The following is a 47,485-nucleotide window of genomic DNA, read 5'->3' as shown; positions in this document are numbered from 1 at the left end:
GGCCGTCAGGCCAGCGTTGTTGGAGGTCGAGTTGTTGGGCTCGGATCGCGTCGGCGCCGGCGGGGCTGAGCGGGATCAGAGCGCGCATCTGGGGCAGGATGGCGCCCGCGCGCGGGGTGCGTTGGGCCGGCTCGAACATCGCGATGAGGGCCGCGTCGTCCTTCTGAACGAGGCTGACATAGGCCGCTTTGGCGATGGTCTCGGCCTCCGCATCGATCTTCAGGCCGTTGCAGGCGGTCAGAGCCAGAAGGGCGGCGATGGCGAGAAAGCCGACCGTGGCGCGGCGTGACGTGGCGATCATCGGGTCCCCCAACCTGAAGATGCAGGTTGCAGGCTGGACGTGCGGCTGTCTACCCCCGCGGCGCGGGGGCGCGTCGCCCGCCGCGGGTCACTCCACGGGCTCCAGGTCTTTGTGCGGAGTTACGGTGCCACTGTATGAAATAGGCAGCTCATATACCGTCGCCGACCAGCAGCCTTCGGATCACGCTAACGCGCCGTCCTACCCCTCCTCGAACTCCACGCACAGCGGCACATGATCGCTGATCTTGGCCGCCACCCAGTCTGGGTGTGAGCCGAGGGTGACCGAGTGGAACGCGGGCGGCCAGGGCCCGCGAGGCGAAGACATAGTCGATGTGGTAGGGGCTTTGGGACGACCAGCGGTGAAAATGGGTCGCCTGGCTCTCCGCGCCGTGGGCCTCGCCGTGATGTTCGTGCCAGACGCTCCTCAGGCCCAGGGCCTCGAACCGCTCCAGCACGTGGGCGAAGCGGCGCGATGGCGAGCGGCCCGGGTCCCACCGGACGTTCTGGTTGAAGTCGCCGGCGCAGAGGCTGTCACCCTCCGCCAGGAAGTCGCCCAGTTGCGTCAGGGCGCGGACCGTGGGGGCGACGTAGTCCTTGGCCGGCAGGGTCCAGACGCCCAGCACCCGCAGGGTCTGGTTCTGGCGGACGGCAGTGACCGGCAGGAACCAGCGCTCCTCGCAGGACGGGGCGGGGGTCAGGCCCCAGCCGTCGAAGCCCAGGACGGCGAGACCCTTGCCGCCTTGCGGATCGCCGGTCCAGACCGCCGAGACACCTTGCGGCAAGGCATGCAGGTCGGCCTCGCCCACCTCGGAGACCACCGCGATGTCGGGGGCCAGCCCCATCAGGCCCGAAAGCTTGCGATCCAGCCGGTCGTGACAGTTCCAGGCCACCACCCGCATCAGCCAGCATCTCCCCTTTGGTCGGCGATCACCCTACCGGCAATCGCTGCGCCTGGGGAAACGACGGCGCAGCCCGCTCACCGGTGCCTCAGCGGTATCGTTCGTGTGGTTCGTGTGGTTCGTGTGGTTCGTGTGGTTCGTGGACAATCTGATCGGCAGCGCCGCGCCACCGCCGCAAGACTTGGAACCACGAACCTCACGAACCACAAGAACGGGGCTCACCTCCGGGTCCGGGATGAATCTGGGCCCCGGCCTACGCCGGGGTGAGCGGTGTTTGGGAGGGTCTGGGGCCGGCCTCCGAATCCGCTAGGGTGGCGCACCTCCCACGAGCCGGAAGTCGCCCCATGAACTCGCCCACCCCCTCCCTCAACGAAACCCTCGGCCAGCAGCGCGTGGTGTCGAACGCCGACGGCCGCGCGGTGATCGAGTATCTGGCCGGGGCGCATATGTGCCACTCGGGCGGGGTGGTGCAGGGCGGCTTTATCAGCGGCTGGATCGACGCAGCCATGGCGCACGCGGCGATGAGCGCGGCCGGGGGCGAGGTGACGCCCATGTCCCTGGAGCTGAAGGTCAGCTTCTTCGCGCCCGCGCGGCCCGGCCTGGTGATCGCCGAGGGTTGGGTGGAGCGGCAGGGGCGCTCGGTCTGTTTCCTGGAGGGGCGGCTGACGGACGCGGCCGGCGCCGTGCTGGCCAAGGCCTCCTCCACCGTGCGGCTGATGGATCGCGCGCGGGTCGAGGGGGCGGCGCGGGCGGCGACGCGCTGAGCCCGACCTGCTAAGCTTCGCCTTTGGGTCGTAGGGGGCGTGAATGCACGGACTATGGATAGCTCTGGCCCTGGTGGCCACGCCCGCGATGGCCCAGGCGCCCGATGCGGCGTTGGCGCGCGCCGAACAGATGGGCCGGCTGATTTACGACCACGATCAGGCGGCCTGGCACGCCACCGATGAGATGCGCCGTCAGGTGGCCAGCTCGCCCGCGTCCGGCGGCTGGGTGGTCGAGCCCCGTGACGGGCTGTTGCGGGTCATCTTCTATGACGACACCAGCGGCGCGGCGCGGGCGTTCTTCTGGGCCGACATGCGGGGCAAGGCGGTCGTCGCCAGCCACCGGGTGACCCCCGAGGAGGACGCCCGCCTCACGCCCCGTCAAACCCGCCTGGTGCAGGCCGGCGCGGCCGCCAGGGCGGAGCGCAAGACGCCGTGCACGGACGCGCCCTTCAACACCGTGATCGTCCCGCCGGAGAACGACGCGGGGCCCGTGACGGTCTATCAGCTGACCCCAATGACGAGTTCGGGTGTCTATCCGCTGGGCGGGCACTACCGGGTCGATGTGGGCGCCGACGGCCGGATCACCGGGGGTCGGGATTTCACCAAGGCCTGTTTCAACCTGAACATGGCGGGGGCGCCGCCGGGGGGCATCCCCGGCGTCACCCACCTGATGGACCCCAGACCGACGGAGATCCACGTCTTCCTGTCGCTCTGGATGGGCAGGCCGCTCTACGTGATGACGGGAGAGGACTCGGTCTGGATCGTGGACCAGGGGCGGATCGGGCGGGGCAAGTAGGGGCCGTGCGGCTGATGGATCGGGCACGGGTCGAGGGGGCGGCGCGGGCGGCGGTGACCACGCCTCCCGGTTACGGTGACAGTGCACTCAATGCCTAACGCGCTGGAGGTTAAATGCACTGTCACCGTATTGCCACCGGGTCGAGGGGGCGGCGCGGGCGGCGACCACCTCGCCTTCCACCTGACCGTCATCCTCGGGACAAGGGCCAGGATGACCGTCATTATGGGGTCATGCGCCGGACACTCGCCCTCATCTCAGCCCTGACCCTGGCCGCAGCCGCCCGGGCCGCCGAGCCCGAGGATGACGCCCTGGTCTGTGCGCCGACGCTGGCGGAGACCGCCGCGGCGATCCGGGCCGTGCCGGGGCTGGCCCTGTCGCCCACCGAGGAGGGCCGGGACTTCACCTCGTTCCGGCACGATCCGACGGGGACGCTCTACACCTTCACCCTGCCCGGCGCGCCGGGGCATCCGGCGGTGTTGAAGCGCAAGATGGTCCCGATCGAGAATGGGGCGGCGCTGTTGCTGTCGGCCTGCGGCTATGGCGACGACCAGGCCGGCTTCGAGGCGCTGAAGCGGGGGTTCGGGGCGCGGGACTGAGGTCGGGCGTCGGCACAAGCCCGACGATGACGGTTGAACGGCGGGGCGCCTCGGCGGGAATCCACACCTTGGGATGGAACCTTGGGCGCCGTTACGCAATCAGGCTTCATCCGGGAAATTTTTGGAGAGCCAACATGCGTAACATCCTTATTGCCGCCACCGCCGCCTGCGCCGCCCTCAGCCTCGCCGCCTGCGAAAGCAAGACCGACAAGGTCGCCGAAAAGCAGGCCGACGCCCTGGAAGCCCAGGCGGCCGCCACGCCGAATGAAGCCGAGGAGAACGCCCTGAACGCCAAGGCCGACGCCATCGAGCAGCAGGCGGGCAACGCCGACGGCGGCGCGACGACCGCCAACACCCCCGACACCTCGCTGTCGAAGTAATCGATCCCGCTTCGGCCAGCTGGCCGACGACGGACAGGGCCGCCGCTTCCGGACGCTACCGGAGGCGGCGGCCTTTTCGTTGGGCGCTGTCGGCCCCGGCGGCGGGGCGCCTTGCGTCCCGGCTCAGTCCACCGGCTCCAGCTCCTTCGGCGCGGTGACGCGGCGGGTCCTGGTCTGGGCCTTGGGTTTGGGCAGCAGGCGGAAGCGGGTCTGGCACCAGGCGAAATCGACGCCGATGTCCAGCAGGGCGTCGGCGCGTCCGCAGGGGCAGGCGAAGTCCATGACGCCGAAGACGCGGTAGCTCTCACCCGCCACCAGGGGCACTGGCCGGCCCGTGCCGTGGTTGGGGGCGACATTGACGCATATCACCAGATCGCCGGGACCGACCGCGTCGCTCATGGCTTCATCCTCCGTGCTTGCGGGAAAGATGAGGCTGCGGCCCGCGCGGGGCAAGGCCCTGTCGGCCGTGGGGTTGACATTTGTTCTTGTTTTGTTCGACAATCAGCCACGCCCGTGGCAGGATCGAGCGGTGTCGAGGTTCGATGAGAATTGGGGGCCGACAAACCCGTGGCGGCATCCGCGGGACCGCATCGTGCCGGACTTCGACCATACCGGCGGGTGGAAGCCCTCGGCCTACCGGGCGGCCATCGGGCGGGTGATCTGCGCGCGGGTGGAGGTGGGCGAGACCATCACCTCCATCGTCGCCGATCCGGAGATGCCGTCTCGCGCGACGCTGTATCAGTGGCTGAAGGTGCACGAGGACTTCGCCGCCGAGTATGGCGAGGTGCGCCGGGTGTTGGCGGAAAACAGCCTGTGGTCGCGCGACCACGTCGACGCCCAGCGGCGCGACTATGCGGTGCGGTTCGGCAAGGGTTTGCACAAGGGCGGGCAGAAGAGCCGCTACACGCTCTGCCGGGCCTGGGCCTTCTGCGAGGCGGTGGCCGACGGGATGACCCTGGCGCAGATGCGGGCGCATCCGCACCTGCCAACGCCGAAGATGGTTTATCGCTGGCTGCGGCAGCGGCCGGAGTTCCGGGCGATGTACGAACGCGCCCGCGTGCGGCAACGGATGAACCTGCAGCTGGATATCGACATGGTGGTGGACCGGGTGGAGCTGACCGGCCTGCGCGCCGCCAAGCGGGACGTGGCCTATCTGGAGGGCCGGATCGGGCGGCTGACACCGAAGAAGTACCGGACCAGGCTATAACAGGAGCGATGGGCGGGGGCGCGCGTTCCCCCCTCGCCTTGGCGATCCAGCCACGCCAGAATGGACCCATGCCTGATCGGACGATCAACATGCTGGGCGGGCTGTTCCGCACCCGCCTGCCCGCCCCGCCCGCCGGGGTGCGGGCCATGCTGCCGGGCTTCGAGGGCGTGCGGTTCAGCGTCGAGCAGGCCGAGGACAGCCTGAACGCGGCGGCCGTGCGGCTGTCGCTGCCGCGCTCGGCGGTGGCGCGCAAGGACTTCAACATCCTGGCCATCTCCGGCGGGGCGGCGGGCGGCGCGTTTGGGGCGGGCGTGCTGGTGGGGATGACCAAGGCCGGCAAGCGGCCCCACTTCGCCATCGTCACCGGGGTGAGCACCGGGGCGCTGATGGCCCCCTTCGCCTTCCTGGGGCCCGCCTGGGACGAGCGGCTGGCCGACGCCTATACCGGCGGCCACGCCAAGAACCTGCTGTCCATACGCCGGTTGGCGCCGGCCTTCGGGTCGGGGATTTTCCAGGCGGCGAACCTGGAGGAGCTGGTGGACTCCTTCATCGACGCCGCCGTGGTCGAGGCCGTGGCGGTGGAGCATGGCAAGGGCCGCCGCCTGCTGGTGGCCACCACCAACCTGGACAGCCAGCAGACCTGTATCTGGGACATGGGGGAGATCGCCGCCCGCGGCGGCGAGGCGGCGCTGGTGCTGTTCCGCGACATCCTGGTGGCCTCGGCCAGCCTGCCTGGCCTGTTCCCGCCCCGCAGCTTCCCCTGCGAGGCCGATGGCGTGTCCTATGAGGAGATGCACGTGGACGGCGGGGTCTCGGCGCCCCTGTTCATCATGCCCGAGGCCATGCTGCGCTGGAAACAGCTGGGGCGGCTGTTGAAGGGCGGCCGCATCTATGTGGTGGTCAACACCGTGCTGGAGCAGGCGCCGCAGACCACCAGCCCGAACCTGGCCGCGATCCTGGTGCGCAGCTTCGACACCATGCTGCGGTTTTCGTACCGTAACGCGCTCTCCAACGCGGCGACCTTCTGCGCCGGGATGGGCCTGCCGCTGTCCTTCACCTCGATCCCGGACGCGGCGGAGAACGGCAACATGCTGTCCTTCGACACCGCCAACATGAAGCGCATCTTCGACGAGGGCGTCGCCCAGGCGCAGGGATCGAACCTGTGGATCACCCCGGTGGCCGAGCCCCCGACCCTCGGCCAGCTCATCGAGAGCATGACCCGGCCGAGGACCTAGCGGCCCAGCAGCCGCGCCAGCCAGCCGGGTTTCGGCGGCGGATCGGGCTCGCCGAGACGACGCAGCCGGGTGAATTCGATCTCGCCCCAATCGGCGTTGTCCTTGTCCGGATGCCAGCCGCACAGCGCCTCCGCCAGGTCCTTGGGCAAATCGAAGACCATGTCGACATCAGCCTCGTCGCCCCCCTCCTCCGCCTGGACCGCGCGGGCCTCGGCCAAGATGGCGGCCAGCTGCGGCGGCGGGTCGCCCTCGATGTTGAGGTCTGAGAGGCCCCGCTCCGGATTGTGGTCGATGGCCCACGTGCAGACGCCGTCCTTCCAGCCGCTGGCGCCGCTGAACATCACCGTCTCGCTGCAATAGGCGCTGATCAGCCGCGCGCCCTGGGACAGGGTCGCGAGCTCGGCGGCCTTGAAGTCATCGATCTCGCCGCGCGCCAGCAGCACCCAGCCGCTGGGCAGTTCGGCGCAGGTCTGGGCGCGGCGCTGGTAAAACTCGGCGGGCTCGCCGCTATCCTCCAGGCCCAGCCGCGCCAGCACCTCGTCCTTGGCGAGCCCCGACACGGCGACCCACGACAATGTCAGACCCATCCGCCTGCTCCCCCTCAAGTGGAGCTTGCAGATTAATGTTCCGTCTTCGTTCTCGTCAAGCCGACTTGAACCGCGCCACCCACGCGGCGAAGGCCACCAGGTAGCTGGCCAGATACTTGCCCGTGGTCTCGTCGGTGAGGTTTCCCTCGGCGTCGAACTTCTCGTGGGCGCGGAACACCAGCAGTTCGGGCTGGGGCATGGCGTAGGAGTTGGTGAACTCGAAGGCCTGGCGCAGCTGGCTCTGGCCGCGGGCCGAGCCGGTCATGCCGGGGCTGGCGCCGATGATCCCCACCGGCTTGGCGTCCAGGGCCGCGCCGCGCGGCGGGCGCGAGGCCCAGTCCAGGGCGTTCTTCATCACCGCCGGGACGCCGTGATTGTACTCCGGCGTCACGAACAGCACCGCGTCGGCGGCGCGGATCGCGGCCTTCAGCGCCGCCACGCCCTCGGGATCGCCGGCGGCCTCGACGTCGCCGTTGTAGAGCGGCACCGGCAGCAGATCGAAGGCCGCGATGGTCATGCCGTCGGGCGCGGAAGCTTGCGCGGCGCGCAGCAGGGCGCGGTTGTAGGAGGCCTGGCGCAGGCTGCCGGCCAGGCCCAGCACGCGAAGGTCGGTCATGATCGTGGGGGCTCCTGGCGGAACGAGGGCGGGGGTGAAGGGTTTTGGTGTCTAGTTCAACACATAAAGGACCACCCCATGAATGTCAGTGAAGCCATGACCGCCCAGGTCGCGACCGCCGGTCCGACCGACAGCGTCCAGAAGGTGGCAGGCATCATGCTCAACATCGAGACCGGCGCCGTGCCGATCGTCGAGGGCGACAAGGTGGTGGGCCTGGTCACCGACCGCGACATCATCCTGCAGGTGGTGGCCAAGGGCGGCCCGCTGACCACGCCGGCCAACGACGTGATGAGCGGCGACGTGCAGACCTGCCGCGAAGGCGACAACCTGGCCGACGCCGCCGCCCAGATGGCCCATCACCAGATCCGCCGCCTGGTGGTGGTCAATGACGCCGGCAAGCTGGTGGGCATCCTGAGCCTCGGCGACATCGCCACCGACTACGGCGCCAAGGTGGTGGGCAAGACGCTGGAAGAGATCTCGACCGACAACGACGCGTAGGCTCTTAGAACCCCTTCTCCCCTTGCGGGAGAAGGAGTTCTCTCTAGACCTTCGGCGGATAGGGGTGGAGCGTTCCATTGGGATCCTCCACCTCGCCGTCGTGGCCGAGATAGTCCGGCCCCACCGGCACCTTGCCGTGGCCGCCGGGGATATCCAGGACATAGGTCGGCTGGGCCAGGCCCGAGAGCCGGCCGCGCAACTCACGCATAACCGCCTGGCCTTCGGCCAGGGTCGTGCGCAGGTGGCTGGTGCCGCGCGCCAGGTCGCCGTGGTGCAGGTAGTAGGGCTTGATCCGGGTCTCCACCATCGCCCGCAACAGGGCCTCCAGCACCGCCGGGTCGTCATTGACGCCCTTCAGCAGCACCGTCTGGCCCACCATGGGGATGCCCGCATCGACGAACTTGGCGCAGGCGGCGCGGGCGGCCGGCGTGAGCTCCGACGGATGGTTGGCGTGCAGGGCGACATAGACCGCCTTGCCCGGGGCCTTCAGCGCGGAGACCAGGGCGTCGGTGACGGCGTCGGGGTCGACGGCCGGGACCCGGGTGTGGAGACGGATGACCTTCACGTGGTCGATGGCCGCCAGGCGTCCCATGATCGCAGCCAGGCGGCGCGGCGACAGCACCAGCGGGTCACCACCGGTGAGGATCACTTCCCAGATCTCCGGGCGCCCGGCGATGTAGGCGATGGCGGCGGTGAGCGCCTGGGCCGACAGGGCCGGAACCTCCGCGGTGGGCCCCACCATCTCGCGGCGGAAGCAGAACCGGCAATAGACCGCGCAGGTGTGGGTGACCTTCAGCAGCGCCCGGTCGGGGTAGCGGTGGACGACCCCTTCGGTCGGCATGTGGCTCAAGTCGCCCACCGGATCGGCGTCCTCGCCCGGCAGGACGGTAAGCTCGGCCAGGTCGGGCAGGAACTGGCGGGCGATCCCCGGCTCGTCCATCAGCTCGGACATGGCCGGCGTCACAGCCACGGCGTACTGCGCCGCCACCCGCTCCAGGGCGGGCAGTTGCTGAGCCTCGATGAGGCCCGCCTGCGCCAAGGCAGGAAGGGTGCGAAGGGTGCGGGTCACAGGCCGCCCCTATGACGCAAAGCGGCCCCTACGGCAATCTTGTCGCCCAGGCTTGAGCGTGGCACGTCTGGCGTATTCTTAAGCAGCCTCATTTTTCAAGAGACCTCCGATGCAGATCATCGACTTCGAATGCGACACCCCCACCAAGGAAGCCGTCGAGGACACCGTGCGGCTGATCAAGTCAGGGCGCGGCTTCGACAAGGAGGGCTACGCCCAGCAGATGGCGCCCGGCTGGGCCGCCCAGATCGGCATGTCGCTGGAGGAATTCAACGAGGCCAAGCAGACCATCGGCCTGACGGCGCTGGCCCTGAAGCTCTGCGAAGTCGACATGACCAAGGCCATGAGCCACGCGCAGGTCATCGCCATGCTGGACAACGCCGGGGTGGCCAAGGCCTGCATCGGCAACGCGGGCCGTAGAGCCAGCAATGAGGACGTCGCCGCCTTCGCCGCGGAATATCCCGACCGCCTGATCCCCTGGTTCCGCATCTGGGGCGACGAGGGCGAGGCCGGCGTGGCAGCCCTGGAGCGCGGGGTGCGCGAGCGCGGCGTGCGGGGCTTCGAGATCAGCTCCTACCGCGAGGAACGCTACATCAACGACCCCGCCTACCGGCCCTTCCTGGCCAAGTGCGTGGAGCTGAACATCCCGGTACGGATCACCGTGGGGGTCCACCTGCTGTCGGACCGCCCCTATGACTACGCCCACCCGAAATATATCGACGAACTGGCCATCGCCTTCCCGACCCTGCGCATCGTCTCGGGCCTGGGGGGCTATCCCTGGATCCCCGACATGGTGGCCATCGCGGGGCGGCATCAGAACGTCTATATCGACATCGCCTGCCGCCGGGTGAAGTACATGCTGTCGCCGGGCGCAGGCTATGAGAGCCTGATCTATTACGGAGCGCGGGGGCTCCAGGACAAGATCATCTTCGGCTCGGGCTGGGGCACCTCGATGGTCCCCCTGGCCCAGCTGGTGGAGGAGACGCAGGCCCTGCCGCTGAACGACAAGGTCCGCGCCAAGTGGATGGGCGGCAATGCGGCGGTGGCGTTGGGGTTGTAGGGGAACCTTCTAGCCATCATTGGCCCTCGGGATCGCCCGCCGCTCCAGCGCCTGTTCCTCCGCGTGCCGCTCGCCGTAGGTCTTGTCCTTCGGGGCGGTGGGCCAGCGGACCTCGCAGGACCAGTTGGAGGCGCCGCATTTGAGGCAGGGCTTGCTGATCTTGGTGAGCAGGTCGGTGTGGAGGGTGCTGGCGGTTCCGGTCTTGGCGACCACCAGCTGCTGGACGGCCTGACCCGGGGTGATCTGTTTCTCCCACTTGCAGCCGCCGCAGCGGAACAGGATGCGGACGTCGCGGTTGGTGGCGAGGACCGACAGGGGCAGGCCTGAGCCGTCGCGCTCATCGCGGAAGGTCATGCTGCAGCCACCGGGCATGTGGCAGAGCAGCAGCCGCTGGATCTCCCGCATCTGCACCGCGGCGTAGCCGCGCCGCAGCAGCAGTTCGAAGTCCAGGTAGTAGTTACGCCGACAGTCGCGGGTGTAGCAGGCGCCGCGCACGACCTGCTTGCGATTCAGGTAGCCCCAGAGCGTGGGGTCGGGGACCAGCTTGCCGTTGAAGACGCGCCAGCCCTTGGGCGGGGGAATGTAGTCGCTCATGGCCTGCTCCGATGTTGGAACAAACGCAGAACATGATCTTTCGGGCGACTCCCCTCTGGCTGTATTTCAGGGGGCGGCACAACCCGACCCGCTCATCCGGGCCTTCGCCGGGATGAGCGGGGTTTGGGGTGGCGGCGCTAAGCGCCCATGCGCCCGCGCTCGGCTCAGATATCCACCACGATCTTGCCGAAGTGGGTGTTCGACGCCTGGTGGCGGAAGGCGTCGGCGAGGTTTTCCAGGGGGAAGTGCTTGTCGAGGACGGGGCGGTAGCCGGCGACGTCGATGGCGCGGATCATGTCGAGCTGGTGGCGGCGGCTGCCGACGGTCAGGCCCTGGACCTTCAATTGCTTGCCCATGATGGCGACGGTGGGGACCGGGCCGGCGAGGCCCGCCAGGACGCCGATCAGGGCGATGTGGCCGCCGTTGCGGGTCGCGGTGATGGACTCCGGCAGGGTGCCCGAGCCGCCGATCTCCAGGATGTGGTCGACGCCGCGGCCGCCGGTGAGCTTGGCCGCCGCCGCGCCCCAGGCGGGCTCGGACTTGTAGTTGATCAGGTGGTCGGCCCCCAGCGCCTTGAGGCGCTCGAGCTTCTCGTCGGAGGAAGAGGTGGCGATGACGGTGCAGCCGAAGGCCTTGGCGATCTGCAGGCCATAGATGGAGACCCCGCCGGTGCCTTGAACCAGCACGGTCTCGCCGCCCTTCAAGGCCCCGTCGGCCACCAGGCCGCGCCAGGCGGTGACCCCGGCGCAGGTGATGGTGGCGGCCTCCGCCGCGCTCCAGCCCTTGGGCGCGTGGGTGAAGCTGGTGGCGGCGGTGGTGACCATCTCGCGGGCATAGCCGTCGGCGCCGTCGCCGGGCACGCCGGAGAAGCCGCCGTCGGGCGCGTCCACCCCGTCCAGCCAGGCGGGAAAGAAGGTGGAGACCACCAGGTCGCCGACCGCGAACTCACGCACCCCCTCGCCCACCGCCGTCACCTCGCCGGCGCCGTCGGACATGGGGATGCGGCCCTCCGGCGTCGGGATGGCGCCCAGCACCACCATGTAGTCGTGATAGTTCAGCGAACTGGCCCGCAGGCGGACGCTGATCTCACCGGGGCCGGGCGCTTTCGCCTCGGCGATATCGGCGTAGCGCAGGGTGTCGAGGCCGGTGGGGTGGACGGTCTGGATGGCCTTCATGGGTGTCGCCTCGTTTTGAATGTCGTTGACGGCAGTGAGGCGCGGCTCCCGTGGGGGAACGCAAGGGGGTGGGGGCGGTTGAATCAGGGCGCCATAGAGGGAGCCCGCCATGACGATTGAAACCGACCTGCTCGCGCTGGAGGACCAGTTCTGGACCGGAGGGCCGGAAGCCTACATCGCGCACGCCGATGCGAGCTGCCTGGTGGTGTTCGCCGGAATGGCCGCGGTGATGGACCGCGACGCCATCGCCAAGACCGCCGAGAAGGGCCGCTGGAAGGACGTGAGGCTGACGCCCACCGGCTTCCTGCAGCTGGCGCCGAGCGTGGCGGTGGTGGCCTATGACGCCGAGGCGACGCGCAAGGACGGGGCTGCGCACAAGGCCCGCGTCAGCAGCACCTATGTGAAGCGCGACGACGGCTGGAAGCTGGCCGCGCACCAGCAGACCGAGATCGCGGCGGAGGAAACTTAGAGTTCCTTCTCCCCTTGCGGGAGAAGGTGGCCGGTCGGAGACCGGTCGGATGAGGGGTCACGCTCCCCTCTCCGCTGATCCTGCAACGCCCTAGCCCGGGAGGCCTAGCGACCCCTCATCCGACCCTGCGTCGCAGGGCCACCTTCTCCCGCAAGGGGAGAAGGAATTCCATCAGGCGATCGGCAAATCGAACAGCAGTTGCCCCGCGAACCGGGCCGGGGGCGAGCCGAACGACAGGATGCCGTCGTGGTAGCGTTTCAGGGTGAAGGTCTTACCCCACTTGGCCTCCGCCTGCTTGCGCAGGGCCTTATGCTCTTCCCAGCCGACGAAATAGGTGGGGAGCTGGGCCTGGCTGAGCTGGGCGCGGACCCATTTGCCGGCGGCTTCGCGCTCCTGCTGGAAGGCCTGGACGGTCATCAGCTTCATGGCCTCGTCGCGGCTGATGTTGTCGACGTGGACGGCCTGGTCCAGCAGGGCGTTTGCGCAGACCCGCAGCTGGAGTTTGAGGTGGACCAGCAGGTAGAGGGGGTCGCTGTCGAGATAGCCCTCGTCGGCCATCACATCCTCGGCGTAGCAGGCCCAGCCCTCGACGAAGGGGCCTGAGGAGAGGACGGCGCGCAGCACCGAGGGGTAGGCGTTGGCGTGGGCCAGCTGCAGGTAGTGGCCAGGCATGGCCTCGTGAACCGTCACCTCCTGGATGCCCAGGCTGTTGTATTCGCGCAGGAAGCTGTCGGCCTGGGCGTCGGTCCAGTCGTCTGGGATGGGCGAGATCTTGTAGTAGGTCTGCTGGCCCTTATCGAGGGGACCGGGCGCGTCGCAATAGGCCACGGCGACGCCGCGCTGGAACTCGGGCACCAGGCCGATCTTCACCGGATCGCTGGGGACGGTGACGATGTTCCGCTCACGGACGAAGGCGGTGGCCTGGACCAGGCAAGCCTCGGCGGCCTCCACCAGTTTGTCGCGCGGCGGCTTCTTGGCATAGGCGTATTCCAGGGCCGCCTCGATGGCCGTCTGGCGCTGGGCATCGGTGGGATCGGCGGGCGTCGGCGGGGCGCCGGGCTTGCCGGCCAGGAACTTGGCCGAGATGGCGTACATCTCCGCCCGCAGCTGCGTCATCGAGGCCAGGGCCCGGGCCTTGATCTCGGCGCGGCTGAGCGGCGAGTTGAGCGCGAAGGCCAGCTTGACGTCATAGAGCTCGGCGCCGAGGCGGAACTCGCCCTTGGCGGTGGGAACCAGCACGGTCTCCAGCCAGGTCTGGTGCTGGTCGATGGCGGCCTTGCAGGTCCTGGCGGCGGCCTCCAGCCGGGCGCGGTCGGCGGCGGGCAGCTTGGCGCCGTCGGCGACGACGCCGTCCACCAGGGAGTGCAGGCCCTTGTTCTGGCCCACCACCGTGTCGGCGTGGATCTTCGGCACGCGGGCGGGGACCAGGTCGGCGCGGGCCTGGGCCAGCAGGGCCGGCAACTTCTCCATCCGCGCGGTGGCGCTGCGCAGGCGCACGTCGAGGGGCGCGAACTCCCGGGCCGTGAGGTTGTAGAGCGCGCCGCCGGCCACCGCGTTCCAGGTCAGCGGGTCCCAGGCCCAGGGCTGCAGGGTCTGGGTGGTGAAGAGGTCGCTGCGGACCTGGTTCTCCAGGATGGCGGCGTCCACCTGGTTGGCGCGGGAAAGCTCGGCGCGGGGGGTGGCTTTCAGCGCCGCCAGGGTTTCAGTCGCCAGCTTGACGACGGCGGCGCGGCCGGCCGGGCCCATGTCGTCGATCAGGTCGTCGAAGCGGTGGTCGCCGACCTGGGTGGCGCTGACCGGGGAGAGCCGCAGGGACGCATCCACCCAGCCCTTGGCCAGGGTCTCGAACCTGGCGTCGGCGGGGCTGGCGGCCTGGGCCAGGGCGCCGAAGGTGAAGGGGGCGGCCGCGGTCATGCCCAGCAGGGTGCGGCGGGAGAATTGGCTCATGGGACGCTTCCTGGGATTTATTACCTTGGATGTTACCAGTGTGACCGTGGGTGAGGAAACATCATCTCCCCTCTCCCACTTGTGGGAGGGGGTAGGGTGAGGGCCCTTTCTGACGTCTCGTTGTTGCTCCGAGCGCCGGAAGACCTCCGCTGCGCGGAGGCCCCCTCACCCTAACCTGTTCCCCAGGGGGAGAGGAGATAGCCCCCCTACCCCAGCAGCGCCTCGGCCTGGTCGAGGGCGCTGGTGAACTCGGCGATCAGGGCGCGGTAGGGGGCGGGGCTGGCCATGTCGAGGCCGGCGCGGGCCAGCATGCTTGTCGCATAATCAGATCCGCCGGACTTCAGCAGGGTCAGATAGCGGTCGCGGGCCTCGGCCTTTCCGGTGAGCACCTGCTGGCTGAAATAGACCGCCGCGGCGATCGAGGTGGCGTACTGGTAGACATAGAAGTCGCGGTAGAAGTGGGGGATGTAGGACCACTCCGCCGCATAGGCCGGATCGATGGCCACCTTGGGCCCGTGATAGCGTTTCAGCAGGTCGAGATAGACCTCCTTGAACCTGGCGCCCGAAAGCCCCTCTCCCTTCTCGGCCAGGTCGTGCACCGCCAGCTCGAACTCGGCGAACATGGTCTGGCGGAAGAAGGTGCCGCGGAAGTTCTCCAGCTGCTGGCCCAGGTAGAAAAGCTTCTCCTCCCGGGTCCTGGCGCCCTTCAGCATGTGGTTGACCAGCAGCTGCTCGTTGACGGTCGAGGCGATCTCGGCGGTGAAGGTGGGGTAGCTGTAGGTCTCCCAGGGCTGGGCGCCCTTGGCCAACACCGTGTGCATGGCGTGGCCCCATTCGTGGGCATAGGTGGTCAGGCCGTCATAGGCCTCCGACAGGTTCAAGAGCATATAGGGGTGAACGTCGTAGGCGGCCCCGTTCATGTAGGCGCCCGAGGCCTTGCCCTTGCGCGGCAGGGGATCCATCCATTTCTTCGCTGAGGCCTGAGCGAACTGGTCCCCGTAGTCCTTGCCCAGCGGCTTCAGCGCCTCCAGCGTCAGGCTGCGCATCTGGGCCAGGGTGAACTTGCGGTCCAGAGACACCAGCGGCGGATAGATGTCGTAATAGGCCATGTCGGGCAGCTTCAGCAGCCGGCGGCGGACCTCGAAATAGCGGTGCAGCTGGGGCAGGCCGGCATTGGTCTCGGCCACCAGGGTCCGGTAGACGGCCTGCGGAATGTTGGGGCCCGAGAGTGCGGCCTCCAGCGAGGAGCCGTACTTGCGGGCCTTGGCGGTGAACATGTCGCCCTTGATCTTCGAGGCCAGCGCCGCGCCCAGAGAGCCCTCGAACTTGCCGTAGCTGGGCCAGAAGGTGTCGAAGACCAGCTTGCGGTCGGCGCGGTTGGGGGCGTCGCGCACCAGGGTGTAGCCTTGGTCGTCGAGGGTGATCCTGCGGCCGTCCGACAGGGTGACCTCGGGGCGCGGGATGTCGGTATAGGCCAGCTGGTCGCGGACATCACTGGGGCCCGCCAGCGCCGCGCCGGCGCCGGCCAGGACCCCCTCGGACTCTTCGCTGAGCGTGTGGGGCGCCTGGCGCAGGGTGTCTTCCAGGGCGAAGCGGAACTTGGCCAGGGCGGGCTCAGCGGCCAGGAAGCCGTCGATCCTGGCCTTGCCCACGGTCAGAACCTCTGGGTTCATCCAGGCGACGGCGGTGTCGAAGTCGGTGGCCAGGTCGCTGAACTGTTGCTTGCGCTCCTGGTTGGCGGCGATGCGCAGGTCCTCGTCGGCCTTCAGGCTGGCATAGATGTAGACGCGGTAGAGGCGTTTGCGTTCGTTGGAGATGGTCTCCAGCGCGGTCTTCAGGGCGCCGGCGCTCTGGCCGAGCGTCCCCTTGAACTTGGAGAAGCCCGGGATGGCCTTGGCCACCGCGTCGCGGTCGGCGCGCCAGGCGGCGTCGCTGGGATAGAGGTCGGTCAGATCCCAGGCCGCCACGGCGGGGTCGGCGACCGCCTGGGCCAGGGCCGGATGGGCGGCGGCGATGGCGGCGAGCGCGGCGGTGGAGAGGATCAGGCCGCGGCGGGAGAGATCGGTCATGGGGCGTCCGTGCTGAGGCTGGGTTTGATCCGAGCTTAGCAGCCGCTGGAAGCAGGGGAATGGGGTGAAGCCCGCCATGTCGATGGCAGCGCCCGGAACCGCATCACCGCACGCATTCTTGACGGCGACGCAGTGCAGCTGGGAGGTTGACTGGACGTCCTGCCCGCCGACTGAGGAGCCCTCCATGATCCACGCGGCCTGCCATTGCGGTGCGGTGATCTTCGAGATCGATCAGGCGCCGACGATGGTCACCGACTGCACCTGCAGCCTCTGTCACAAGCTGGGGGTGCTGTGGGCCTATTATCAGCAGCCCCAGGTGCGGATGAGCGGGGAGACCGTGGCCTACATGCAGGGCGACAAGACACTCACCAGCCATCACTGCCCGACCTGCGGCTGCACCACCCACTGGAAAACGCTCAACCCGCAGTCCCAGCGCATGGCGGTGAACGCCCGGCTGATGTCCCCCGATCTGTTGGCGGGCATGACGGTGGAGAAGTTGGACGGGGCCCACGACTTCGAGACTCTGGGCCACTACATCTTTGGGACTTTGCCAACTGGCTAATTCATGGCAAGGCGTCGTCACAAGCTGTGCTGGAGGTTCCCATGCCGACCTACGCCTTCGTCACCCTCGACGTGTTCACCGACCGCCCGTTCGGCGGCAACCCGCTGGCGGTGTTCACCGACGCGCGCGGCATGACCGACGCCCAGATGCTGTCCCTGGCCGGTGAGATGAACCTGTCGGAGACCACCTTCATCCTGCCGCCCGCCGATCCGGCCCATACGGCGCGGGTGCGTATCTTCCACCGGACCGGGGAGATGCCCTTCGCCGGCCATCCCAGCATCGGCACCGGCTATGTGCTGGCCACCCTGGGCCATGAGGGCGCCCTGACCCTGGAGATGATCGCGGGCCTGGTGAAGGTGGACGTCGACCGCGACGCCGCAGGCGCGCCGACCGGGGCGGTGATCGCCGCGCCCCAGCCCCTGACGACGGGGGCGGAAATCCCCATCGAGGAGGTCGCCGCCTGCGCCGGGATCGGTCCGGGCGACCTGGTGACCGCCACCCACACGCCCATACTGGCCACGGTGGGTGTGCCCTTCATCCTCGCCGAGGTGACCGGAGAGTCGCTCTCCCGCGCCGAGCCCGACGTGGCGGCCTTCCGCAGGGCCGAGGGCGGGCGGCCGGACCTGGCGGGACGCTACTCCCTGCTGATCTATGCCCGCGACGGCCAGGACATCCGGGCCCGCATGTTCGCCCCCCTGGCCGGCACCTATGAGGACCCGGCCACCGGCAGCGCCAATGCGACCCTCGCGGCGCTGCTGGTCGCCCGGGCCGGGGTCGACCAGGCGGCCTTCACCATCAGCCAGGGGGTGGAGATGGGGCGGCCCAGTCTGCTGAAGGCGACCGCGCGACGGACTCCGGACGGGGTGCGGGCCACCGTGGGCGGCGGCTGCGCGCCGATGTTCAGGGGTGAGGTGACGCTGTAAGTCTGCCCCGCTTCGAACGGTCACGCTTGCGGCGCGGGGTGCGATACGCCAGATAGGCGACTGACTTGCAGGAGAGCGGCTCACGATGGCGCGGACACCCAACTACAGCTTCGAACGGATGGAACGCGATAAGGCCAAGGCCGCCAAGGACGCCCAGAAGGCTGCCGCCAAGGCCGAGAAGAAAGCCGCTGCAGCCGCCGAGAAGGCGCCGAAGGACTAGAGGCAGTCCCTATCCCGCCGCCGACCAGGCGATGGCGGCGGCCAGCGCGTAGCCCGCGAGTCCCATGAACAGGGCGGCGCGCCAGAAGAAGTCCTTATGCAGCCTTGGCATGCATCACACGGCCCAGCGCGTCGACGACCTGCTGTGGGTTGAAGGGCTTTGAGACGAATTCCGAACCGCAGACCCCCTCGGCGGCGTGGCGCCCCGACGCGGTCCCTGAGATGAACACCACCGGCAGGCCCGGATAGGATTTCCGCGCCCAGCGGGCGACCGCAAAGCCGTCGTCCCCAGGCCCCAGGTCGATATCGGTGACCAGGGCAGCCAGACTCTGATGGCGGTTTATGTGCTCGAAGGCCGCCGGGGCCGTGTAGGCCGGCAGAACACTGAAGCCCTCTTCGCGCAGAATTTCGCAGTTTTCAAAGCTGCAAATGAAGTTGTCATCCACAAATAGGATACGGCGGATTGCCATAGGCGTGAATCCTTATGAGATCACACAACCTGTGGACGATGATTTGTTTCCCTCGATTTCAGATATATTTGTCGGCTACCTGACATTTTCCAACACAATTGGAACTCAATTGCCTCAATTGATTAATAACAGATCTCTAATTTCTCAGGTGGGAATTCGAACCGGCAAATACTCATAGCCCTTCACGAAGTTTGAGGTCAGGCGGCGCGGTTCGCCCATCACCTCGATGACCGGGAAGCGCTTCATCATCTCCTCCCACACCACGCGCAGCTGCATCTCGGCCAGACGCTGGCCGACGCATCGATGGACGCCGAAGCCGAAGGCGACGTGCTGGCGGGGCCGCTCGCGGTCGATGATGAAGGCGTCGGGGTTCTCGATGGCCGAGGCGTCACGGTTGCCCGAGACGTACCACATGACCACCTTCTCCCCCTTCTTGATGGCCTTGCCGCCGATCTCCGCATCGGCCATCGCCGTACGGCGCATGTGGGCGACGGGGCTCTGATAACGGATGATCTCGGGGATCATACCGGCGATCAGGCCGGGGTCGGCGCGGAGCTTGGCGTACTGGTCGGGGTTCTCGTTCAGGGCCAGCAGGCCGCCGGTGATGGAGTGGCGGGTGGTGTCGCTGCCCGCGACGATCAGCAGAACCAGGTTGCCGACGAACTTGTAGGGGTCGCCGCCGCCGTTGGTGGCCGGGTCGTGGGCCAGCATGGAGATCAGGTCGTCGTTGCGCGGACTGGCGGCGCGCTCGGCGAAGATCCCCACCAGCCGGCCGAAGGTGGCCATCAGTTCGGCCTGACGGGCCGGCTCCCCGGCCGGCGAGCCGCCGCCGAGGATCGGAGCCGCCAGCAGCAGGTCCGAGGCCCTGGGCAGCAGGCGGCGCTCCTCGAAGGGAAAGTCCATCAGGGTGGCCAGCATCTGGGCGGTGAGCTCGACGGAGACGCGGTCGACGAAGTCGAAGGTCTCCCCGCGCGGCAGCTCATCAAGGATTGTGGCGGCGCGGCTGCGGATCAGCGGCTCCATGGCCGCCATGGCCCCGGAGGTGAACATCGGCGCCACCACCTTGCGCTGGGCCTCGTGGCGGGGACTGTCCTGGCTGATGAAGCTGGCGCCGGCGGCGGACTCATGGGAATCGCCGAGCGCGATGCCGCCGTTCTCAGACGAGGAGGAGAAGGTGTTGTGGTCGCCGTCGACGGCGACGATGTCGTCGAACCTGGTCACCGACCAGTAGGGGCCAAAGTCGCTGGCCTTGCAGTAGTGGACCGGGTCCTCGGCCCGCAGACGCTCGAACCAGGGCCAGTGGGTGTCGGTTCGGAACAGCTCCGGGTCGCCGACGTGGAAGTCTTCGAGCGGGGTCGAATAGGCCCGGTCGCGGGCCTCCGCTGCGATGCGTGCGCCGTCGGCCATCTCGGCCTCCCTGGTTCACGGTCTTGAGCTTGACCGTCGTCGCCGGGATCAGAGACCATCGCCGTCGCACTGTCCATCGCGAGAGAAATCCATGCCGGGCCGCGTCATCCTGCTGACCGGGCCTCCGGGCGCCGGCAAGACCACCGTCGCGCCCCTGCTCTGCGCCAGTGCGCCCGGGCCGCTGGCCGTGCACCTGGAGACCGACCATTTCTATCGGGTGATCCGCAAGGGGTGGCTGGCGCCCTGGACGCCAGAGTCGCACGGTCAGAACCAGGTGGTGGCCGCCGCCATGATGCGGACCGCCGTCACCTATGCGGCCGGGGGCTATGAGGTGGTGGCCGATGGGATCATCACCGACTGGGTCAAGCAGGTGTTCGTGGACGGCGCGCGCGACGCCGGCGTGAAGCTCGACTTCATCGTGCTGATCCCCGGCCAGGCGATCGCCGCCGAGCGGGCCAGGACGCGGACCGCCGATCCGATCGCCGACTACAGCCCCTATGGGGCGCTCTATGACCTGTTCGCCGCCGAGGACGCCGCCCATGCTGTGGACACCGGCGAGGTGGCGCCCAAGGCCCTGGCGGCGCGCCTGCGCGCGGGGATCGAGGCGGGGCGGTTCGGGCTAGGCTAGTGGGACTGACCAACCATCTGGATCTTTGAAAAGTCACCGGCCCGGGCGTCGGCCTCGCGGATCCAGTAGTAGAGCCGGCCGCCGTCGCCCCATCTGGTCTTCAGTTCGTCGTCGGTGTCCACCTGCAGCAGCAGCCGCCAGTCGGAATCGCGCGGCCGCAGGTCTGCGGGCTCGCGGCCTTCATGCGCCGCCAGCATCCGCTCGCACTCCAGTTCCATGTCCGAGCTCTGGATCGGCGAGGGATGACCGCCGACGCGATGTTCCGGGGTGGGCATGTGCGCGGTGGGGAAGGCCGACAGGCGCTCCAGGGCTTCACCTTCGATGTCGAGTTCCGAGAGATCCTCCACCAGCCATTCCAGATCGGGATAGGAGGTGGCCGGTGTCATGGCGACGCGGCGCTCCGGCAGCGGGAAGCCCTTGGGCAGGGCCGGGACCACGATGAGCGGCTGCGCGTCGTAGGGCGTCGCGACGTGGAGGGCCGCGCCCATCCAGGGCTCGGCGAAAAAGTAGAGCCGACCTTGGTCCGGTAGCCAATCGGAACCGCCCGCCGCTCGGACCTCAGCCAGGTCGAGCTGGGCGACGAAGCCCATCGATGTGGTCACATCGCGCTTTGGGTAGCGGTAGGTGACCGTCGACGTGGGCCAGGCCGCGCTGGCCTCCAGGTCCGGCGCGCCGCCGAGTTTGGAGAAGGCCGCCGCCTCCGCCGGTAGGAGCAGCAAGGTCGGGCGTGCAAGCGCCTTCAATTCACGACGGAGCGCTGTGGCGCTCGGACCTTTGCCGGAGGACTGGGCCGTCTTGCGCCGGCGGACTCCACCGCGCCCTTCTCGCCAGCCCTGAAACGCTGCGCCTGCCAACACCAGGACGATGAGGGCTGCGCACGCAACGCCGAATACGGTCATGGCCACCTCCTATGCATCTCGTCAGTTCACTCATTGTTCCGGTCAAGGTCAAGCCGCCGCACGTGGGGTCGGGTGCGGATTGCAGGAACATTCCCTCAGCTCCTGGGTTGATTCAGCACCCCTATCCCGAACCCAGGAGCCTCCCCATGAGCACCGACCTGACCAACCGCGCCGACGTCGAACGCCGGCTGTGGGATGAGATCGAAAAGCACAATACCGGCATGCTGGGGGTCACCGGCGTAGCGGCGCATCACACCCAGCCGATGACCGCCTTCGTCGAACGCAAGACCAACCAGATCTGGTTCTTCACCCGCACCGACACCGAGCTGGCCCGCGAGGTCAGCCAGGGTAAGAGCGCGATGTTCGTCCACCAGCAGAAGGACTTCCAGGCTTGCATCGGCGGCCAGTTGACCCTGCAGCGCGACACCGCCCGCATCGAGAAATACTGGAACGCCGTGGTGGCCGCCTGGTACCCGGCGGGCAAGGCAGACCCGCATCTGACCATGTTGTGCCTGGACTGCGACGACGCCCAGGTGTGGATCAGCCAGGGCGGCCCAGTGAAATTCGTCTGGGAGATCGCCAAGGCCAACGCCACCCACAAGTCCCCCGATGTCGGCGGCAGCGCGAGCCTGAATTTCCACTAGGTCCCACGGCCCCCACAACACCAGGCCCCGCCGTCCCGCACGGCGGGGCTTCCTATTTGCGATCCGAAGCCTGTGTTGTCCCCAAGTTGGGGGGCCGGAGGCAACAGCAAGGTCAGAGCAGCTGCATCGAAGCTTCTCAAACAACTTAAGAAACAGGCGATCATCGACCGACGCCATTTGTGCAAATATTTCATGTGATCACCGTCGTCTTCACTGGCGAACACCGATCCGATTTTACTGACTGCGTTTCAGATTTGTGTCGAGTTCTCGACAGTCTGCCTCGTGGAGCCTCGATAACTTGCAACCTTCGCTGTCCGGCGACGTTTCGATTCCCCATGCAAAGGCTTTTCCTTTCCTTGCAAAATCGCCTGCTTGCCGCCCTGCCGCCGGCCGACTACGGGCTTGTGGGTCCCTACCTGACCCATATCGACCTGGAGCGCGGGCGCTTGCTCTACGATCCGGGCGATCCCATCGACACGGTCTATTTCCCCCATGACGGGGTCATCTCTCTGATGACCCTGATGGAGAACGGCGGCGCCATAGAGAGCGCCACCATTGGTCCCGAGGGCGCACTGGGCCTGATGGCCGCGGTGTCGCCCCGGGCGTCGCTGTCGCGGGCCATTGTCCAGACCCCCTGCCGCGCGGCGCGCATCAGCGCGGTTCAGTTGCACGAGGCCTGGGAGAAGAGTCCGGCCATCCGGAAATTCATCGATCGCCACACCGAGGCCCTGTTCGGCCACGCGATCCAGTCGGTGGCCTGCAACGCCCTGCACTCGGTGGAGGCGCGGTTCTGTCGCTGGCTGCTGACCTGCCACGACCGTATCTCCACCAACACCGTGGCCCTGACCCAGGAATTCCTGGCCGACATGCTGGGCGTGCAGCGCACGACCGTGACCGCGGTGGCCAGGACCCTGCAGGAGCGCGGCTATATCCGATATCGTCGGGGGGTCGTGGACATCGTCGACCGCGCCGGTCTCGAGGCCATGACCTGCGAGTGCTACGGCGTCGTACGACGCACCTATGACCGCCTCCTGCCGGGCAGCTAGAGCGTGAAGACCAGCCGGGCGGTGCAGCTGGGCCGGGAGGTCAGGGTGAACTCGCCGCGCACCTGGGCGGCCAGGCTGCGGACAAACCACAGGCCGAACCGTTCGCGGGCACTTTCCGGATCAAAGCCCTGGCCGTCGTCCGCCACACTCAGAGCGTAGCGGCCATCGGCTTCCTGCGTCAGGCTGATCTCCACCATGCCAGGACGGTCATCGAGGTAGCCGTGGGCCAGCGCGTTGCCCACCAGCTCCTGGGCGACCAGGGCCAGGGTCGAGGCCGCGGTGTCTGGCGCGAAGACCGGGATGGCCGACAGTCGCACCTCAGCCTGCCGCGTGGCGTGGCGGCGGCGCCAGACGGGCGCCATCTCCGCGAGATAGGCCGTGAAATCGACGCCCTCGGGGGTGCGGTGTCGTTCCAGGGCGCCGAGGGAGCCGATGGCGTCGGCCATCCATAGCAGTTGCCGGCGGGCCTCGGCGTCGCCCGCCCGCTGACTACGCATGCGGCCAAGCGCCGACATCAGCTGGAAGGTGTTGGCCATCCGGTGCCGTATCTCGGAGGCGGCGCGCGCTTCGGTGGTGTCGTCGCTCATGCAGCCCGCGGCCCCACGCGGTTGAATATGACCACAAGTAAAACGCAGCAGCCGGACTCTGTCCGTCGCTCTGGCGACAGACTACTGAAGAATTCGGCCGCGACCCCACGAAATCAGCAACTTGCGACGAATCGTCAGCCCTCGGGACCTCACCGAGGGCGAGGAGATCACGCCCCGCCCCCGCGCTTGTGCTTCATATGGGCCCGGGCCGCCTTGTGGCGGCTGATCCAGACCTTGCGGACCTCCGCGCGGGCCAGGGGGTCATCCTTCAGGTCCAGGTGGGCGAGTTCCCTTTGCAGCTTGCCGAAGCTCTTCCAGCGCCTCGCGTCGAGGGTCCCGTCCTCCAGGGCGGCGCGGACCGCGCAGCCGGGCTCGGTGTGGTGGGCGCAGTCACCGAAGCGGCACTGGGCGGCCAGGGCCTCGATGTCGCCGAAGGCCGCCGCCACGCCGGCCTCATTGTCCCACAGACCCAGTTCGCGCATGCCGGGCGTGTCCAGCACCAGACCGCCGGACGGCAGCAGGATCAGCTCGCGGTGGGTGGTGGTGTGGCGGCCCCGCGCGCCCTCATCGATGATGGTCTGGGTGGCCATCAGGGCCTGACCGGCGAGCGCATTGACCAGGGTGGACTTGCCGACCCCCGAAGAGCCCAGCAGGACGGCGGTCTGGCCAGGGCCCAGCAGGGCCGCGAGCGCGTCGAGCCCCTCGCCCGTCACCGCCGAGACGGCGTGGACCGGGCAGCCGAAGGCGATGGACTCCACCTCCGCCACCAGGGCCTCGACGTCGTCGCAGGCGTCGGCCTTGGTGAGCACGACGACCGGCTGGGCGCCGCTCTCCCAGGCCACGGCGAGGTAGCGCTCCAATCGCCGCAGGCTGAGGTCGGCGTTGAGGGAGGCGGTCAGCAGGGCGACATCGACATTGGCCGCCACCGTCTGCGGCGCGATATTGGGGCCCGAGGCCTTGCGCACGAAGACGCTGGCGCGGGGCAGGACGGCGTGGATTGTGGCCGCGCCCTCGGCTGGGCGCGTGGCGCAGGCCACCCAGTCCCCGGCCACGGGATAGCCCCCCTCGAGCGCCTTATGGGCGAGCTTGCCCGAGAGCTCGGCGGAAAGATCGCCTTCGGGAGTGGCCAGGCGATAGAGACCGCGCTGCTGCACGGTGACCCGGCCGGGCGTGAGGCCACGGTCGGCATGGATTTGGAATTGGGTCTGGAGCTTCTCGCTCCAACCATAGGATTTCAGCAATGGGATGATCCGTCGATCGGAAGGGACGTCAGAGCGCCCGGCCGACAGAGAGATCTAAGGTATCAGGATACCCGGTCGGCGGCGCGGCGAAGAAGGGTCTGGATGAACACAGTCATGGGGAAACCCTCCTTTCGAGGCGTGCTGGCGACGGGGTGAGGCTAGGCGCGGAGGAAGTGGTGGTCAACGATCTTCTCCCCTGCCCCTTACGGGGCGAGGTCCCTAGAGCGGTAGGGCCGTGGTGAACTTGATCTGCTCCATGGCGAAGGACGAGGAGACGTCCCCAAGTTCGGCCGTGGCGATCAGGCGCTTGTAGAAGCGGTCATAGGCGCCGATGTCGGAGACCACGACCTTGAGCAGGTAATCGGTCTCGCCGCTCATCCGGTAGAACTCCACCACCTCGGGCAGGGCCGAGGCGCCCTTGGCGAAGGCGGCCAGCCAGGCCTCGTCGTGGCGGGCGGTGCGGATCGAGACGAAGACCACAAGGCCGAGATCCAGCTTGTCGCGGTCCAGCAGGGCGACGCGGCGCTCGATGACACCGTCGTCGGTGAGCCGCTTGACCCGCTTCCAGCAGGGGGTCTGTGACAGGCCGACGATCTCCGCCAGGTCGGCGATGGAGATGGTGGCGTCGGCCTGCAGTTCCCGCAGGATGCGGCGGTCGACGGGATCGAGAACATCGCTCATGCGAAACGCCGTATCTGGAGAATATTTTTCTATTCTAGGCATGGTGCACGGCGAAATCGACAATGATCCTCTCTGGAGCTCGATGCATCCTGTCTCTCAGCACCAGGGGCGGGCCATGATCGAGCGTTTCACCAGACATCCGCACCAGGTCGGCGAGACCTATGGCGAGCACATGGGGGCCGCGGCCGGTTTCGGCGCGACCCTGGTCGCGGCGGGCCTGGCCTGCGTGATCCACGCGATCTTCCCCTTCCTGTTCGAAAAGACCGCCAGCCACTGCGTCGCTCGCCTGCACGGCCACATGTCCCTGCGAGGGCGTTTGCCGCGCCATGACGAGACCGTGGTGCAGATCTAGGTTTTCCTTCTCCCCTTGCGGGAGAAGGATTTAGGCTAGCTGGGTTCGATCAGATCCCAACGGTTGCCGTAGAGGTCCTGGAAGACCACCACCGTGCCGTAGGGTTCGGTGCGCGGGGCCTCGAGGAAGGTGACGCCGGCGGCGGTCATGCGCGCGTGGTCGCGGGCGAAGTCGTCGGTGTGCAGGAAGCCCATGACCCGGCCGCCGGCCTGGTGGCCGACGCTGGCCACCTGGGCCGCGCCCGAGGCCTGGGCCAGCAGCAGACCCGCTCCGCCGGCCGACGGCGTCACCACCACCCAGCGCTTGCCGCCGCCCATGTCGGTGTCTTCGGTCAGGGTGAAGCCCAGGGCGTGGACGTAGAACTCCAAGGCGTCGTCATAGTCGGCGACGACGAGGGTGGTGAGGGCGATGCGCATGGCTTGGCCTTAGCCGACCCTGCGGCGCGCGTCAGCCGGTGAAGCGCCGCGACAGCAGGAAGCCGAAGCCCGAGATCACCTTGGCCACCAGGCGCCCGGCGGCGGCGGGATCATCGTCGCCCTGCATCAGCACCGCCGAGGCGATGCCGCGCCCCAGCGCCCAGATGGTGAGCGCCACCTCCTCCGCCCGCTCGGGCGGCACGCGTTCGTCGCCCTGGAACGAGGTCTGGAAGGTGGCGAAGGCCGCCCGCTCGGCGGCGCGCACGGCGTCGTTGGCGGCCAGGGCCTGCTCGGTCTGCATCAGGGCGTAGAGCTGCGGATTGCGCCGGATGAAGGTGAGGAAGGCCCGCGAGGCCGCATCGATGCGGTGCGTGAACTTCCCGCTGCCCATGGCCTGGTCGATGGCGCGCGCCAGCTCCTCCCAACCCTCGATGGCGAGCGCGGCCAGCAGGGCGTTCTTGTCAGCGAAGTGGTGGTAGAGGGTGGCCACCGCATTGCCCACCCGGGCGGCGATGGCCCGCAGGTGCAGACCCTCGGCGCCGCTCTCCTCCAGCAGAGCGCGGGCCGCGTCCAGGGCGCGGCGGCGCAGCGTCCCGGGACCGGCGTTCAGCTTCAACTCGTCACTCACGGCGTCCTCCCGCCGTCAGAATGACCTAGAGCCGGGACGGAAGCACGACCTTCATGTCCTCGTAGCCCTTCACGAAGATCGAGAAGGACCGCTTGGGCTCCTCCAGCAGCTGGATGTCGGGGAAGCGCTTCATGATCTCCTCCCAGATGATGGTCAGCTGCAGCTCGGCCAGGCGGTTGCCCACGCAGCGGTGGATGCCGAAGCCGAAGGACATGTGCTGGCGCGGCCGCTCCCGGTCGATGATGTAGCTGTCGGGATTGGCGATCACGCTCTCGTCGCGGTTGCCCGAGACGTACCACATGGCGACCTTGTCGCCTTCCTTGATGGTCTTGCCGCCGAGCTCGAAGTCCTGGGTCGCGGTGCGCGCCATGTGGGCCAGGGGGGTCTGCCAGCGGATCGTCTCCGACACCATCGACGGGATCAGCGACGGATTGGCCCGAAGCTTGGCGTACTGGTCGGGGTTCTGGTTCAGGGCCAGGACCGAGCCGGAGATGGTGTTGCGCGTGGTGTCGTTGCCGCCGATGATCAGCAGGGCCACGTTGGCGTGGAACTCCGCTTGCGTCATGTTCCGGGTCTCCTCGCCATGGGCCAGCATGGAGATCAGGTCGCCGGTGGGCTCGGCGTTGACCCGCTGGTTCCAGAGCTCGGTGAAGTAGCCGAAGCACTCGGCCATCATCGCGCGCATCTCCGCCAGGTCGGCCGCTGGGCCCAGGCCTGGCGCGGTGGTCATGACATCCGACCAGCGGGTGAGCTTGCGGCGCTCTTCGAACGGGAAGGCGAACAGGGTCGCCAGGGTCATGGTGGTGAGTTCCTTGGAGACCAGGTCCACCCAGTCGAAGGCCTCGCCGATCGGCAGGCTGTCGAGGATCAGGCCGGCCCGCTCGCGGATCAGCGGGGCCATGATCGACAGCGCGTGGGGCGACAGGGCCGGGCTGACGGTCTTGCGCTGCACGTCGTGGCGCGGCGGGTCCATGGCGATGAAGTTGGTGGCGGTGTTGTTGGGGTCGCGGAAGCCTTGCGCGACCTTCGGCGTCAGGGTGATGCCCTTGGCCGAGGAGAACACCTGGTGGTTGGAGTCCACCGCCAGGATATCGTTATACTTGGTGATCGACCAGTAGGCCCCGTAGTTGCTGTCGGCCGTGTAGTGGATCGGGTCTTCCTTCCGCAGCCGCTCGAACATCGGCCACATGGCGTCGTCGCGGAACAGCGAGGCGCGCGCCGGGTTCAGCTCCTCCAGCGGGGTTTCGTAGGCGGACTTGTGCGCGGCGGCGCGCTTGTCCTTCAGGATGTCCACGGCGCCGTCAGCCATTGAATAATCTCCTACCCGGGGGCGCGGTTGGTCCACGCTTCGCGGCTATCCAGACCTTCCGAACACAGTTCGACAAGTGCTGCGTTCACGGGCGCTAGATCCTCCCCCAGGCGCTACGCGCCGATGTGGGGAGGTGGGCCGCCGCGAAGCGGCGGGTCGGAGGGGGATCAACGTAGTTGACCCCTTCGACCCCAAAACAAGAGTCAAAGTCCCCCTCAGTCAGCTCCGCTGACAGCTCCCCCAGCAGGGGAGCATCTTGGCTGCGGGCTACTTCGCCGCCTTGGCCTTGGCCAGCGACGCCTCGAAGCCCTTTTGCTGGGCGTCGATCACCTTCAGGTAGCCGGCGCGGTCGATGAAGGGGTTGGGGCCGGGCTTACCCAGGCGGGCCTGCTTGGCCGGTGCGTCGAAGAACTCCGAATGCGGGGCCAGAAAGACGTCGCCGGGGATGGCGCGCGCGGTGGCGAAGGTGAGGCGGTAGTCGGCGACGATGCCGGGGTACTGCTCAGGGACCAGGCTGTTGGCCGCGACGCTGGCGCTGCAGAAATAGAGCGCGGTGTGGGCGCTGCCGTCCCTGTCCTTCACCGGCCAGGTCCAGGTGGTGCAGCCCTCGGTGTGGCCTGGCGTCAGGTGGGCGGTGAGCTTCAGGCCGCCCAGTTCGACAACCCCGCCGTCCTTCACCACCCGGTCCACCTTCACCGGCGGAAAGTTCATCGCCGTATTGGCCTCCGAGCCCGGATAGACCCCTTTTTCCAAGGCGTAGCGGTCGCCCTCGAGGGCGATCATGGCCGCCCCGGTGTCGGCCTTCAGCTTGGCCAGGCCGCCGGCGTGGTCGAAGTGGCCGTGGCTGGTGAGCAGGATCTTCACGTCGCTGAGCTTGAAGCCCAGCTTGACGATATTGGCTTCCACCAGGGCGGCGTTCTGCGGCAGCCCCACGTCCAGCAGCACCGCGCCCTTGGGCGTGACGATCAGCAGGGCGGTCAGCCCGGCCGAGCCGACCGAATAGGTGTTGTCGATGATCCTGTAGGGCTCGGCCGGCTGCGCCCAATTGGCCTGGGCGAAGGCCGGGGCGGCGGTGAGACTGAACGCGGTCGCAAGAAGGAGGGTCTTCATGGGGGAGAAGTCCGATTGGGGAGACTGACGCCCCCGAAAACTGGAGCGGGCGATGGGATTCGAACCCACGACATTCAGCTTGGGAAGCTAATCCGATCCATTGCTTTTATTAGGTTATTTTCCGAAGACGACTGAAATCCGCCTGTTTGTCGTCAATAGGTTAGCTGGTTTTCGCGAAATCCCCACTCCCCTTCGAAGCGGCCAAGCGGCATGCTACGGTCAAGTCGATCCAAAGAGCGAAGGAAACCCCGTGAGTTGGTGTGACAAACTCGCTTCCACCCCTTTAGTGGGGTTCAAGCTTGACCCAATGATCATCTCTAGTGATCGTTATCTGGATACGCTTGCGCCTATCCTTAACCGCGAATTTGAGGGTGATACCGCAACTTTCCAAATCGAAGAGGTCACATCAACTTCGATTGCCTTCGTGAATGATGCTGGATTCAGATATACTTTTGACCCTCTTAGGGTGACCGTTGGATTTCACCACAGAATCCGCACGAGGTTAGTGAGTGGCGGTCCCCCCACCATTGATATGCTGTCGCGGCCGCTGCCTTACACGGAACTGCTTCCAGAAGTAATTGAGCGCCTAATCGAAGCGACATTGCTTCTTCCAAATGCAAGGGAGCGGGGAATTCGACGGCTCGGGATCGTCTCAAGCACGAGCGTCACTGAAGACGAACTTCCTCCGGGTATCGCCCGTCTAATCTCGTATATGGGAAAGCCTTGGGCAGGTGGACTGGAAAGCTGCACTTTCACACTAGCGGCCCGTCTCGCAGAGCGCGACGGCTCCTATGACAAATGCAGTCACACGATTGTAAAACCTGAAGACCCAACCAAATTGGTATCGCTTACCTTCGACTGGATGCGGGAATTCGACGAGCCGCAGGCAGCTAACCCCGCCTCGCTCAACACGATGACCGCGTCCGGGCAGAAGGCCGCATTAGAATACTTTGAGGAATTGGCCGAAGGGAGTCGGTTCGATGAGCACGTCATCAGCGGCACAACGTGAGTTTGACTTCACCGCGCCGATGGATTTGCGCGGCGATGGGGGCGACGTCCCCTCAGCTCCACGGAATGTCAGCACCAGCGAGAACTCGGGCACCGGCTTCCGCGCGCCGAACTTCTCGCAATTCTCTAGCGGCGTTGAGGCAGACGCCGCGCGCCGCGCTGGACGGATTAACGCACGCAGCACTCCTGAACACGAATATCGAAAGCTGCTCATCGACCGGCAAACTCTCCTGGATAAGAAATTCGACGGCACGATCAGCCGGCAAGAGAGCAACCGGTTAGAGTACATTCGCTGGTCGTTGGATCGCATAGAAGACGCACGCCACGGCCACAGCCTGGAGATGCTGGAGAGTGCGATTGCCCGCTATGAGAATTTTGCGGAGGAAATCGACGGACTCCGGAAGCAGCTAGGCGCCGCCAAAAGCGGTAGCAGACGCAAATGAGCGATGAAACCGGGGGCAGCAACTTACCTGCAGTCACCGCAGGTCGGTCCCTTGTCCAGCGATCATCGGTAACGCCCGGACTGCCGTACAATGAGTATCGTCAGCCGTTGCGCCACGACTTCTTTTGTTCGTGCGCTTATTGCACGATATCGGAAGCAGAAGCTCAGTCCATACGCTTCACAATCGACCACTATGAGCCGCAGAGAGCCCGCCCAGACTTAGAGAACGAGTACGGCAACCTCCTCTACGCGTGCGATACCTGCAACATCCGAAAGGGCGACCGCTATCCGCCGCCCGACGCTCGCGACGCCGGAACTCGGTTTTTCAGGCCAGACGAAGATTTGCACTCTGACCACTTCGAGCTGTCTGGAATTCGACTAAAGCCGAAAACTGAAACCGGGGACTACTCAATCGAGGCCTTGGATCTCAACCGCTTGGCCTTGAGGACGTTGCGAGAGCTGAGACTGCGCCTCATCAAATGCAACGAGCACGTCCTCGAGGGCATTCGGGCGCTGCGCCGATATCCTCTGGATCAACTGCCTCGGCATATGAAGGGCCAAGTCCACACGTACATCTCGAACGCACAGCAGATGGCCGACCAAATTGCTGACGAGATTGACTCGATATTGCGGATGAACGCGCGCTCTCCCTTGCTGGACCAAGACCCAGACGCCGATAAGCATGCTCAAGAACGAGCTGCGCGGCTAGCTGAGATTGAAAACCTTCATCCGGGCGTGTGGCGCGGCCGACAATTGCCAAAGAAATAGGGCGAACTACAGGGTTCTCAAAAGTTCCGGGGCCTCAACTCCTAGCGCTCCTGAGAGTCGGACCAGAACCAGCAAGCCCGCCCGACTTCGAGCCCGAAAAATTTCAAGCACACTCTAGCACCCCGCCGCACTCAACATATTGATTTTCAAGGAAAACTGGAGCGGGCGATGGGATTCGAACCCACGACATTCAGCTTGGGAAGCTGACGCTCTACCCCTGAGCTACGCCCGCGAAGGCCTCATCGGATAAGGCTTGCAGTGGTGGTTCTCTAGCGGGTCTCGCAGACCCACTCAAGCGCCTAACCGGTGATGACCCATTCGGCGACATAGGCCTGGGCCTTGCGGGCCAGGCCAGGGGGGCCGGAGAAGTAGAACTCGCTGCCGAACAGGGTGCGGTGTTCGCGCCAGGCCAGGGGGCCGGTGTCCTCGGTCTGCAATATCGTCCGCAAGCGGTCGCGCTTGGCGGTCGGAACGAAGGCGATATAGGTCGCATCGGGCATGGCGGCTTCCTGGCCCCTCAGGTTCCAGAAAACCGTGAGTCGAACTTAAATATGGTTAACGGATCAACGGCTTGGCTGTGGCGGCCCGCCGCAGGGTGGTGACAAAAATCCGCCCATCCCGGCCAAGGCCGGGACCCAGATTCAGCCTTAGCCGAACGAGCTGACCCTGGGCCCAATACCGGCCTCGCATGAGATCGGAGTGGGTTTCACCTGGGTCCCGGCCGTCGCCGGGACGAGCGGATTGGGTTGGGCCCTGAATGTGGCCTCAGGAGGTCAGAGGTTCGCCGTCCAGCGTTGGAAGTGCTTGGAGAGCTTGAGGCCCTGGCGCTGGTAGTGGCTGCCCTGGTCGCCGTAGAGCCGCGACGGCTTGGCGGTCAGGGGCTCATAGACCAGGCGGGCGACGGTCTGGCCGTCCTCCAGCAGGAAGGGGGTCTCGTGGCTGCGGACCTCCAGCACGCCCTTGGAGCCGACGCCCTGGGCCTCCTCCGTCCCGAAACCGGGGTCGAAGAAGCCGGCATAGTGGACGCGGAACTCGCCCACCGAGGGATCGATGGGGGTCATCTCGGCGGCCTGCAGCACCGGGATCTCGATCGCCTCCTTGGAGGCCAGGATGTAGAATTCGCCGGGATCGAGCAGCAGTTCGCCGTTCTGCGGGATCAGCGGCTCCCAGTAGTTGCGCGGGTCATGGCCGTCGACATGGTCCATGTCGATGACGCCGGCGTGGCGGCGCGCGCGGAAGCCGGCCACCCCGTCGGAGAGGTCGACGCCGACGCTCTTGGTGAGCAGCTTGGGCGGGGCGCCGCGCTTCAGCCGCAACTGGTTCAGCCGGGTGCCGGTGCGCACCAGGATGGAGAAGGTCTGGGGGGCGATCTCGATATAGGTGGGACCGTCATAGCCCTCGATCACGTCGTCGAAGGCCGGCTGGTTGTCCGACAGCAGCCGCACGAAGACGTCGACGCGGCCGGTGGAGCTCTTCGGGTTGGCCCGCGCCGAGACGCCGGGGGGCAGGTGCAACCGCTCCTGCAGCTCGGCGATATAGACACAGCCTTTCTCGAGAACGGCCCCTCTCGTGAGATCCAGTTCGTGCATGGCCACGTCACTGATGCGGCTCGCCACCGTGCGGCCCAGGCGAGGCAGGAAGCTCGCCCGCACTCGCCAGCAGCGGGCGGCCAGGCGCAGGTCGAGGCTGGCGGGCTGCACCTGATCGGCGTCAAAGGGCGTCGCCGAAAGGATGGCGCCGTGGGTGATCAGGTCATCGATGGATTGGCAGGGGAGAATCCCCGCGCGAGCGGCGTCGGTCATCGGCGGGACACTCGCCGGGAGGGGCGGGATTGGCAAGTGCCAGGCGACTGCGGCCTGTTGGCGGAAAGCCCCGGGACCCGCTCATCCTGGCGAAGGCCGAGACCCAGGTCACAGAGCGCAGAGATCGCCGAAGGCCCGTTCGGAGTTCTCCGGACGGGCCCAGCCGTGCGATCTGCGCCCCGGCCTTCGCCGGGGCGAGCGGTGTCGGGGTGAGGGGCTCTCCCTCCCCCACCCTCTCCGCCTAGTGCTTCTTCCCGACCTTGGCGGCGATCTCGGCCAGCATGGCGACGGCGGCGCCCACCCCGAACAGGGCGAGCGCCTCACCGAAGTTGGCGGCCGGCCGCAGCACCGCCGGAACCCAGCTTTGCAGATGGTCCGACAGGGCCAGGATCACGAGATTCAACGCCCCGAAGAAGGTCAGGAGCAGGCTGAAGACCCGGATCGCGAAATTGACCGGCATCGGCCTCTAGTAGCTCTTGGCCGGGCGCTTGGCGGCGATCTCGGCCAGCAAATAGATCATGGCGCCGAGACCGAGCAGGCTCACCGACTGCGCGAAACCTTCCACCAGCATCAGTTGCTTGGGGATCGAGGCCAGGACCGAGGCCGGCAGGAAGCCGATGGCGACGTTGAGCAGGCCCAGCACAACCAGGATCAGGCCGAGAAGGCGAAACAGCATATTGAGCGGCATTAGGTGGTGTCCTCCCTATAGTGAAGCAGAGGTTGCCGGTTTTCTGAGCAGGTCGGAAGTCGATTCAGCCGTACGGCGAACGGCCAAGCTTGACCGGCAGCCACAGCTTGAGGTTCATGCCGCCCTCCCTGAAGGCTCTCGCAGGAAAACTGGATTCCGGTTTGGCGGGCGAAAGTGCTTTCTGCGGACGTCATCCAAGGAGCGCCCCATGGCCGAAGATCCGAACACCTGGCAGCAAGAGACTAAGCTGGTGCGCGGCGGTATGGCGCGCTCCCCCTATGGCGAGATCTCCGAGGCGCTCTTCCTGACGCAGAGCTTCTCGTACGAGAGCGCCAGCGCCGCCGACAAGCGGTTCTCGGGCGAGGAGCCAGGCTTCATCTACCAACGCTTCGGCAACCCCACGACCCAGATGTTCGAGGACCGCCTGGCGCTTCTCGAGGGCGCCGAGCAGTGCCGCGCGACGGCCTCGGGCATGGCCGCGGTCCACGTGGCCCTGCAGGGTCTGGTGCGGGCCGGCGATCACATCGTCGCGGGCCGGGCCCTGTTCGGCTCCTGCCGCTGGATTCTGTCGGAGCTGATGCCGCGCTACGGGGTCGATGTGACCTTCGTCGACGCCACCGACATCGAGGCGTGGAAGAACGCCGTGCGCCCCAACACCAAGGCCTTCCTGGTGGAAACCCCGGCCAATCCGCTGCTGGAGGTGACCGCCATCGGCGCGGTGGCCGACGTGGCCCATGCCGCCGGCGCCAAGCTGGTGGTGGACAACGTCTTCGCCACCCCGCTCTTCCAGAAGCCCTTGGCCCTGGGCGCCGACATCGTCGTCTATTCGGCCACCAAGCACATCGACGGCCAGGGCCGGGTGCTGGGGGGCGCGATCCTGGGCGGCGCCGAGCTGATGACCGAGAGCTACAAGGACATCCTCCGCCACACTGGCCCGGCGCTCTCGCCGTTCAATTCCTGGGTGCTGCTGAAGGCGCTCGAGACCCTGGAGCTGCGGGTCACCCGCCAGACGGAGAACGCCGCTAAGGTGGCCGACGCCATCGGCGCCCACGCCAAGTGTCGGCGGGTGATCTATCCCGGCCGTCCGGACCACCCGCAGGCCGCCATCATCGCCAACCAGATGTCGGGCGGCGGCAGCGTCGTGGCCTTTGACCTGGGCAGCCGCGAGGCCGCCTGGCGGTTCCTCGATACGCTGGCCATCGTCGACATCTCCAACAACCTCGGCGACGCCAAGTCGATGGCGACGCACCCGTCGACCACCACCCACCGCTCCATGCCCGAGGCCGAACGCCTGAGCATCGGCCTCACCGAGGGCTGGGTGCGGATGAGCGTGGGTCTCGAGGGGGCGGGGGACTTGATCCGCGACGTCGAGCGGGCGCTGGACGCGGCCTAGAAAATCCGCTCATCCCGGCGAAGGCCGGGACGAGCGGTTGGGGGCCTACGCCTCCGCCGTCAAACTCGCCGGATCGACCGAATAGGTGCTGGAGCAGTACTCGCAGGTGACCTTGATCAGGCCGTCGTCCTCGACCATGTCGGCGCGCTCTTCCGCCGAGAACGAGGTGAGCACGCTCTCGATGCGTTCCTGCGAGCAGCGGCAGAAGGCCTTCAGGGGCTTGGCCTCGAAGACTCGGACCCCGTCCTCGTGGAACAGGCGGAACAACAGGGTCTCGGCCGAGATGGTGGGGTCGAGCAGCTCGTCCTCGCCGATGGTCTCGAAGAAGGCCTGGGTGCGGACCCAGGCTTCGGCGGTAGGCCCGCGGTTCTCGTCCTCGGCGATGTTCTGGATCAGCATGCCGCCTGCCCGCCAGGCCATCCCGTCGCCAAGATCGGCCTGGCCGACCGCCAGGCGCACGCGGGTGGGGGTCTGTTCCGACTGGGCGAAATATTGCTCGGCGCACAGGGCCAGGGTCTCGCCCTCGATGGTGGTGATGCCCTGGTAGCGGTCCATGTCGACACCCTGGTCGACGGTCATGATGAAGACCCCCTCCCCCAGCAGCGTCTTGGCGCCGGGCCGCACAAAGCCCTTGGCCGCCTGCGCCACCGCCTCGGGGTCATAGCGGCAGTAGCCACGCAGGGCGCCGTCGGTGTCGTAGTCCACGACGACGTAGCGCACCGGGCCGTCGCCCTGAGCCTGGACGATCAACCGGCCGTCGAACTTCAGGTTGGAGCCCACCAGGGCGGCCAGAGCGCAGGCTTCCCCCAGCAGGTTGGCGACGGCCTCCGGATAGTCGTGGGCAGCCAGGATCTCGTCCACGGCGGCGCCCAGCCGGGCAAGGCGGCCGCGCACGGGCTCACCTTCGATCTGGAACGGGGCGACGAGATCGTCGGGGGCGGCGGTGGTTTCGATGCTCATGGGCGGGCCATATAGGGGGACTGGGGCGAGGTTGCGAGCCCGGTGGTCAGATCCGCCCGCAGGAGGCGCGCCTCTGAGTCAGGCGATCTCCCCGAAGCACCAGGCCAGGATCGACTTCTGGGCGTGGATGCGGTTCTCCGCCTCGTCCCAGGCCAGCGAGCGCGGGCCGTCCAGCACGTCGCCGGTGACCTCCTCGCCACGGTGGGCGGGCAGGTCGTGCATGAAGACGGCGTCGGGGGCGGCCTTCTCCATCAGGGCCTCGGTGACCTGGTAGGGGCCCAGCGCGGCGAGGCGGTCGTCGCGGTCGGTGTCGCCCATGGAGACCCAGGTGTCGGTGATCACGCAGTCGGCGCCGGCCACGGCGTCGAGCGGGTTTTCCATCACCTCGACTCGGCCCTGCAGGTCGGCGGCGCGGGCCAGGTCGACGCGGTCGGGGTGGTACTTGGCCGGGCTGGCGATCTTCAGCTTGAACCCGAACACCGGGGCGGCGTGGATAAAGGTCGAGCAGACGTTATTGCCGTCGCCGATCCAGGCCAGGGTCTTGCCCTCCACCGAGCCGCAGCGCTCCTCGAAGGCCAGCAGGTCGGCCAGGATCTGGCAGGGGTGGCTCTTGTCCGACAGACCGTTGATCAGCGGCACGGTGGAGACCGAGGCGAAGGTCTCAAGGTCGGCGTGGCGGTTGGCGCGGATCATCACCGCGTCGACCATGCGCGACAGCACCCTGGCGGTGTCCTCGATGGTCTCGCCGCGGCCCAGCTGCATGTCGCTGGCCGTGGAGATGATCACGTCGCCGCCGAGTTGGCGCATGGCCGCGTCGAAGGAGAAGCGGGTGCGGGTGGAGTTCTTCTCGAAGATCATGGCCAGGGTCCGCTCGGCGCCGGGCGCATCGGCGTCCACGCGGCCCTGGGTCCAGCCCTTGCGCGCGGCCTTGCGGGCCTTGGCGTCGGCCAGGATGGCGCGCAGGTCGGCGGGGGGAAGCCGCCAAAGGTCGAGGAAGTGTCTGACTTGGGTCATGGGAAACCCCCAAATCCCGCTCGCCCGGCGAAGGCCGGGGATCAGGTGCGACCTGAAAGCGGGGAAATCCAAATGGATCCCCGGCCAAGGCCGGGGATGGGTGAAATCAGGCCGCGGCTTTCGCCGCGGTTCGCGCCGCCTCGCAGGAGGCCTCGAGTTTCGAGATGGCTTCCTGGGCTTCTTCCAGGGTCAGGGTCAGGGGCGGCAGCAGGCGCACGCAGTTGTCGCCGCCGCCGGCGATCAGCATGTGCTGGTCGCGGGCATGCTGCATGAACTCGCGGTTCGGCGTCTTCAGCTTGATGCCGATCAGCAGGCCCTTGCCACGGATGTCCTCCACCACGTCGGGGAAGCGTTCCTGGAGGCCCGAGAGCTGCTGCACGAAATAGCCGGCGACCTCGCGGACGTGGGCCAGCAGCGCGTCGCTGTTAAGCTCTTCCATCGCCGCCAGACCCACGGCCATGGCCAGCGGGTTGCCGCCGTAGGTGGAGCCGTGGCTGCCGACGGTCATGCCCTGGCCGGCTTCCGCCGTGGCCAGGCAGGCGCCGACCGGGAAGCCGCCGCCCAGCGCCTTGGCGATGGCCATGATGTCGGGCGCCGCGTCCTTGGCCCACTCATAGGCGAACAGCTTGCCGGTTCGGCCCAGGCCGCACTGGATCTCGTCATAGATCAGCAGGGTCCCGGTGTCGTCGCACAGGCGGCGCAGGGCCTGGAGCTGCTGTTCGGTGAGCGAGCGGGCGCCGCCCTCCCCCTGCACCGGCTCGACGATGATCGCTGCGGTGGTGGGGCCGACCAGGGCCTTCAGGGCTTCCATGTCGCCAAATTTCGACTGGATGAAGCCCGGCATCTTGGGACCGAAGCCCTCCAGATAGCTGGCGTTGCCCGAGGCGTTGACGGCGGCGAGCGTCCGGCCGTGGAACGAGCCGTCGAAGCCGATGATGTCGATGCGCTCAGGCTGTCCCTTGGCCCAGTGATACTTGCGCGCGGTCTTGATGGCGCACTCGATGGCCTCGGCGCCGGAGTTGGTGAAGAACACCTCGTCGGCGAAGGTGGCGTCGGTCAGCACCTTGGCGAGCTTTTCCTGGCCCGGGATCGTGAAGATGTTGGACACGTGCCACAGCTTCTCGGCCTGGTCCTTCACAGCCTGCACCAGCTTAGGGTTGGCGTGGCCGAGCGCGTTGACGGCGATGCCCGCCATGCAGTCGAGGTAGGCGTCACCGTCGGTGGTGAAAAGTCGCGCGCCCTCGCCTCGCTCGAACGCCAGCGGGGTGCGGTTGTACACGCCCATGATGTGATCGCTGGGGACGGGCGCGGCTTGCGTCGCGGTCTTTTCAGTCACTGGGGATACCTCCCAAAAGAGAAGCGTCCCCGGCGCGTGGCGGCGGGGACAGGAAGGCTCGACGTTTTCGTCTTCGAACCCGGCCCTGTCAATAATGTTGGGGCGCGACGAGCGCGTGACGCGGGCAGGCGTGGCGGGATTTCCACACCGGCGATCGCGCGTCCGCGGGGAGAGATACGAGCCGCGACCTCAGGTCTTCAGCTTGTAGCCCGTCTCGAACATCCAGAGGCAGATGCAGCTGAAGGCGATCACCAGGCCCGCGGTCATGCCCATGCCGGCGAGCAGCGAGCCTTCGGCGTGGCCGATGAAGCCATAGCGGAAACCGTCGATCAGATAGAAGAACGGGTTGTAATGGCTGGCCGAGCGGAAGGGTTCAGGCAGCCGCTCCACGAGGTAGAAGGTGCCCGACAGGAAGGTCATCGGCATGATGATGAAGTTGGTCACCGCCGACATGTGGTCGAACTTCTCCGACCAGAGCCCGGCCATGACGCCCAGCAGGCCCAGGATCATCGAGGCGCCGGCGCCGAAATAGAGGATCGCCCAGAGGTGGGTGACCGGCAGGTGGGCGAAGGGCAGGACGGCCAGCCAGGTCACCGCGCCCACCACGATGCCGCGAGTCGCGGCGCCGAGCGCGAAGCCGGCCACATGTTCCATCGGCGTCAGGGGCGGGGTCAGGAAATCGCCGGTCAGACCGTTCATCTTGGCCTGCAGCAGGCTGGATGACGCGTTGGCGAAGGCGTTGTTGAGGATCTGCATCATGATCAGGCCGGGCGCCACGAAGGTGGCGAAGGCCACGCCGTGGACCGGAGTGCGCGCACCCTGAGCGGCCACCACGAAGACCATCATGTAGAGCAGGGCGGTGACCACCGGGGCGGCCAGGGTCTGCATGCCCACCTTCCAGAACCGTCGGATCTCGCGGAGATAGAGGGTTCGCAAACCGGCCCAGTTGACCCCGTGATAGTCGCGGGGCTGGGGCGGCATAACGGCTGCGGCGTCGGGCATATCCTTCATGACGGCTCATGTGCGCCCAGCCCGCCCGAAGCGCAAGGGTGCGGCCTTCCGACGCTATATGTAGTTCCTGTGGATGAAGGGAGGGGCGCCTATTGTGGGTCTTAAGGATGTGTTTACGATATCTGGTAGTTGGTGATGCCGTGAGTAGCGCGCTGCCACAACATATTGATCCTGGGTCTGCCGCGCGGGGCTGATGGAACCAGGACACGCGGAGCAAGACCATGGGTTGGACAGACGAACGCGTCGAAAATCTCAAGAAGCTCTGGCAGGACGGCCTGTCGGCTAGCCAGATCGCCAAGCAGCTTGGCGGCGTCACCCGCAACGCGGTGATCGGCAAGGTTCACCGGCTGGGCCTGTCGGGCCGCGCCACCCCCTCCAAGCCCGCCCGTCCGGTCTTCAAGGCCCCGCGTCCGCAACGCGCCGTGGCGCAGCCGGCCGCGCCGCGCCGCATCGCCGAGCCGCTGGTGGCCACCGCCCCCGTGCCGGCGCCCGTGCGCTACATCGACGAAGCGCCGGGCTCGGCCACCGTGCTGACGCTGGGCGCCCACATGTGCAAATGGCCGATCGGCGATCCGTCCACCGACGGCTTCACCTTCTGCGGCCGCCGCCAGGATGACGGCCCCTACTGCGCCGAGCACGCCCGGGTCGCCTATCAGCCGGCGCAGACCAAGAAGCGTTCTGGCCCCAATGAGCTGGCCCGTTCGCTGCGCCGCTACATCTAGTTCGACGCTTGGAGAGCGTGCGAGGGTTTGGGTTTCGGCCCGGCCCTCGCTAATCTCCCGCCATGACCGACGTCCTGGCAGAGTCGACCGACTCCAACGCCAAGCCCTATTCCGTCTCGGAACTCGCGTTCGCGCTCAAGCGCACGCTTGAGGACGCCTACGGCTTCGTCCGTCTGCGCGCCGAGCTCTCCAAGGTCACCCACCACGGCAACGGCCACGTCTATCTGACCCTGAAGGACGAGCGCGCCGCCATCGACGGGGTGGTGTGGAAGGGCTCGGTGAAGAACCTGTCTGTCCGGCCCGAGCAGGGGCTGGAGGTGATCGTCACCGGCAAGATCACCACCTACCCCGCCGGGTCCCGCTACCAGATCGTCATCGAGACCATGGAGGCCGCCGGGGTCGGCGCCCTGTTGGCCCAACTGGAGCGGCTGAAGGCCAGGCTGCAGGCCGAGGGGCTGTTCGAGGCTTCGCGCAAGCGGCCCCTGCCCGCCATGCCCCTGGTGGTCGGCGTGATCACCAGCCCGACCGGCGCGGTGATCCGCGACATCCTGCACCGCATCCGAGACCGCTGGCCCTGCCGGGTGATCGTCTGGCCGGTGGTGGTGCAGGGCGACGCCGCCGCCGCCCAGGTTGGCAACGCCATCCAGCGATTCAACGCCCTCGCGCCCGACGGCCCCGTGCCGCGCCCAGACGTGCTGATCGTCGCGCGCGGCGGGGGGTCGGTGGAGGACCTGTGGGCCTTCAATGACGAGGGCCTGGCGCGCGTGGTGGCGGCGGGGACCATTCCGCTGATCTCGGCCGTGGGCCACGAGACCGACACCACCCTGATCGACTTCGTCTCCGACCGCCGCGCGCCCACCCCCACAGCGGCGGCGGAGGTGGCCACGCCCGTCCTGGCCGAACTGCGCGCCGCCATCGGCGACCTGACCTCCCGCCTGCACCGCCAGGGGGGCCGCATCGTCGAGGACCGCCGGCAGCGGGTGGCCAACGCCGAGCGCGCCCTGGACCGTGTCCCAGACCTGGTGGAGATGGCCGCCCAGCGCTTCAACCTGGCGGCCAGCCGCCTGGCCGCGGCTCTGAACCGCAACATCGCTCTCCACGATAACCAGCTGATCCGCACGGCCTCACGCCTGACGCCGGGCCTGCTCCAGCGACCACAGCAGGTCCGCGCCGAGCGGCTGGCGGGGGTCTCGTCGCGACTGTCGGCGGGGCTCACGCGCAATATCGCCGTCCACCGGACCGAACTGGGCCGTCTCACAAGCCGCCTGGTCCCCGCCCTGCTCCAGCGGCCGCAGGAGCAACAGGCCCAGGCCCTGGCCCGCACAACGGTCCGGCTGCAACCGGCCCTGGCGCGCGGCCTGGAGCGGATGACCGAACGGCTCGCCTATCAGGCCAAGCTGCTGGCCCCGCTGGATCCCAAGGCGCCGCCTCGGCGCGGGTTCGCCAAGGTCATCCGGGCTGACGGGTCCCTGGCGCTGGACGGCGCATCGCTGCGCAGCGGCGAGGGCGTCAGCCTGGTCTTCGCCGACACCACCCGCGAGGCCACCATCGACGGCACGCCCACCGCCGCGCCAGAGCCGCTGGCGCCCGCGCCCGCTCGGCCGGTACGCGCACCGAAGGCGCCCACGACACCTTCCGCACAAGGCGATCTGTTCTGAGGCTGCCGGCTCGTTTAAGATGCCCGCCATGAACGCCCATGACCTTTCCGGATCCACCGCCGACCTGGCCGTCGTCCACTATGGCGATGGCGAGTTTGTCGTCCTGAAGCCGGGCCGCTACGTGGTCTGCGCCGTCTCTGGGGTGAAGGTGCCGCTGGAGGCCCTGCGCTACTGGAGCGCCCCGCTGCAGGAAGCCTATGCCGGCCCGGCCGAGAGCCTGGCCCGCTGGCAGGCGACCAACCGCTGAACCGGCGCAGCGTCCTGCTGGGCCTGGGAGCTCTCAGCCTCTGGACCCCTGCGCACGCCGCCGCGCCCGGCCTGTCGCTGACCGGCCGCTACCAGCAGGGTGGCTTCGCGCTCGGCCGCACCAGCCCCCGGGCCCGGGTGTTCGTGAACGGCGTTGACGAGGGCCTGGCCTCCGAGGCCGGCTATTTTGTCGTCGGTTTCGATCGCGACGCCGAGCCCCAGGCCACCATCCGCGTCGTGGGCGCCGATGGCGAGGCCAGCCACGTCGCCCAGATCGCGCCGGGGAATTTCGACATCCAGCGGATCAACGGCCTGGCCAACAACCAGGTGAACCCATCGGGCGCCGCCCTGCTGGCCCGCATCCGGGCGGAGGCCGGGCGCAAGGCCCAGGGCTTCGCCAGCCGCGCCGACCTGGACGGGTTCAAATCGGGCTTCATTCCACCCCTTGAGAAATACCGGGTCAGCGGCCGGTTCGGGGGCCAGCGCGTCCTGAACGGCGAACCCCGCACGCCCCACTATGGCGCCGACCTCGCCGCGCCCACCGGCGCCACGGTCCGCGCGCCGGCCTCGGGCCTCGTCGCCTTCGCCGAGACCGGCCTGCACTTCGAGGGCGGCCTGACCATGATCGACCACGGCCAGGGCCTGATCAGTGTCTATCTGCACCAGTCCCGCGTCGATGTGCGGCGCGGCGAGATGGTGACCCAGGGCCAGGTGATCGGCGCCGTGGGCAAGGAGGGCCGGGCGACGGGGCCCCACCTCTGCTGGCGAATGAAATGGCACGGCCGCAACCTCGATCCGACCCTGATGGTGGGCGTGAAGACGCCGGCCTAAAGCGCCGCGATCCAGTCGCAGACCAGCTTGATCACAGTTGGATCGAGACTCGTCGCGATCTCCCGATATTCGGACGGAGCGCCGGTGGTCGCAGGCTGCAGAAGGTGGTTGAGACCAGGCAGGGTCACCACAGTCGCCGCCGCATTGGCCGCCGTTAGGGCCGCCGCGTGCGCCCTTGGCGGTGTCTGGAGATCCTTCCCCGCCATCACCACCAAGGCCGGACAGGTCAGGCGGCGCAATCCCGCCGTGTGGTCGTGGGTGGCCCAGTATCGCTGCCAGGGTGCGGCGGCGATGACGGCGCGGACTTCCAGTCGTTCAGGCGGATAGGCCGCCGCTCTGAGGATTTCGCGCGCCTGGGCCAGGCTCTCTTCGGCCGTCAGCGCCTTCGAAGCCTGGGTCAGGGCGCGGACGAAGCCGACCGTGCGATCGAAGTCGCGGGGGACCCCGCCGACGACCCGCGCGGCGTTGAACATCTCGGCCTCCAGAACCTCCTCATCGGGAACGCCGGTCGGGGTCATCATCACGCAGAAGGCGATGGTGGGATCGGCGGCGGCGACGTCGGCGGAGATGTGACCGCCCTCGCTGTGGCCCAGCAGGCCCACCGCGCCGAGGTCGGATCTGATCCGCAGGAAGGCGACGGCCGCCGCCAGGTCGGCGGCGAAGTCCCCGGTGCTGGCGGTGTGGAAGCGGCCCTCCGATTGACCCACGCCACGCTTGTCGTAGCGCAGGGTCGCGAAGCCCAGGCGGGTCAGCCGGTCGGCCCAGAGCGCCATGGGCCTGTGGCCGGCCACAGTCTGGTCGCGATCGACCTCGCCGAACCAAGAGGAGAGGACGATGGCGCGGTGGGGACCGGGACCCGGCGGCCGGGTCAAGGTTCCCGACCGGCTCAAGCCGTCGGCGCCGGTGAAGGCGACCGCTTCCACCTCATAGGGAAATGGCGGCGCCAGCGTCTGCGGCCGGATCGCGTGGAGGGTCGGTGGCGCGACGCCCCGCACGACCCTCACGGGGAAGTCCACGGTGTTGTGGAAGCAGGTCCCCTCCAGCCGACCGCCCGCCAGCCGCAGCTCGAACGCGAGGTCCACGGGCAGGAGCTCAAAGGCGAAGCTGTCGCCGTCACGGCGCAGCGGCAGAGGGTCGACGGCGCCGGAGCGCCGGTTCATGCACACCGTGTCGCCCTCGAATCGGAGGCCGAGCTTCACCTTCGCCTGGCCGGTGTCGAGGACACCGTGCCAGTCACCTGAGATATCTGGGGTCATGGCCGGAAAATCGGCGAGGTGCGGGCGGCCTGGCAAAGCACAATAGCTTGGCTTGATCTGCCCCCCGCCGCCTGCCACCCTGGCACGGTCGGAAGGGTCAGGGGACCCGAGCGCACCACAGGTCGCGCCGCCGCCGAACGTCCAATCCCTACTTGCGGGACCGCTTGTACGTCTCGTTAGGCCAGCGCTTGTGGACCCAGAACCATTCGGTGGGCCGGTCGCGGACGCGGTCCTCGATGAAGGCGTTCACCTTGCGCACGCCCGCCGCGATGTCCTCGCTTCGGTTCCCGGTATTCGCCAGGCGGATCGGATCGTGGACCACCACCTTGAAGCGGGCCTTGTGGGTGCGCTGCACCGACATCGGCTGCAGAGGCGCGTCGAAGCGCAGGGCGAAACTGGAGGGGCCGGGCGCGGTGTGGCAGGTCACGCCGAACAGTGGCGCGGCGACTCCGCCGTTGAACTTCTGGTCGTTCATCAGGGCGACGCATTCGCCGCGCGCCAGGGCGCGGATCAGTTCGCGGGCGCTCTCGGTCCCCTTGGGCGCGAACAGCCGCACACCATAGCGGAAGCGCGAGCGGCGGAAGCTCTCGTCGACATAGGGATTGTTCATCGCCCGATAGGTGATCTGGCAGGTGATCCCGGCGTGGACGATGGCGGCGGGCATCACCTCCATCGAGGAGAAGTGGCCTGAGATGAACACCACCGACTCTCCGGTGTCGGCGATCTGCTTCAGGCGCTCGGCGTTCACCACCTGCACGCGGGTGGGGTCGCCCACGATCTTGTCGAGGATCGGGAATTCCAGGGCCACTCGGCCCGCCTCGGCCCAGCTCTCGTCGGTGAGCCGGGCGATCTCGGCTTCGTCGGCCTGGGGGAAGGCGATCCGCAGATTGGTCTGCACGACCTTGTGGGTGCTGGTGAGCGGACCCAGGCGGCGGAACAGCCAGGCCCCGAAGTCCGACACGCTGTCGATGGGGAACAGCCGCGCCAGGCCGGTGACCAGGTTATAGGCCAGGGCCTCGAGCCGCCACACGACGTACTGGGCCAGGGAGGGTCGCGCTTCCGTCATGGCCTGTCCTAACCGCAGCCCCCCGGTCGCGCAACGCGAGCCGCAGTCTCCTGGCGCGCGACTTGCCCGTTTCAGGCCAGACCGTCTCGCTTTGGGACGGGCGCCAACAGATACGAAGAAGGGGCGGTGGATCCCATGGGTAACGACATCGACGTTCATCTTGGTAAGCGTCTTCGCCGGCGTCGCCGGCTTCTGGGCCTTACGCAGCAGCAACTGGCCGGCGCCTGCGGCGTGCGGTTCCAGCAGATCCAAAAGTATGAGTGCGGCGCGAACCGCATTTCGGCCGCTCGCCTCTGGCAGCTCTCCGAAGCCCTCGAAGTGCCGGTCGGCTACTTCTATGACGGCCTCTCGGAACTGGCTCAGCGCGAACCGGCCAACGACGGCGACGGCGGGGGCGAGATGTTCGCCCGCAAGGAAACCCTCGACCTGATCCGCGCCTACTACCAGCTGGGTGAGCGTCCGCGCCGCCGTCTGCTGGACCTCGCCAAGTCGCTCAACGGCGAACACGAGGCCGTCTAACTCCCCCTCCTGCGTATCTGGGGGGATATCGCGAGGGCGAGCGGCGGGATAAAGCGGGTACATGCTCGCTCCCGACCGTCTCGCTGCTCTCGATAGCTTTCTGATCGACCTGAACCGCGCGTCAGCCGCCGCCATCGCCCCACTGTTCCGGGCCGATCACGGCCTGGAGGACAAGGGCACGGCCACCTGGTTCGATCCCGTCACCGCCGCAGACAAGGGCGCGGAGGCCGCTATCCGCAAGCTGATCACCGAGCGTTATCCCGAGCACGGGGTGATCGGTGAGGAGTACGGCGAGGACCGCCCGGACGCCGAGTTCGTCTGGGTGCTCGATCCCGTCGACGGGACCCGCGCCTTTATCGCCGGCCTCCCCGTCTGGACCACCTTGATCGCCCTGCGCCACAATGGACGTCCGGTTCTGGGCTCCATCGGCCAGCCCTATATCGGCGAGCTCTATATCGGCCATGCCGGGGGCTCGCGCCTGCTGGCGCGCGGGACCGAGAAGGCCCTGAAGGTCCGGGCCTGCCCGAAACTGACAGACGCCATCATCGCCACCACCGACCCAGAGGCCTGCTTCAACGGCGCCGAACTCGGCGCCTGGACCCAGGTGCGCGCGGCGGCCAAGCTCGCGAGGCTCGGCTGCGACGCCTATGCCTACGCCATGGTGGCGGCCGGCACGATGGACATGGTCATCGAGGCGGGCCTGAAGTCCTGGGACATCGAGAGCGCCATCCCGCTCATCGAGGGGGCGGGCGGCGTCGTCACCGACTGGCGCGGGAACCCGGTTGGCCAGCACGGCGGCCAGATCGTCATCGCCGGCGACCGGGCCTGCCTCGACGAGGCCCTGGTCGCCCTCACGCGGTCAGCGAATAACTAGCATCCGCTCATCCCGGCGAAGACAGGGACCCAGATCATATGTCTGGGCTGCCACCGACCGATCCCCGGAGCCTAGCCTGGAAACTCAGAGCTCCGGGATCTGGGGCCCCGCCTCCGCCGGGGCGAGCGGTGGATAGGGTCAGCTCTTTTTGGCGGGAGCCTTCGGCGCGGCAGGCTTCTTGGCCGGCGCGGGCTGCTTGGCGGCCGCAGGCTTGACTGCAGCCTTGGGCGCGGCTTTCGCGGCGGCGGGCTTGGCTGCAGCCTTGGGTGCAGCGGCTTTCGCGGCGGGCTTGGCGGCGGGTTTCGCAGCAGCCTTGGGCGCAGCCTTCGCAGCGGCCGGCTTGGCCGCAGGCTTCGCGGCAGCCTTGGGCGCGGCGGCCTTGGCGGGCGCGGCGGCCTTCTTCGAAGCCGCAGTCTTGGCCGGCGCAACCTTGGCGGCCGGTTTCGCGGCCGGCTTGGCGGCAGGCTTCGGCGCGGCGGTCTTGGCGGGCGTCGCAACCTTGACCGGGGCC

Annotated in this window: 57 protein-coding genes and 1 tRNA gene; 26 read left to right on the top strand and 32 right to left on the bottom strand. The window is 67.7% G+C overall.

Going from position 1 to position 47,485, the window contains the following annotated elements:
• The coding region (locus AAC997_RS13385; protein WP_340646196.1) for a hypothetical protein at positions 1 to 301 on the bottom strand (301 nt) is incomplete at its 3' end.
• 148 nt (positions 302 to 449) lie between these two features.
• Positions 450 to 1,199 (bottom strand): endonuclease/exonuclease/phosphatase family protein, encoded by a 750-nt coding sequence (locus tag AAC997_RS13380; RefSeq protein ID WP_340646195.1) that lies wholly within the window; start codon positions 1,197 to 1,199, stop codon positions 450 to 452.
• A gap of 344 nt (positions 1,200 to 1,543) precedes the next feature.
• Here AAC997_RS13380 and AAC997_RS13375 point away from each other — a divergent pair, with 344 nt between their 5' ends.
• From AAC997_RS13375 to AAC997_RS13360, 4 genes are all read left to right on the top strand, one after another.
• On the top strand, positions 1,544 to 1,963 hold the full coding sequence (locus AAC997_RS13375) for a PaaI family thioesterase (RefSeq protein WP_340646194.1): 420 nt from the start codon (positions 1,544 to 1,546) through the stop codon (positions 1,961 to 1,963).
• 43 nt (positions 1,964 to 2,006) lie between these two features.
• Positions 2,007 to 2,759 carry a hypothetical protein gene (locus AAC997_RS13370; protein ID WP_340646193.1) on the top strand — a complete coding sequence of 251 codons (753 nt, stop codon included), beginning with the start codon at positions 2,007 to 2,009 and terminating at the stop codon, positions 2,757 to 2,759.
• Between the two features lie 230 nt (positions 2,760 to 2,989).
• Positions 2,990 to 3,355 carry a hypothetical protein gene (locus AAC997_RS13365; RefSeq protein WP_340646192.1) on the top strand — a complete coding sequence of 122 codons (366 nt, stop codon included), beginning with the start codon at positions 2,990 to 2,992 and terminating at the stop codon, positions 3,353 to 3,355.
• Positions 3,356 to 3,489: 134 nt separating this feature from the next.
• Complete coding sequence (locus AAC997_RS13360) at positions 3,490 to 3,735, top strand: hypothetical protein (protein ID WP_340646191.1); 246 nt, start codon at positions 3,490 to 3,492, stop codon at positions 3,733 to 3,735.
• A gap of 123 nt (positions 3,736 to 3,858) precedes the next feature.
• On the opposite strand, the gene AAC997_RS13355 is transcribed toward AAC997_RS13360, so the two are convergent.
• A complete protein-coding gene (locus AAC997_RS13355) occupies positions 3,859 to 4,134 on the bottom strand; it encodes a hypothetical protein (RefSeq protein WP_340646190.1) in 276 nt (91 codons plus the stop codon).
• 193 nt (positions 4,135 to 4,327) lie between these two features.
• On the opposite strand from AAC997_RS13355, the gene AAC997_RS13350 reads away from it, so the two are divergent.
• Entirely contained in the window at positions 4,328 to 4,942 is a 615-nt protein-coding gene (locus tag AAC997_RS13350) for a hypothetical protein (protein WP_340646189.1), read from the top strand.
• 68 nt (positions 4,943 to 5,010) lie between these two features.
• The gene (locus AAC997_RS13345; protein ID WP_340646188.1) at positions 5,011 to 6,177 is read left to right on the top strand and encodes a patatin-like phospholipase family protein; all 1,167 of its coding nucleotides are present in this window, start codon (positions 5,011 to 5,013) and stop codon (positions 6,175 to 6,177) included.
• Here the strand turns inward: AAC997_RS13345 and AAC997_RS13340 are convergent.
• Together AAC997_RS13340 and AAC997_RS13335 are read right to left on the bottom strand one after the other, a co-directional pair.
• The gene (locus AAC997_RS13340) at positions 6,174 to 6,764 is read right to left on the bottom strand and encodes a hypothetical protein (protein ID WP_340646187.1); all 591 of its coding nucleotides are present in this window, start codon (positions 6,762 to 6,764) and stop codon (positions 6,174 to 6,176) included. The genes AAC997_RS13345 and AAC997_RS13340 overlap by 4 nt on opposite strands.
• Positions 6,765 to 6,819: 55 nt before the next feature.
• Positions 6,820 to 7,380, bottom strand: a complete 561-nt coding sequence (locus tag AAC997_RS13335; protein ID WP_340646186.1) for an NADPH-dependent FMN reductase — start codon at positions 7,378 to 7,380, stop codon at positions 6,820 to 6,822.
• 78 nt (positions 7,381 to 7,458) lie between these two features.
• Between AAC997_RS13335 and AAC997_RS13330 the strand changes: the two genes are divergently transcribed.
• Positions 7,459 to 7,878 (top strand): CBS domain-containing protein, encoded by a 420-nt coding sequence (locus AAC997_RS13330; protein ID WP_340646185.1) that lies wholly within the window; start codon positions 7,459 to 7,461, stop codon positions 7,876 to 7,878.
• A 43-nt stretch (positions 7,879 to 7,921) separates the two neighbouring features.
• Here AAC997_RS13330 and AAC997_RS13325 read toward each other — a convergent pair whose 3' ends face one another.
• Positions 7,922 to 8,947 (bottom strand): lysine-2,3-aminomutase-like protein, encoded by a 1,026-nt coding sequence (locus tag AAC997_RS13325; RefSeq protein ID WP_340646184.1) that lies wholly within the window; start codon positions 8,945 to 8,947, stop codon positions 7,922 to 7,924.
• A 109-nt stretch (positions 8,948 to 9,056) separates the two neighbouring features.
• Between AAC997_RS13325 and AAC997_RS13320 the strand changes: the two genes are divergently transcribed.
• Positions 9,057 to 10,004, top strand: a complete 948-nt coding sequence (locus AAC997_RS13320) for an amidohydrolase family protein (RefSeq protein WP_340646183.1) — start codon at positions 9,057 to 9,059, stop codon at positions 10,002 to 10,004.
• A 9-nt stretch (positions 10,005 to 10,013) separates the two neighbouring features.
• Here AAC997_RS13320 and AAC997_RS13315 read toward each other — a convergent pair whose 3' ends face one another.
• Together AAC997_RS13315 and AAC997_RS13310 are read right to left on the bottom strand one after the other, a co-directional pair.
• Complete coding sequence (locus AAC997_RS13315; RefSeq protein WP_340646182.1) at positions 10,014 to 10,598, bottom strand: hypothetical protein; 585 nt, start codon at positions 10,596 to 10,598, stop codon at positions 10,014 to 10,016.
• A gap of 164 nt (positions 10,599 to 10,762) precedes the next feature.
• Entirely contained in the window at positions 10,763 to 11,773 is a 1,011-nt protein-coding gene (locus AAC997_RS13310) for an NAD(P)-dependent alcohol dehydrogenase (RefSeq protein WP_340646181.1), read from the bottom strand.
• 109 nt (positions 11,774 to 11,882) lie between these two features.
• Here AAC997_RS13310 and AAC997_RS13305 point away from each other — a divergent pair, with 109 nt between their 5' ends.
• Entirely contained in the window at positions 11,883 to 12,242 is a 360-nt protein-coding gene (locus AAC997_RS13305) for a nuclear transport factor 2 family protein (protein ID WP_340646180.1), read from the top strand.
• A 171-nt stretch (positions 12,243 to 12,413) separates the two neighbouring features.
• Here AAC997_RS13305 and AAC997_RS13300 read toward each other — a convergent pair whose 3' ends face one another.
• Together AAC997_RS13300 and pepF are read right to left on the bottom strand one after the other, a co-directional pair.
• Positions 12,414 to 14,189, bottom strand: coding sequence for a DUF885 domain-containing protein (locus AAC997_RS13300; RefSeq protein WP_340646179.1), 1,776 nt, complete (start codon positions 14,187 to 14,189; stop codon positions 12,414 to 12,416).
• A gap of 206 nt (positions 14,190 to 14,395) precedes the next feature.
• Positions 14,396 to 16,258 carry an oligoendopeptidase F gene (pepF, locus tag AAC997_RS13295; protein WP_340646178.1) on the bottom strand — a complete coding sequence of 621 codons (1,863 nt, stop codon included), beginning with the start codon at positions 16,256 to 16,258 and terminating at the stop codon, positions 14,396 to 14,398.
• Between the two features lie 184 nt (positions 16,259 to 16,442).
• On the opposite strand from pepF, the gene AAC997_RS13290 reads away from it, so the two are divergent.
• From AAC997_RS13290 to AAC997_RS13280, 3 genes are all read left to right on the top strand, one after another.
• Positions 16,443 to 16,820, top strand: coding sequence for a GFA family protein (locus AAC997_RS13290; protein WP_340646177.1), 378 nt, complete (start codon positions 16,443 to 16,445; stop codon positions 16,818 to 16,820).
• Positions 16,821 to 16,861: 41 nt separating this feature from the next.
• Complete coding sequence (locus tag AAC997_RS13285) at positions 16,862 to 17,743, top strand: PhzF family phenazine biosynthesis protein (RefSeq protein WP_340646175.1); 882 nt, start codon at positions 16,862 to 16,864, stop codon at positions 17,741 to 17,743.
• An 85-nt stretch (positions 17,744 to 17,828) separates the two neighbouring features.
• A complete protein-coding gene (locus AAC997_RS13280; protein ID WP_304829386.1) occupies positions 17,829 to 17,963 on the top strand; it encodes a hypothetical protein in 135 nt (44 codons plus the stop codon).
• Positions 17,964 to 18,057: 94 nt separating this feature from the next.
• On the opposite strand, the gene AAC997_RS13275 is transcribed toward AAC997_RS13280, so the two are convergent.
• Positions 18,058 to 18,432: a response regulator gene (locus AAC997_RS13275; RefSeq protein WP_340646174.1), complete on the bottom strand. Its 375-nt coding sequence runs from the start codon at positions 18,430 to 18,432 to the stop codon at positions 18,058 to 18,060.
• A 144-nt stretch (positions 18,433 to 18,576) separates the two neighbouring features.
• Positions 18,577 to 19,839, bottom strand: coding sequence for a cytochrome P450 (locus tag AAC997_RS13270; RefSeq protein WP_340646173.1), 1,263 nt, complete (start codon positions 19,837 to 19,839; stop codon positions 18,577 to 18,579).
• Between the two features lie 91 nt (positions 19,840 to 19,930).
• Here AAC997_RS13270 and AAC997_RS13265 point away from each other — a divergent pair, with 91 nt between their 5' ends.
• Complete coding sequence (locus AAC997_RS13265) at positions 19,931 to 20,467, top strand: AAA family ATPase (RefSeq protein WP_340646172.1); 537 nt, start codon at positions 19,931 to 19,933, stop codon at positions 20,465 to 20,467.
• On the opposite strand, the gene AAC997_RS13260 is transcribed toward AAC997_RS13265, so the two are convergent.
• Complete coding sequence (locus AAC997_RS13260; protein WP_340646170.1) at positions 20,464 to 21,366, bottom strand: YwqG family protein; 903 nt, start codon at positions 21,364 to 21,366, stop codon at positions 20,464 to 20,466. The genes AAC997_RS13265 and AAC997_RS13260 overlap by 4 nt on opposite strands.
• A gap of 146 nt (positions 21,367 to 21,512) precedes the next feature.
• Here AAC997_RS13260 and AAC997_RS13255 point away from each other — a divergent pair, with 146 nt between their 5' ends.
• On the top strand, positions 21,513 to 22,010 hold the full coding sequence (locus AAC997_RS13255) for a pyridoxamine 5'-phosphate oxidase family protein (RefSeq protein ID WP_340646169.1): 498 nt from the start codon (positions 21,513 to 21,515) through the stop codon (positions 22,008 to 22,010).
• 356 nt (positions 22,011 to 22,366) lie between these two features.
• The gene (locus AAC997_RS13250; protein ID WP_340646168.1) at positions 22,367 to 23,056 is read left to right on the top strand and encodes a Crp/Fnr family transcriptional regulator; all 690 of its coding nucleotides are present in this window, start codon (positions 22,367 to 22,369) and stop codon (positions 23,054 to 23,056) included.
• Here AAC997_RS13250 and AAC997_RS13245 read toward each other — a convergent pair.
• The 3 genes from AAC997_RS13245 to AAC997_RS13235 all read right to left on the bottom strand — a co-directional run bounded on the left by AAC997_RS13245 (position 23,053) and on the right by AAC997_RS13235 (position 25,607).
• Positions 23,053 to 23,643 carry a sensor histidine kinase gene (locus tag AAC997_RS13245; RefSeq protein ID WP_340646167.1) on the bottom strand — a complete coding sequence of 197 codons (591 nt, stop codon included), beginning with the start codon at positions 23,641 to 23,643 and terminating at the stop codon, positions 23,053 to 23,055. The two genes, AAC997_RS13250 and AAC997_RS13245, sit on opposite strands and share 4 nt — an antisense overlap.
• Positions 23,644 to 23,810: 167 nt before the next feature.
• Positions 23,811 to 24,884 (bottom strand): ribosome small subunit-dependent GTPase A, encoded by a 1,074-nt coding sequence (rsgA, locus tag AAC997_RS13240; RefSeq protein ID WP_340646166.1) that lies wholly within the window; start codon positions 24,882 to 24,884, stop codon positions 23,811 to 23,813.
• A gap of 219 nt (positions 24,885 to 25,103) precedes the next feature.
• Positions 25,104 to 25,607 carry an Lrp/AsnC family transcriptional regulator gene (locus AAC997_RS13235; RefSeq protein WP_340646198.1) on the bottom strand — a complete coding sequence of 168 codons (504 nt, stop codon included), beginning with the start codon at positions 25,605 to 25,607 and terminating at the stop codon, positions 25,104 to 25,106.
• A gap of 73 nt (positions 25,608 to 25,680) precedes the next feature.
• Between AAC997_RS13235 and AAC997_RS13230 the strand changes: the two genes are divergently transcribed.
• Positions 25,681 to 25,917, top strand: a complete 237-nt coding sequence (locus AAC997_RS13230) for a DUF6356 family protein (protein WP_340646165.1) — start codon at positions 25,681 to 25,683, stop codon at positions 25,915 to 25,917.
• Between the two features lie 35 nt (positions 25,918 to 25,952).
• On the opposite strand, the gene AAC997_RS13225 is transcribed toward AAC997_RS13230, so the two are convergent.
• The 4 genes from AAC997_RS13225 to bla form a co-directional block, all read right to left on the bottom strand.
• Complete coding sequence (locus AAC997_RS13225; protein WP_340646164.1) at positions 25,953 to 26,333, bottom strand: VOC family protein; 381 nt, start codon at positions 26,331 to 26,333, stop codon at positions 25,953 to 25,955.
• Positions 26,334 to 26,364: 31 nt separating this feature from the next.
• Positions 26,365 to 26,961: a TetR/AcrR family transcriptional regulator gene (locus AAC997_RS13220; protein WP_340646163.1), complete on the bottom strand. Its 597-nt coding sequence runs from the start codon at positions 26,959 to 26,961 to the stop codon at positions 26,365 to 26,367.
• 25 nt (positions 26,962 to 26,986) lie between these two features.
• Positions 26,987 to 28,270, bottom strand: a complete 1,284-nt coding sequence (locus tag AAC997_RS13215; protein ID WP_340646162.1) for a cytochrome P450 — start codon at positions 28,268 to 28,270, stop codon at positions 26,987 to 26,989.
• Between the two features lie 267 nt (positions 28,271 to 28,537).
• Positions 28,538 to 29,380, bottom strand: a complete 843-nt coding sequence (gene bla / locus AAC997_RS13210) for a subclass B3 metallo-beta-lactamase (RefSeq protein WP_340646161.1) — start codon at positions 29,378 to 29,380, stop codon at positions 28,538 to 28,540.
• A 250-nt stretch (positions 29,381 to 29,630) separates the two neighbouring features.
• Here bla and AAC997_RS13205 point away from each other — a divergent pair, with 250 nt between their 5' ends.
• From AAC997_RS13205 to AAC997_RS13195, 3 genes are read left to right on the top strand one after another with little or no spacing between them, the layout of a single operon-like run.
• Complete coding sequence (locus AAC997_RS13205; protein ID WP_340646160.1) at positions 29,631 to 30,389, top strand: hypothetical protein; 759 nt, start codon at positions 29,631 to 29,633, stop codon at positions 30,387 to 30,389.
• Positions 30,361 to 30,831, top strand: coding sequence for a hypothetical protein (locus AAC997_RS13200; protein WP_340646159.1), 471 nt, complete (start codon positions 30,361 to 30,363; stop codon positions 30,829 to 30,831). Before AAC997_RS13205 ends, AAC997_RS13200 begins: the two co-directional genes overlap by 29 nt.
• Complete coding sequence (locus AAC997_RS13195) at positions 30,828 to 31,598, top strand: HNH endonuclease (RefSeq protein ID WP_340646158.1); 771 nt, start codon at positions 30,828 to 30,830, stop codon at positions 31,596 to 31,598. Before AAC997_RS13200 ends, AAC997_RS13195 begins: the two co-directional genes overlap by 4 nt.
• A 157-nt stretch (positions 31,599 to 31,755) precedes the next feature.
• Here the strand turns inward: AAC997_RS13195 and AAC997_RS13190 are convergent.
• The 5 genes from AAC997_RS13190 to AAC997_RS13170 all read right to left on the bottom strand — a co-directional run bounded on the left by AAC997_RS13190 (position 31,756) and on the right by AAC997_RS13170 (position 34,088).
• A tRNA-Gly gene (locus AAC997_RS13190) sits at positions 31,756 to 31,830 on the bottom strand.
• Between the two features lie 67 nt (positions 31,831 to 31,897).
• The gene (locus tag AAC997_RS13185; RefSeq protein ID WP_340646157.1) at positions 31,898 to 32,098 is read right to left on the bottom strand and encodes a hypothetical protein; all 201 of its coding nucleotides are present in this window, start codon (positions 32,096 to 32,098) and stop codon (positions 31,898 to 31,900) included.
• Between the two features lie 273 nt (positions 32,099 to 32,371).
• Complete coding sequence (locus AAC997_RS13180) at positions 32,372 to 33,400, bottom strand: 2'-deoxycytidine 5'-triphosphate deaminase (RefSeq protein WP_340646156.1); 1,029 nt, start codon at positions 33,398 to 33,400, stop codon at positions 32,372 to 32,374.
• 241 nt (positions 33,401 to 33,641) lie between these two features.
• On the bottom strand, positions 33,642 to 33,860 hold the full coding sequence (locus AAC997_RS13175) for a hypothetical protein (RefSeq protein WP_340646155.1): 219 nt from the start codon (positions 33,858 to 33,860) through the stop codon (positions 33,642 to 33,644).
• A gap of 6 nt (positions 33,861 to 33,866) precedes the next feature.
• The gene (locus AAC997_RS13170) at positions 33,867 to 34,088 is read right to left on the bottom strand and encodes a hypothetical protein (protein ID WP_304780946.1); all 222 of its coding nucleotides are present in this window, start codon (positions 34,086 to 34,088) and stop codon (positions 33,867 to 33,869) included.
• 208 nt (positions 34,089 to 34,296) lie between these two features.
• Between AAC997_RS13170 and metZ the strand changes: the two genes are divergently transcribed.
• Positions 34,297 to 35,481 (top strand): O-succinylhomoserine sulfhydrylase, encoded by a 1,185-nt coding sequence (gene metZ, locus AAC997_RS13165; protein WP_340646154.1) that lies wholly within the window; start codon positions 34,297 to 34,299, stop codon positions 35,479 to 35,481.
• A gap of 45 nt (positions 35,482 to 35,526) precedes the next feature.
• Here metZ and AAC997_RS13160 read toward each other — a convergent pair whose 3' ends face one another.
• The 4 genes from AAC997_RS13160 to AAC997_RS13145 all read right to left on the bottom strand — a co-directional run bounded on the left by AAC997_RS13160 (position 35,527) and on the right by AAC997_RS13145 (position 39,802).
• Positions 35,527 to 36,441, bottom strand: a complete 915-nt coding sequence (locus AAC997_RS13160) for an Hsp33 family molecular chaperone (protein WP_340646153.1) — start codon at positions 36,439 to 36,441, stop codon at positions 35,527 to 35,529.
• Positions 36,442 to 36,519: 78 nt separating this feature from the next.
• On the bottom strand, positions 36,520 to 37,455 hold the full coding sequence (gene argF, locus AAC997_RS13155) for an ornithine carbamoyltransferase (protein ID WP_340646152.1): 936 nt from the start codon (positions 37,453 to 37,455) through the stop codon (positions 36,520 to 36,522).
• A 106-nt stretch (positions 37,456 to 37,561) separates the two neighbouring features.
• Positions 37,562 to 38,740, bottom strand: a complete 1,179-nt coding sequence (locus AAC997_RS13150) for an aspartate aminotransferase family protein (protein ID WP_340646197.1) — start codon at positions 38,738 to 38,740, stop codon at positions 37,562 to 37,564.
• Between the two features lie 240 nt (positions 38,741 to 38,980).
• The gene (locus tag AAC997_RS13145) at positions 38,981 to 39,802 is read right to left on the bottom strand and encodes an ABC transporter permease (RefSeq protein WP_340646151.1); all 822 of its coding nucleotides are present in this window, start codon (positions 39,800 to 39,802) and stop codon (positions 38,981 to 38,983) included.
• A 221-nt stretch (positions 39,803 to 40,023) separates the two neighbouring features.
• Here AAC997_RS13145 and AAC997_RS13140 point away from each other — a divergent pair, with 221 nt between their 5' ends.
• The 4 genes from AAC997_RS13140 to AAC997_RS13125 all read left to right on the top strand — a co-directional run bounded on the left by AAC997_RS13140 (position 40,024) and on the right by AAC997_RS13125 (position 43,259).
• Positions 40,024 to 40,524, top strand: coding sequence for a GcrA family cell cycle regulator (locus AAC997_RS13140; protein ID WP_340646150.1), 501 nt, complete (start codon positions 40,024 to 40,026; stop codon positions 40,522 to 40,524).
• A 62-nt stretch (positions 40,525 to 40,586) separates the two neighbouring features.
• Positions 40,587 to 42,182 (top strand): exodeoxyribonuclease VII large subunit, encoded by a 1,596-nt coding sequence (gene xseA, locus AAC997_RS13135; RefSeq protein WP_340646149.1) that lies wholly within the window; start codon positions 40,587 to 40,589, stop codon positions 42,180 to 42,182.
• A gap of 28 nt (positions 42,183 to 42,210) precedes the next feature.
• Positions 42,211 to 42,429, top strand: coding sequence for a DUF2093 domain-containing protein (locus tag AAC997_RS13130; RefSeq protein WP_215342380.1), 219 nt, complete (start codon positions 42,211 to 42,213; stop codon positions 42,427 to 42,429).
• A gap of 143 nt (positions 42,430 to 42,572) precedes the next feature.
• Positions 42,573 to 43,259 carry a M23 family metallopeptidase gene (locus tag AAC997_RS13125; RefSeq protein ID WP_340646148.1) on the top strand — a complete coding sequence of 229 codons (687 nt, stop codon included), beginning with the start codon at positions 42,573 to 42,575 and terminating at the stop codon, positions 43,257 to 43,259.
• Here AAC997_RS13125 and AAC997_RS13120 read toward each other — a convergent pair.
• Complete coding sequence (locus AAC997_RS13120; protein WP_340646147.1) at positions 43,256 to 44,515, bottom strand: alpha/beta fold hydrolase; 1,260 nt, start codon at positions 44,513 to 44,515, stop codon at positions 43,256 to 43,258. The two genes, AAC997_RS13125 and AAC997_RS13120, sit on opposite strands and share 4 nt — an antisense overlap.
• Positions 44,516 to 44,663: 148 nt before the next feature.
• Complete coding sequence (locus tag AAC997_RS13115; protein ID WP_340646146.1) at positions 44,664 to 45,581, bottom strand: lysophospholipid acyltransferase family protein; 918 nt, start codon at positions 45,579 to 45,581, stop codon at positions 44,664 to 44,666.
• 126 nt (positions 45,582 to 45,707) lie between these two features.
• Between AAC997_RS13115 and AAC997_RS13110 the strand changes: the two genes are divergently transcribed.
• Complete coding sequence (locus tag AAC997_RS13110) at positions 45,708 to 46,100, top strand: helix-turn-helix transcriptional regulator (protein ID WP_340646145.1); 393 nt, start codon at positions 45,708 to 45,710, stop codon at positions 46,098 to 46,100.
• Between the two features lie 61 nt (positions 46,101 to 46,161).
• A complete protein-coding gene (gene hisN, locus AAC997_RS13105; RefSeq protein WP_340646144.1) occupies positions 46,162 to 46,974 on the top strand; it encodes a histidinol-phosphatase in 813 nt (270 codons plus the stop codon).
• Between the two features lie 138 nt (positions 46,975 to 47,112).
• On the opposite strand, the gene AAC997_RS13100 is transcribed toward hisN, so the two are convergent.
• Positions 47,113 to 47,485, bottom strand: a 373-nt coding sequence (locus AAC997_RS13100; protein ID WP_340646143.1) for a hypothetical protein, incomplete at its 5' end; no start/stop codon positions are given.

The sequence above is a fragment of the Phenylobacterium sp. genome (assembly GCF_037968635.1).
Taxonomy (GTDB): Bacteria; Pseudomonadota; Alphaproteobacteria; order Caulobacterales; family Caulobacteraceae; genus Phenylobacterium.
The sequence above is the reverse complement of the archived record's forward strand: the minus strand, read 5'-3'. Positions and strand labels throughout refer to the sequence as shown.

What these genes read in the sequence shown, in the direction of transcription:
- AAC997_RS13380 (WP_340646195.1), bottom strand. Translation starts at nt 1,199, where the DNA reads ATGCGGGTGGTGGCCTGGAACTGTCACGACCGGCTGGATCGCAAGCTT.
- AAC997_RS13375 (WP_340646194.1), top strand. Translation starts at nt 1,544, where the DNA reads ATGAACTCGCCCACCCCCTCCCTCAACGAAACCCTCGGCCAGCAGCGC.
- AAC997_RS13370 (WP_340646193.1), top strand. Translation starts at nt 2,007, where the DNA reads ATGCACGGACTATGGATAGCTCTGGCCCTGGTGGCCACGCCCGCGATG.
- AAC997_RS13365 (WP_340646192.1), top strand. Translation starts at nt 2,990, where the DNA reads ATGCGCCGGACACTCGCCCTCATCTCAGCCCTGACCCTGGCCGCAGCC.
- AAC997_RS13360 (WP_340646191.1), top strand. Translation starts at nt 3,490, where the DNA reads ATGCGTAACATCCTTATTGCCGCCACCGCCGCCTGCGCCGCCCTCAGC.
- AAC997_RS13355 (WP_340646190.1), bottom strand. Translation starts at nt 4,134, where the DNA reads ATGAGCGACGCGGTCGGTCCCGGCGATCTGGTGATATGCGTCAATGTC.
- AAC997_RS13345 (WP_340646188.1), top strand. Translation starts at nt 5,011, where the DNA reads ATGCCTGATCGGACGATCAACATGCTGGGCGGGCTGTTCCGCACCCGC.
- AAC997_RS13340 (WP_340646187.1), bottom strand. Translation starts at nt 6,764, where the DNA reads ATGGGTCTGACATTGTCGTGGGTCGCCGTGTCGGGGCTCGCCAAGGAC.
- AAC997_RS13335 (WP_340646186.1), bottom strand. Translation starts at nt 7,380, where the DNA reads ATGACCGACCTTCGCGTGCTGGGCCTGGCCGGCAGCCTGCGCCAGGCC.
- AAC997_RS13330 (WP_340646185.1), top strand. Translation starts at nt 7,459, where the DNA reads ATGAATGTCAGTGAAGCCATGACCGCCCAGGTCGCGACCGCCGGTCCG.
- AAC997_RS13320 (WP_340646183.1), top strand. Translation starts at nt 9,057, where the DNA reads ATGCAGATCATCGACTTCGAATGCGACACCCCCACCAAGGAAGCCGTC.
- AAC997_RS13315 (WP_340646182.1), bottom strand. Translation starts at nt 10,598, where the DNA reads ATGAGCGACTACATTCCCCCGCCCAAGGGCTGGCGCGTCTTCAACGGC.
- AAC997_RS13310 (WP_340646181.1), bottom strand. Translation starts at nt 11,773, where the DNA reads ATGAAGGCCATCCAGACCGTCCACCCCACCGGCCTCGACACCCTGCGC.
- AAC997_RS13305 (WP_340646180.1), top strand. Translation starts at nt 11,883, where the DNA reads ATGACGATTGAAACCGACCTGCTCGCGCTGGAGGACCAGTTCTGGACC.
- AAC997_RS13300 (WP_340646179.1), bottom strand. Translation starts at nt 14,189, where the DNA reads ATGAGCCAATTCTCCCGCCGCACCCTGCTGGGCATGACCGCGGCCGCC.
- pepF (WP_340646178.1), bottom strand. Translation starts at nt 16,258, where the DNA reads ATGACCGATCTCTCCCGCCGCGGCCTGATCCTCTCCACCGCCGCGCTC.
- AAC997_RS13290 (WP_340646177.1), top strand. Translation starts at nt 16,443, where the DNA reads ATGATCCACGCGGCCTGCCATTGCGGTGCGGTGATCTTCGAGATCGAT.
- AAC997_RS13285 (WP_340646175.1), top strand. Translation starts at nt 16,862, where the DNA reads ATGCCGACCTACGCCTTCGTCACCCTCGACGTGTTCACCGACCGCCCG.
- AAC997_RS13280 (WP_304829386.1), top strand. Translation starts at nt 17,829, where the DNA reads ATGGCGCGGACACCCAACTACAGCTTCGAACGGATGGAACGCGATAAG.
- AAC997_RS13275 (WP_340646174.1), bottom strand. Translation starts at nt 18,432, where the DNA reads ATGGCAATCCGCCGTATCCTATTTGTGGATGACAACTTCATTTGCAGC.
- AAC997_RS13270 (WP_340646173.1), bottom strand. Translation starts at nt 19,839, where the DNA reads ATGGCCGACGGCGCACGCATCGCAGCGGAGGCCCGCGACCGGGCCTAT.
- AAC997_RS13265 (WP_340646172.1), top strand. Translation starts at nt 19,931, where the DNA reads ATGCCGGGCCGCGTCATCCTGCTGACCGGGCCTCCGGGCGCCGGCAAG.
- AAC997_RS13260 (WP_340646170.1), bottom strand. Translation starts at nt 21,366, where the DNA reads ATGACCGTATTCGGCGTTGCGTGCGCAGCCCTCATCGTCCTGGTGTTG.
- AAC997_RS13255 (WP_340646169.1), top strand. Translation starts at nt 21,513, where the DNA reads ATGAGCACCGACCTGACCAACCGCGCCGACGTCGAACGCCGGCTGTGG.
- AAC997_RS13245 (WP_340646167.1), bottom strand. Translation starts at nt 23,643, where the DNA reads ATGAGCGACGACACCACCGAAGCGCGCGCCGCCTCCGAGATACGGCAC.
- AAC997_RS13235 (WP_340646198.1), bottom strand. Translation starts at nt 25,607, where the DNA reads ATGCCTAGAATAGAAAAATATTCTCCAGATACGGCGTTTCGCATGAGC.
- AAC997_RS13230 (WP_340646165.1), top strand. Translation starts at nt 25,681, where the DNA reads ATGATCGAGCGTTTCACCAGACATCCGCACCAGGTCGGCGAGACCTAT.
- AAC997_RS13225 (WP_340646164.1), bottom strand. Translation starts at nt 26,333, where the DNA reads ATGCGCATCGCCCTCACCACCCTCGTCGTCGCCGACTATGACGACGCC.
- AAC997_RS13215 (WP_340646162.1), bottom strand. Translation starts at nt 28,270, where the DNA reads ATGGCTGACGGCGCCGTGGACATCCTGAAGGACAAGCGCGCCGCCGCG.
- bla (WP_340646161.1), bottom strand. Translation starts at nt 29,380, where the DNA reads ATGAAGACCCTCCTTCTTGCGACCGCGTTCAGTCTCACCGCCGCCCCG.
- AAC997_RS13200 (WP_340646159.1), top strand. Translation starts at nt 30,361, where the DNA reads ATGAGCACGTCATCAGCGGCACAACGTGAGTTTGACTTCACCGCGCCG.
- AAC997_RS13195 (WP_340646158.1), top strand. Translation starts at nt 30,828, where the DNA reads ATGAGCGATGAAACCGGGGGCAGCAACTTACCTGCAGTCACCGCAGGT.
- AAC997_RS13185 (WP_340646157.1), bottom strand. Translation starts at nt 32,098, where the DNA reads ATGCCCGATGCGACCTATATCGCCTTCGTTCCGACCGCCAAGCGCGAC.
- AAC997_RS13180 (WP_340646156.1), bottom strand. Translation starts at nt 33,400, where the DNA reads ATGACCGACGCCGCTCGCGCGGGGATTCTCCCCTGCCAATCCATCGAT.
- AAC997_RS13175 (WP_340646155.1), bottom strand. Translation starts at nt 33,860, where the DNA reads ATGCCGGTCAATTTCGCGATCCGGGTCTTCAGCCTGCTCCTGACCTTC.
- AAC997_RS13170 (WP_304780946.1), bottom strand. Translation starts at nt 34,088, where the DNA reads ATGCCGCTCAATATGCTGTTTCGCCTTCTCGGCCTGATCCTGGTTGTG.
- metZ (WP_340646154.1), top strand. Translation starts at nt 34,297, where the DNA reads ATGGCCGAAGATCCGAACACCTGGCAGCAAGAGACTAAGCTGGTGCGC.
- AAC997_RS13160 (WP_340646153.1), bottom strand. Translation starts at nt 36,441, where the DNA reads ATGAGCATCGAAACCACCGCCGCCCCCGACGATCTCGTCGCCCCGTTC.
- argF (WP_340646152.1), bottom strand. Translation starts at nt 37,455, where the DNA reads ATGACCCAAGTCAGACACTTCCTCGACCTTTGGCGGCTTCCCCCCGCC.
- AAC997_RS13150 (WP_340646197.1), bottom strand. Translation starts at nt 38,740, where the DNA reads ATGGGCGTGTACAACCGCACCCCGCTGGCGTTCGAGCGAGGCGAGGGC.
- AAC997_RS13145 (WP_340646151.1), bottom strand. Translation starts at nt 39,802, where the DNA reads ATGAAGGATATGCCCGACGCCGCAGCCGTTATGCCGCCCCAGCCCCGC.
- AAC997_RS13140 (WP_340646150.1), top strand. Translation starts at nt 40,024, where the DNA reads ATGGGTTGGACAGACGAACGCGTCGAAAATCTCAAGAAGCTCTGGCAG.
- xseA (WP_340646149.1), top strand. Translation starts at nt 40,587, where the DNA reads ATGACCGACGTCCTGGCAGAGTCGACCGACTCCAACGCCAAGCCCTAT.
- AAC997_RS13130 (WP_215342380.1), top strand. Translation starts at nt 42,211, where the DNA reads ATGAACGCCCATGACCTTTCCGGATCCACCGCCGACCTGGCCGTCGTC.
- AAC997_RS13120 (WP_340646147.1), bottom strand. Translation starts at nt 44,515, where the DNA reads ATGACCCCAGATATCTCAGGTGACTGGCACGGTGTCCTCGACACCGGC.
- AAC997_RS13115 (WP_340646146.1), bottom strand. Translation starts at nt 45,581, where the DNA reads ATGACGGAAGCGCGACCCTCCCTGGCCCAGTACGTCGTGTGGCGGCTC.
- hisN (WP_340646144.1), top strand. Translation starts at nt 46,162, where the DNA reads ATGCTCGCTCCCGACCGTCTCGCTGCTCTCGATAGCTTTCTGATCGAC.